Source organism: Hymenobacter aranciens (assembly GCF_030580865.1).
GTDB classification, from domain to species: domain Bacteria; phylum Bacteroidota; class Bacteroidia; order Cytophagales; family Hymenobacteraceae; genus Hymenobacter; species Hymenobacter aranciens.
In genome coordinates, this window is the sequence record NZ_JAUQSY010000004.1 from 173,015 (window position 1) to 230,685 (window position 57,671).

General features: G+C 63.4%; 30 protein-coding genes (2 of these 30 running past the window's edge). 23 read left to right on the plus strand and 7 right to left on the minus strand.

Features of this window, described 5'->3' with window-relative positions:
* From Q5H93_RS07165 to Q5H93_RS07205, 9 genes are all read left to right on the plus strand, one after another.
* Positions 1-1,074, plus strand: partial view of a 7TM diverse intracellular signaling domain-containing protein gene (locus Q5H93_RS07165; RefSeq protein WP_305005824.1) — the 3' portion only. Its footprint begins 819 nt before the window's first position; only the last 1,074 of its 1,893 coding nucleotides appear in the window; its start codon lies beyond the left edge, outside the window; its stop codon occupies positions 1,072-1,074.
* Between the two features lie 497 nt (positions 1,075-1,571).
* Complete coding sequence (locus tag Q5H93_RS07170; protein WP_305005825.1) at positions 1,572-3,926, plus strand: beta-glucosidase family protein; 2,355 nt, start codon at positions 1,572-1,574, stop codon at positions 3,924-3,926.
* Between the two features lie 58 nt (positions 3,927-3,984).
* Positions 3,985-7,098 carry a SusC/RagA family TonB-linked outer membrane protein gene (locus Q5H93_RS07175; RefSeq protein ID WP_305005826.1) on the plus strand — a complete coding sequence of 1,038 codons (3,114 nt, stop codon included), beginning with the start codon at positions 3,985-3,987 and terminating at the stop codon, positions 7,096-7,098.
* Between the two features lie 36 nt (positions 7,099-7,134).
* Positions 7,135-8,673: a RagB/SusD family nutrient uptake outer membrane protein gene (locus Q5H93_RS07180; RefSeq protein WP_305005827.1), complete on the plus strand. Its 1,539-nt coding sequence runs from the start codon at positions 7,135-7,137 to the stop codon at positions 8,671-8,673.
* 17 nt (positions 8,674-8,690) lie between these two features.
* On the plus strand, positions 8,691-9,974 hold the full coding sequence (locus Q5H93_RS07185; protein WP_305005828.1) for a PKD domain-containing protein: 1,284 nt from the start codon (positions 8,691-8,693) through the stop codon (positions 9,972-9,974).
* Positions 9,975-10,010: 36 nt separating this feature from the next.
* Positions 10,011-10,892, plus strand: coding sequence for a glycoside hydrolase family 16 protein (locus Q5H93_RS07190; protein ID WP_305005829.1), 882 nt, complete (start codon positions 10,011-10,013; stop codon positions 10,890-10,892).
* Between the two features lie 138 nt (positions 10,893-11,030).
* Complete coding sequence (locus tag Q5H93_RS07195) at positions 11,031-13,037, plus strand: T9SS type A sorting domain-containing protein (RefSeq protein WP_305005830.1); 2,007 nt, start codon at positions 11,031-11,033, stop codon at positions 13,035-13,037.
* Positions 13,038-13,277: 240 nt separating this feature from the next.
* On the plus strand, positions 13,278-18,956 hold the full coding sequence (locus tag Q5H93_RS07200; RefSeq protein ID WP_305005831.1) for a T9SS type A sorting domain-containing protein: 5,679 nt from the start codon (positions 13,278-13,280) through the stop codon (positions 18,954-18,956).
* A gap of 98 nt (positions 18,957-19,054) precedes the next feature.
* Complete coding sequence (locus Q5H93_RS07205; RefSeq protein ID WP_305005832.1) at positions 19,055-20,359, plus strand: sugar MFS transporter; 1,305 nt, start codon at positions 19,055-19,057, stop codon at positions 20,357-20,359.
* A gap of 83 nt (positions 20,360-20,442) precedes the next feature.
* On the opposite strand, the gene Q5H93_RS07210 is transcribed toward Q5H93_RS07205, so the two are convergent.
* Positions 20,443-21,486, minus strand: a complete 1,044-nt coding sequence (locus Q5H93_RS07210) for a LacI family DNA-binding transcriptional regulator (protein WP_305005833.1) — start codon at positions 21,484-21,486, stop codon at positions 20,443-20,445.
* 381 nt (positions 21,487-21,867) lie between these two features.
* Here Q5H93_RS07210 and Q5H93_RS07215 point away from each other — a divergent pair, with 381 nt between their 5' ends.
* From Q5H93_RS07215 to Q5H93_RS07255, 9 genes are all read left to right on the plus strand, one after another.
* Entirely contained in the window at positions 21,868-24,210 is a 2,343-nt protein-coding gene (locus Q5H93_RS07215) for a chondroitinase-B domain-containing protein (RefSeq protein WP_305005834.1), read from the plus strand.
* 49 nt (positions 24,211-24,259) lie between these two features.
* On the plus strand, positions 24,260-25,018 hold the full coding sequence (locus Q5H93_RS07220) for an SDR family NAD(P)-dependent oxidoreductase (RefSeq protein WP_305005835.1): 759 nt from the start codon (positions 24,260-24,262) through the stop codon (positions 25,016-25,018).
* Between the two features lie 149 nt (positions 25,019-25,167).
* Positions 25,168-27,360, plus strand: a complete 2,193-nt coding sequence (locus Q5H93_RS07225; protein ID WP_305005836.1) for a heparinase II/III domain-containing protein — start codon at positions 25,168-25,170, stop codon at positions 27,358-27,360.
* A gap of 54 nt (positions 27,361-27,414) precedes the next feature.
* Positions 27,415-27,795 carry a cupin domain-containing protein gene (locus Q5H93_RS07230; RefSeq protein WP_305005837.1) on the plus strand — a complete coding sequence of 127 codons (381 nt, stop codon included), beginning with the start codon at positions 27,415-27,417 and terminating at the stop codon, positions 27,793-27,795.
* A 133-nt stretch (positions 27,796-27,928) separates the two neighbouring features.
* Positions 27,929-29,224, plus strand: coding sequence for an MFS transporter (locus tag Q5H93_RS07235; RefSeq protein ID WP_305005838.1), 1,296 nt, complete (start codon positions 27,929-27,931; stop codon positions 29,222-29,224).
* 96 nt (positions 29,225-29,320) lie between these two features.
* Positions 29,321-32,512: a SusC/RagA family TonB-linked outer membrane protein gene (locus tag Q5H93_RS07240; protein ID WP_305005839.1), complete on the plus strand. Its 3,192-nt coding sequence runs from the start codon at positions 29,321-29,323 to the stop codon at positions 32,510-32,512.
* Between the two features lie 170 nt (positions 32,513-32,682).
* Positions 32,683-34,308 carry a RagB/SusD family nutrient uptake outer membrane protein gene (locus tag Q5H93_RS07245; RefSeq protein WP_305005840.1) on the plus strand — a complete coding sequence of 542 codons (1,626 nt, stop codon included), beginning with the start codon at positions 32,683-32,685 and terminating at the stop codon, positions 34,306-34,308.
* Between the two features lie 168 nt (positions 34,309-34,476).
* The gene (locus tag Q5H93_RS07250; protein WP_305005841.1) at positions 34,477-35,373 is read left to right on the plus strand and encodes an alpha/beta hydrolase; all 897 of its coding nucleotides are present in this window, start codon (positions 34,477-34,479) and stop codon (positions 35,371-35,373) included.
* Between the two features lie 151 nt (positions 35,374-35,524).
* A complete protein-coding gene (locus Q5H93_RS07255) occupies positions 35,525-40,084 on the plus strand; it encodes a beta strand repeat-containing protein (protein WP_305005842.1) in 4,560 nt (1,519 codons plus the stop codon).
* 167 nt (positions 40,085-40,251) lie between these two features.
* On the opposite strand, the gene Q5H93_RS07260 is transcribed toward Q5H93_RS07255, so the two are convergent.
* Positions 40,252-42,036 carry a T9SS type A sorting domain-containing protein gene (locus Q5H93_RS07260; RefSeq protein WP_305005843.1) on the minus strand — a complete coding sequence of 595 codons (1,785 nt, stop codon included), beginning with the start codon at positions 42,034-42,036 and terminating at the stop codon, positions 40,252-40,254.
* A 389-nt stretch (positions 42,037-42,425) separates the two neighbouring features.
* On the opposite strand from Q5H93_RS07260, the gene Q5H93_RS07265 reads away from it, so the two are divergent.
* The 3 genes from Q5H93_RS07265 to Q5H93_RS07275 all read left to right on the plus strand — a co-directional run bounded on the left by Q5H93_RS07265 (position 42,426) and on the right by Q5H93_RS07275 (position 45,429).
* Positions 42,426-43,535: a T9SS type A sorting domain-containing protein gene (locus tag Q5H93_RS07265; RefSeq protein WP_305005844.1), complete on the plus strand. Its 1,110-nt coding sequence runs from the start codon at positions 42,426-42,428 to the stop codon at positions 43,533-43,535.
* Positions 43,536-43,648: 113 nt separating this feature from the next.
* Positions 43,649-44,656 carry a sugar kinase gene (locus Q5H93_RS07270; RefSeq protein ID WP_305005845.1) on the plus strand — a complete coding sequence of 336 codons (1,008 nt, stop codon included), beginning with the start codon at positions 43,649-43,651 and terminating at the stop codon, positions 44,654-44,656.
* 125 nt (positions 44,657-44,781) lie between these two features.
* Positions 44,782-45,429 (plus strand): beta/alpha barrel domain-containing protein, encoded by a 648-nt coding sequence (locus Q5H93_RS07275; RefSeq protein ID WP_305005846.1) that lies wholly within the window; start codon positions 44,782-44,784, stop codon positions 45,427-45,429.
* Positions 45,430-45,559: 130 nt separating this feature from the next.
* Here the strand turns inward: Q5H93_RS07275 and Q5H93_RS07280 are convergent, their stop codons facing one another.
* The 3 genes from Q5H93_RS07280 to Q5H93_RS07290 all read right to left on the minus strand — a co-directional run bounded on the left by Q5H93_RS07280 (position 45,560) and on the right by Q5H93_RS07290 (position 51,374).
* On the minus strand, positions 45,560-46,723 hold the full coding sequence (locus Q5H93_RS07280; RefSeq protein WP_305005847.1) for a vWA domain-containing protein: 1,164 nt from the start codon (positions 46,721-46,723) through the stop codon (positions 45,560-45,562).
* A gap of 273 nt (positions 46,724-46,996) precedes the next feature.
* A complete protein-coding gene (locus Q5H93_RS07285) occupies positions 46,997-48,007 on the minus strand; it encodes an ATP-binding protein (RefSeq protein ID WP_305005848.1) in 1,011 nt (336 codons plus the stop codon).
* A gap of 220 nt (positions 48,008-48,227) precedes the next feature.
* Positions 48,228-51,374, minus strand: a complete 3,147-nt coding sequence (locus Q5H93_RS07290) for a hypothetical protein (RefSeq protein WP_305005849.1) — start codon at positions 51,372-51,374, stop codon at positions 48,228-48,230.
* Positions 51,375-51,734: 360 nt separating this feature from the next.
* Between Q5H93_RS07290 and Q5H93_RS07295 the strand changes: the two genes are divergently transcribed.
* The gene (locus Q5H93_RS07295; protein ID WP_305005850.1) at positions 51,735-52,166 is read left to right on the plus strand and encodes a hypothetical protein; all 432 of its coding nucleotides are present in this window, start codon (positions 51,735-51,737) and stop codon (positions 52,164-52,166) included.
* A 125-nt stretch (positions 52,167-52,291) separates the two neighbouring features.
* On the plus strand, positions 52,292-53,533 hold the full coding sequence (locus Q5H93_RS07300; RefSeq protein ID WP_305005851.1) for a YCF48-related protein: 1,242 nt from the start codon (positions 52,292-52,294) through the stop codon (positions 53,531-53,533).
* 89 nt (positions 53,534-53,622) lie between these two features.
* Here the strand turns inward: Q5H93_RS07300 and Q5H93_RS07305 are convergent, their stop codons facing one another.
* A complete protein-coding gene (locus Q5H93_RS07305; protein WP_305005852.1) occupies positions 53,623-54,177 on the minus strand; it encodes a hypothetical protein in 555 nt (184 codons plus the stop codon).
* Positions 54,178-54,353: 176 nt separating this feature from the next.
* A protein-coding gene (locus Q5H93_RS07310; RefSeq protein ID WP_305005853.1) for an alpha-2-macroglobulin family protein crosses the window boundary here: on the minus strand, positions 54,354-57,671 show its 3' portion. The gene runs 3,000 nt beyond the window's last position; 3,318 of the gene's 6,318 nt are visible here — the last part of the coding sequence; the start codon falls outside the window, past its right edge; its stop codon occupies positions 54,354-54,356.

A 57,671-nucleotide genomic window follows, 5' to 3' on the forward strand; every position in this document is an offset into this window, starting at 1 on the left:
GGCATTAGCACAGCGCTGCTGGTTATCGATTCGGCCCTCATACATTCGGGCTTCAGCTTCTGGCTATACCTAATACCCTACTGCTTAATCTACTACGCCGCCATGAAATCATGGCACACAGGGCTTAAGCAGGCCAGCTACATATTGCTGGCCCATGCGCTGGTAGGCGGCAGCCTGGTATTCCTCATCTCGCGCAAACTGGGGATTGAGTTCATTAACAATGCTTACACAGTGTACAGCCTCAACGCAGCGTTTGTGCTGGAAGTAGTTATTCTGAGCTACGCACTGAGCGAGAAAATCAAGGGAATTCTGGACACCACACTCCTTACGCAACGCCGCCTGCTTAAGCAGTTGCGCAAAAAGCACCAGGCGCAGGACCAACTAGTAGAGCAGCTGCAGGAAAACCAGACGCTGAAAGACCAGCTCAATACCGAGCTGGAAGCCCTAGTAACCCGTCGCACCGAAGAGCTTCGACAGCAAAACGATACTGTAGCTGCCCAGAACCGGGAGTTACTGGAGGCCAACGGCCTGTTAGCCTTACAGTCGGCCGCCATCGAAAAGCTGAACAGCGAGCTCAGCCGCGACCTGCACGCCGTAAAAGCGGCCCGGATTCAGGAGCCCACCAAAGAGGTCGATTTTGGCGAATTCAGCCAGATTTACCCGGATAAAGATGCGTGTTTAAGCTACTTGGCTGATTTAAAGTGGGCTCACGGCTACCAGTGCCGTAAGTGTGGCCACGAGAAGAGCTGCGACGCCCGCGAGCCCTACGCCCGGCGTTGCACCCGCTGCCGCTACGTGGAATCGGCCACGGCCGGCACGTTGCTACAGAAGTGTAAGTTTTCCATCGTAAAGGCTTTATACGCAGTTTTCCTGCTCCATGCCCACAAGGGCAACTACTCCGTGTCGGAGTTGGCGCGCGTACTGGAGCTGCGGCAGGCCACCAGCTGGGCATTTGCGCAAAAGGTGCTGGCAGCTTTGCAGCGGCGGCGCCACGCGGTTAATTACCAGGATGGCGAACCCTGGACCTTCGTACTACTGGATGCGGTAGCCGAGCTGGAGGAAGCCGAATCCTGAACTGGCAATCATCATTACGGGACGTGAACGGAGCAGAGTAGGCACCTACTACACCAGCTTTTTATCAGTGAACCGCAAACGTTTGGGGCCCAGAATAAGATTTGTGGTCTGATTGAAAAAAATCTTGCGGAAAACGCACTTTTTTTCATTGTTTTTTAAGCCATCCGCCGTTTTCCGCAAAACGGCCATTCGAGGCTAGCCGGGCAATAAAACGTGTTTTTTAGCGTGTGCGGCAAGCGTACAACATTTGTGCTATTAAAGCGAAAAACGGCCTTTTCAAGGCTCTAGGCGCATTTTTCACACTTGCATTTGCTAAACACAACGCTCTACTTTTGGGCATTCTATTCTGCCTGATGACTGCCCTCCCCTCGGTTCTTACTTCTGCTTCGGCAGCTTCCTCACGGTTTCGCCCGGCAACGTTCCCGGTGCGTTCGGCCTGGCGGGCGCTGTGGGTAGCCTTGCCCTTACTGGGCGCCTGCCAGCGCCATGCTGTGCCAATGGCTGCTACAACCAGTCAGCCTACGGCTGAGCTACCCGCTGCCAACTTTAGCCCGCGCGTAAAGCAGCTGCTGGCCCAAATGACGCTGGAGGAGAAAATCGGGCAGATGACACAGCTCGATATATCGACCATCAACACTACCGGTGCCGCCAAGGACGTTTTCCTGGATTCCGCCAAAACTACAGCGTTGGTGCGTGATTTCCACGTCGGTTCGTTCATCAATGGTGAGGCCGTGCCGGCGGCGCAGTGGCTGCGCTATTCGATGGCATTGCAGCGCATTACTATGCGCGAGTCGCGGTTGAAAATCCCGATGATTTACGGCATCGACCACATGCACGGCGCCAGCTACGTGTCGGGCACGGCCATTTTTCCGCACAACATCAACCTTGGTGCTACCTTCAACCCAGCATTGGCCCAGCAGGCCGCTCGCGCTACCGTGCTGGAATCGGCCGACTTGGGCCACCACTGGATTTTCGCACCGGTGCAGGACCTGGGCGTGAACGTGTACTGGCCGCGCCTGTACGAAACCTTCGGCGAAGACCCGCTGGTGGCCTCGCGCATGGGCGAGGCTTACGTCAAGGAAATTCAAGGCAATACCGAAATTGCGCCCTACAAAGTAGCAGCTTGCGGCAAGCACTTTCTGGGCTACTCGGACCCGCGCAATGGCTGGGACCGCACCAATGCCCTCATTCCGGCCCAGCGCCTGCAGGAGTTTTTCCGGCCGCCGTTCCAGGCCATCGTGGATGCAGGCGTGAAGAGCGTGATGATAAACTCCGGCGAAATCAACGGAGAGCCGGTGCACGCTTCTAAAGCGATTCTGACCGACCTGCTGCGGCGGCAGATGGGCTTCAAGGGCGTAGCCGTGACTGACTGGGAAGACATAAACCGCTTGGTACGGGTGCAGAAAGTAGCTGAAAGCGAGAAGGAAGCCACCTTTATGGCCATCGACGCGGGTATCGACGTGGCGATGACGCCCTACAATACCAACTTCTGCCGCATCATGAAGGAACTGGTGCAGGAAGGGCGCCTGACTGAGGCCCGCGTGACGCTGTCGGCGGGCCGGATGCTGCAGATGAAGGAGGATATCGGCCTGTTTGATAATCCCATGCCGCGGGCCGACCGGCTCAGTCGCGTGGGCGACCCGGCCTTGAAAGCCCAAGCGGTGGAAGCCGCCCGGCAGTCCATCGTACTGCTGAAAAACGAGCAAAACGTACTGCCGCTGCTGCCGTCGCGCATGAAGCGCCTGCTGGTAGTGGGGCCTTCAGCCGAGTCGCGGGCCAACCTGGCGGGCGGCTGGACGCTGGCCTGGCAGGGCCGCCCGGAGACGGGCTACTCGGCAGACATTCCGACGCTGGTGGAAGCACTGCGTAAGGAGTATCCCGGCGTCCAGATTGAAACCCTGCCCTACTACGACAAAACTGGCAAGCTCAGCCTTGCAGGTATTGAAGCGGCGGCTAAAAAAGCTGATGCGGTAGTGCTGGCGCTGGGCGAACGGCCTTATACCGAAGGCCTGGGCAATGCCTCCGACCTGACCTTACCCGAAGACCAACAGCAGCTGGTGCGGACGGCGCAGGCCGGCGGGCGCCCCACGGTGCTGGTGATGATTGGCGGGCGGCCGAACATTATTCGTAGCGTAGCCGACAAAGCCAGCGCCATTATGTGGGCGGGGCTGCCTGGCTTCGGCGGCGGCACGGCGATAGCCGAAATCATCAGCGGCAAGGCGAATCCCAGCGGCAAGCTGCCGTTTACTTACCCGCTGTTTGCCGGGCACATCTCTAACTACCACCACGACAACAACGAAAACAGCCTCGATTTGAGCGACTTTGGCGTAGGCTTCGAGCAGCGGGGCGTGAAATACAAGAGCACCATGCTCACCGAGTACGGTGAGGGCTTGAGTTACACCACTTACGCTTATTCGAGCCTGAAGCTGAGCGACTCGGTGCTTACCAACCCGTCGGCGCGCCTGCGGGCTACGGTGCGGGTAGCCAATACCGGCAGCCGCGCCGGGCAGGAGGCCGTGCTGTGGTTCCTGACCGACGAGGTGGGCCGCATCACCCGGCCGGTGCGCCTGCTGAAACACTTTGAAAAGCAGGAGCTAGCCACCGGCCAGAGCCGCGAATTTACCTTCGACATCGATGTGATGCGCGACCTGAGCTACCCCAACGGTGAAGGCGTGGCGCAACTGGAAGACGGCTGGTTTACGCTCCGCGTGGGCTCACAAACGGCCCGTTTCCGCTACCAGGGCGCGGCCAGCGCCCGCAGCGCCGCCCAGCCGGGCAAGGCTACCGGTGCCGCCTCGACCGGTACTGGCAGCAATTCGGCTTCGACCAAAACGACTTCTAACGCCAAGTAAAAACTGGCTACTACTCTCTCACCGCCATTCACTTGTTCCCACCTTTACTATTCTTTTCATGAAGCGAAAGTTTTACCTCATTGCGCGGCTGTCGCGCACGGCGGTGCTGCTAGCCTGCGCTGCCCCGCTGGCTGCCGCTGCCGCCCCAGGTGTGGCTCCCCGCCTGGCCACGCTGCGCCTCACGGCCGAAGTGCCCGTGAGCGGGCGCGTGACCAGCGCCGACGGCGTGGGGCTGCCCGGCGTGACGGTGCTGGTGCGCGGCACCACCATCGGCACGGCGACGAACAGCGACGGCACTTTCTCGCTGAATGCCCCGGCAGGCAGCACGCTAACATTCAGCTTTGTGGGCTACGCCACGCAGACTGCTCCGGTGAGTGAAAATGGCAATACCTCCTTGACTATCACCCTGCAGGAAGATTTGCAGAAGCTGAATGAAGTGGTAGTGGTCGGCTACGGTACGCAGCAGCGTCAGGACGTGACCGGGGCCGTGGCCTCGGTTTCGGGCAAGGATGTGGCTTCGCAGCCAGTGTCGGACCCAACCCAGGCTATCCAGGGCCGGGCGGCTGGCGTGACTGTGACGCAGAACTCGGGCGCACCGGGCGGAGCGGGCGGCACGTCGGTGCGGGTGCGCGGCGTGACCTCGGCTGGCAACAATGCGCCGCTGTACGTGGTGGATGGCTACCCGCTGCCTTCGAACGACGAGAACCAGCTCAACGCCATCAATCCTAACGACATCGAGAGCATTGATGTACTGAAGGATGCTTCTGCTACAGCCATCTACGGACTGCGAGCGGCCAATGGCGTGGTCATCATCACCACTAAGCGGGGCAAAACGGGCAGCAGTAGCATCAATGTGGATGCTTACCGGGGCGTTCAGACCGCGTGGCGGCAGCTTGACCTGCTGAATGCCAAGGAGTACGCCACCATCAACAACGAAAGCCGGCTGGCGCAGGGAACAACGGCTCCCCTGGACAACCTGCGCGACCCCAGCAAGCTGGGCGAGGGCACCGACTGGCAGAAAGCCGTCTTCCGGCCTACGGCCGTGATTCAGAGCTATAACTTGTCGGCACTGGGTGGCTCGGAGAAGATGCACTACGCCACCACGGCGGGTTATTTCCAGCAGGATGGTACCATCATTGGCTCGCGCTTCGAGCGCTTCACGCTGCGCCTGAATGGCGACGTGCAGCTGAGCAAACGCGTGAAAATCGGCAACAGCCTGTCGCTGACTCATCTGAACGACCGGCAGGTAAACACGGGCGGCGACGAGTTTGGGGTGCTGAACAACGTGCTACAGGCCCCGCCCACCATTCCGGTGTACCGGCCCGACGGCACCTGGTATGAGCCCCGCGACGTGGACAACTACGCCGAGCCCAACCCGGTGCTGCAATCCCTCATCACGAACGCAAACTTTACCCGTAACCGGGTATTGACCACGATGTTTGCCGAGGTGGAAGTACTAAAGGGCCTGCGTGCCCGCACCAACGTGGGAGCCGACCTGATTTTCGATTACGGCCGGGCTTTCACCCCTCAGTTGGGCGCTAATTCGCCGCGTAACGGCCCCGGCACGGCCGGCTCCAACTACTACACGAATTACAACCCTAGCTACCTCATTGAGAACACGCTGACCTATGACCACTTGTTTGCTGACAAGCATCAGTTAACGCTGCTGGCGGGGCAGTCGGCACAGGAATTTAACTACAGCAACCTGCAGGGCGGCCGGGGCGGCTACACCAGCAACCTGCTGCAGCAGCTTAACAATGGGCCAATTAACGACCGGCTGGGTAACTCGGGCACCAGCAGCCGGCAGCGGCTGGCCAGCTATTTTGGCCGGGTAAACTATGAGTTTGCGGGCAAATACCTGCTGACGGCCACGGCCCGCTACGACGGCACGTCGGCCTTTGCGCTGGGCCGGAAGTTTGGCTTCTTCCCCGGGGCCTCGGTGGGCTGGCGTATTTCGGAAGAGAACTTCCTGCGCGGCAACACTAAAATAAGTGAGCTGAAGCTCCGGGCTGGCTACGGCAAAGTGGGCAACCCGTTGAACGCCGGACAATTTGCTTACCTGGCCACGATAAACTCGGGCATCACCTATCCCTTCGGCTCCGATGGGACCATCAACATTGGGGCGGCGCCTACCCGGGGGCAGAACCTGAACCTGCAATGGGAAGACAACGTGCAGTTTAACCTGGGTCTGGACATGGGCTTCCTGGGCGGCCGCATCAGCGCGAACGTGGATGTATATGACCGCCGCTCGCCCAACCTCATCAGCGCGGTACCGCCGACGCTGGTGTCGGGCACCTACGAGGCACTGCCGACCAACGCCATTTCGTCGTATAACCGGGGCCTCGACCTGGCCGTGACTACCCGCAACATCGTGGGAGCCGAGCGCGGCCTGAACTGGACGACAACGCTGGTATTCTCCACGTTTACCAACCGCATTGACGACCTCAACGGCGCTATTCCCTTCAATGGGCTGGCCAACCGCAACGGCGTGGCCATTGTACGCTTCGACGAGGGCCAGCCCTTCGGCTCGTTCTACGGCTACGTGGCCGATGGCCTGTTCCAGACGCAGGCCGACCTCGATAACCACGCCACCCAGAACGGTGCGGCGCCCGGCGACATTCGCTTTAAGGACCTCAACGGTGACAAGCAGATTACCGACCTCGACCGGACCTTTATCGGCAACCCCAACCCCGACTTCACCTACGGCCTGACCAACACCGTGAGCTGGAAGGGCTTCGACCTGAACCTGTTCCTGCAGGGCTCGCAGGGCAACGACGTGTACAACCTCAACCGGGTGTACACCGAAGGCGGCCTGTATAACAACAGCAACTCCAGCACCCGCGTGCTGGGCCGCTGGACGGGCGCCGGCACCAGCAACGACGTACCCCGCGCCATTGCCGGCGACCCCAACCAGAACCTGCGGGTGAGCAGCTACTTCCTCGAAGATGGCTCCTATATGCGCATCAAGCTGCTGACGCTGGGTTACGCCTTGCCCCCCAGCCTGCTCGGCTACATCAGCAGCAAGAGCCTGCGCGTGTACGTGTCGGCCCAGAACCTGCTGACGCTGACGAAATACTCCGGCTTCGACCCCGAGATTGGGGGCAGCGGCGTCGACCGCGGTATCTACCCGCAGTCGCGGGTGTTCCTGGCCGGCCTCAACATCGGGTTTTAAGCTACCATCGGCCCGCTTATTCAGCTGAAAAAGACCATGAAATTCTCTGCTAAAGTTATTGCCGCCTTGTCGATGAGCCTGCTCGCGGGCTGCGGCGAAAAATTCCTCGATGAGTCGCCCCGTGACCAGCTCACGACGGGCAACTTCTACCAAAACGAAACGGATGCCATTCAGGCCACCAATGCCGTCTACGCCGAGCTTAGCCGCGGCGGGCAATATAACAAGGCGCTGTGGGGCATCGGCGACATCATGTCGGATAACTCGAATACCGGCGGCGGCGGCGGCGGCGACGGCGACTACGCCGTGCAGCTCGACAACTTCACCATCCCGTCGAGCAACGACCTGATTACCCGCCTCTGGGGTGGCTGTTACGTGGGCATCGGCCGGGCCAACCTAGTGACGGACCGCGTGCCGGGCATCAGCAACATGAACCCTGCCGTTAAGCAGCGCTGCCTGGGCGAGGCGCAGTTTCTGCGCGCCAAATACTACTTCGACCTGGTACGGGCCTACGGCGATGTGCCGCTGCTGACCAAGGCCCCCGTGGGCCCCAACGACGCCCTGATTCCGCGCACGCCGGCTGCTCAGGTGTATGCTCAGATTGAGAAAGACCTGCAGGACGCCTTCACCAACCTGCCCGACAGCTACAGCGGCGGCGACCTGGGCCGGGCCACGCGCTGGGCCGCCCGCGGCCTGCTGGCCAAAGTGTACCTCACCGAAAACAAGATGACCGAGGCAGCGGCCGCCGCCAAGAGCGTTATCGAAGACAGCCCGCATCAGCTGTGGACCAACTACGGCGACAACTTCAAGGTGACCAACGAGAACGGCCAAGAGTCGCTGTTTGAGGTGCAGTACATTAGCGGCCGCAACGAGTTTATTTTTGACGGGCTGGGCTTCGTGGGCAACGAGTTTTTTGCGCCGCGCTTCCAGAACCTGGTGCCCCAGGGGGGCTACGGCTTCAACGTGCCCGAACCCAACTTTGTGGATGGTTATGAAAACGGTGACCGCCGCCGCGACGTGACCATCTGGAAACCCGGCGACGCGTATCCGGCCGGCAGCAGCCCTTCGGTGCAGCCTCCGTCGCTGGCGGGCTCGCCCTACGGCTACAACTGCAAGAAGTGGTTTGTAGGCAAGGTGAATACCAACATCTGGGACTCGGAGCTGAACTTCCCGGTGCTGCGCCTGGCCGAAGTGTACCTCATTGCGGCTGAGGCCACTGGACCTACGCCCGCCGGCTTCCGCTACCTCAACATTGTGCGGCGGCGGGCCTTTGGCGAAAACTTCACCGCCAACCCCATCTACCCCGGCCACCCCGACTCGCTGGCTGTGCGCGTGCAGCCACACGACCTCAACCCCAACAACACCTCCTCCGCCGCCTTCCCCGACGCTGTGCTGCGCGAGCGTCGCTACGAGCTGGCCTTCGAAGACGACCGCTGGTTTGACCTGAAGCGCACCAACAAGCTCATCACTAATGCTCATTTGATTTCCAAGGGAATCAAGCCGTTTCATGTGCTGTTGCCCGTTCCGCAGTCGGAACGCGACGCCAACCCCAACCTCACGCAAAACCAGGGCTACTAGCTGAGCTCATCCTTCTTATGCAAGCTTCCTCCCTTTTTCGTACTTCGGCGCTGCTGCTGGCGGTGGGCACGGCCCTACTGGCTGGCTGCCGCGAAGATGAAGTAGACAGCCTCGAAGGCCCGGCACCCACGGCCGGTTTCACCGTGTCGCTCGATACCACCCAGTTTCCGGTGGTGGCCACCTTCACCAATACCAGCACTGATGGCTTTCTCTACCAGTGGGATTTCGGCGATGGCTCGCCGCTGGTATCGGGGCAAAATGTGACCCACACCTACACCCTGCCGCGTAGCTACCAAGTGCGCCTGGTGGTGGCCGGCCGGGGCGGCACTGGCAATTCGGCGCCCAAGGAAGTTCCCATTCCTTCGCTGTGCGGCAACAACGCCTTTCAGGTGCTAACCAATTGCGGCACCGGCAACTGGACTCTGTCGGACCAGCCCGGCGCCGTGCAGACGCTGGCGGCCGACGGCACCACGGTGCTGAGCTCGTCGACCGCCCCGTTGCCCGAATGCCAGGAAGACGACCAGTTCAGCTTCAGCAGCACCTTCAGCTACACCTATGATGGGGGGCTGAGCTGCACGGCAGGTCAGAATTTCAACGGCGTGTCGGACTTTACCTTCAGGACCGCTCCAGGCGGCCTCGGGCAGCTGACCCTGACCCGCCGCAGCAGCTTCATCGGCCTGGCCGATACCACCCGCAACCGTACCTACGACATCATTGAGGCCACCCCGGCCAACCTGCCGGCTACCAACGCCCGCGTGCGCCTGCGCAGCACCAACGCCGACGGCACCTTCACCGTGATTACGCTGATGCCCCCCGTGCCGCCTCTGGAGCGCGTGGAGCGTCTACTCACCGGGGGCTCGTCGCGCACCTGGGTACTTGACAACACAGTGGCCGCTACCATTATTGTGGGTACGGAGGCGGCCCCGGCCAGCTACTTTGCCGGTGGGGCGCTAGGCAGCCTGCCCGCCTGCCAGGCCGACGACGAGTACACCTTCACCTCGACGCACAACTTCGTGTACAATGCGAAGGCCGAAACTTTTGTAGCCGGCGTGTATGCTTGCCAGGCACCACGTTCGCTGACTACTACCTATACCTACGGCCCGGCTACCGGGGCGGGCCTGGCGCAGTTTGTGCTGGCGCCGCGCACGCCCAGCACCCTGCCGCAGCCCTTCATCGGAGCTACCGATGCGGCGGCCGACTTCACCTACCGCATCCTGTCTATCAACAGCCGCGAGATGGTAATACGCGGCGGCCGCCCCTCAGCCGACCCGGTGTTCACCATCAAGCTGCGGGTGAAGTAGGCTTTTCTCTAACATCCCATTCACTACTTGTTTTTTATGAATCAGTTCCGCAATTATTTCCCCTCCACCATGCTAAGCGCTACCACTGTGGTGTTAGGGCTGCTGGCCAGCGGCTGCACGCAGGAGCCGCCCCGCCCGGAAATCACTGCCACCGAACCGGTGAAAACCGAAGCGACGAACTCGGCCGAAAAGCCACTGGCCGACTACAACGTGCTGGAGTGGGAGGATGACTTTAACGGCAGCTCGCTCAATGCCCAGAACTGGACCCCCGAGGTGAAGGACGGCTGGTACAACAATGAAAAGCAAGCTACCACCAGCGACCGCAGAAACCTGACGGTAACGGGCGGCAACCTTGTGATTACGGCCCTGAAGGAGAACTACAACGGCAAAGCCTACACCTCGGCCCGCATCGTTACCAAGGGCAACCAGGACTTTCGGTTTGGCCGCATCGACGTGCGGGCCAAGCTGCCCAAGGGCAAGGGCATTTGGCCCGCCATCTGGCTGCTCGGCTCGAACGACAGCCAGGTGAGCTGGCCCGCCTGCGGCGAGATTGACATCATGGAGCTGAAGGGCAGCAACCCGCAGACCAGCCTCACTGCCCTGCACTTCGGCAACAGTGTGGCCACCAAGCCGCCGGCGTTGACAAGTGCTTACAGCCTGCCCAACGGCTTGTTTTCCGACGACTTCCACGTTTTCACCCTGGTGCGCAGCCTCAACAAGATGCGCTTCTACGTGGATAACAACGAATACTTCTCGGCCACGGACAAGGATGTGTCGGTGTATCCGTTCAACAACCCGTTCTACATGATTCTGAACGTGGCCGTAGGCGGCGACTTCGACGGCGACCCCGATGCCAGCACCGTCTTCCCGCAGCAAATGCTGGTGGACTATGTGAAATACTACAAGTATGCCGAATAAACAGGCTGTGGGTAAGTGAGTTTTGGCTGCGTGAATCTGGCGGATTACTGCTTGCTCACACACCCGAAATTCGCTTATCCACAATCCTAAATTCACTCCTCAAAAATCAGATTTTTCCTCACTTAACCCATTTGTCAAATGAACACTTTTACCAAGCTGTTCCTGGCTGGCTTAGGCCTCGCGTTTGCGCAGCAGGCCAGCGCCCAGATTCTGCTCGATAACTTCGAGAACACCCGTTTGCTGCAATACCCCGCCAAGAGCGGCGTGCTGACGGAAAATGCGCCCAACCCGGGCTCGAACGCCGTGAACAGCAGCCCGACCTGCGCCAGCTACGCCCGCAATGCGGCCGAGCTGTACGACTACCTAGTGGTGAAGCCCAATGGCAGCAACAACGCCTTTGTGAACTCGGCCGACTACAAAACCGGCACCAAGCGCGTCACCCTGAAGGTTTACTCTCCCGCAGCGGGTATCCCGGTGCAGTTTGTGCTGCAAAATGCGGCCAAGGTGCCTACGGGTTATCCGAACGGCAACTTCGGCGTATTTACCGCCACCACCACGGTAGCTAATGCCTGGGAAACGCTGACGTTTGCCTTCAATGGTGACCCCAGCACGTACGATGCAACGGTATCGGCCACTGACGTTAACCAGTTTACGATTCTCGTGAACCCGGGTCAGACCGTGGGCGGCATGTACTACTTTGACGACGTGATGGGGCCCGACCCAACGACCGTGGGCACCCCGCCGCCCGTGACGGCGCCGGTACCCAGCGTGCTGCTCGACAACTTCGACGGCACCCGGCACCTGAGCTACACGGGCATGAGCGGTGCCATGTCTACGGCCGCCAACCCGGCCGCTGGCACGGCCAACCCCAGCGCCAACGTGGGCCAGTACGTGCGCGCCAACGGTCAGCAGTACGACTACATGTCGATTATCCCCACGGCCGCGCCGCAGACCTTCGGCAATGTGGCCGACTTTGCCAGCGGCACGCAACGCGTGACCATGAAGTTCTACTCGCCCGCTGCTGGCATTCCGCTGGAGCTGGTGATGCAGAACAAGGTGAAAGCCGGCACCGGCTACCCCAACGGCAACTTCGGCGTGTTTAAGGCCACTACCTCAGTCGCCAACGCCTGGGAAACCCTGACCTTCACCTACACGAACGCCGGTGGCACTGTGGACCCCACCGTGGCCTCGATAGACATCGACCAGTTCACGATGCTCATCAACCCCGGCGTGGGCACCGATGGCCGCACCTACTACTTCGACGACTTTATGGGCCCGGACTACACGCGCGGCACCACGCCGCCTGCACCGGCCGTAGCCAGCGTACTGCTCGACAACTATCAGAATGCCCGCTACCTGACCTACACCGGCATGAGCGGTGCCCTGACGCAGAATGCCGCCAACCCGGCATCGAGCGCTGGCAACAACAGCCCCACGGTAGGCCAGTACGTGCGCGGCAACGGCCAGCAGTACGATTACATGTCGCTGGAGCCTACCGCCGCCCCAAAACAGTTCGGTAACGTGGCCGACTTTGCCAGCGGCACGCAGCGCGTGACCATGAAGTTCTACTCGCCCGCTGCTGGCATTCCGCTGGAGCTGGTGATGCAGAACAAGGTGAAAGCCGGCACCGGCTACCCCAACGGCAACTTCGGCGTGTTTAAGGCCACTACCTCGGTCGCCAACGCCTGGGAAACCCTGACTTTCAACTTCACCAACGCGGCAGGCACCGTAGACCCCACCGTGACTTCGATGGACGTCGACCAGTTCACGATGCTCATCAACCCCGGCGTGGGCACCGATGGCCGCACCTACTACTTCGACGACATCACCGGCCCGGCTACCGTGGGCTACGTGCCCACGGCCGTGCGCGCCATCACGTCGGTGGATGCGGCTTTCGCTCCGGTGTACCCCAATCCGGCCCGCGACGTGGCCCACCTGCCCGTGAGCCTGGCAAAAGCCTCGACGGTGAGCTTGGCCGTGTATGACGCCATGGGCCGCCGCGTGCAGGACGTGCTGAGCGCTCAGCAGCGTCCCGCCGGCAAGTTTACGGCCGATGTGAACACCGCCGCGCTGGCCCCCGGCCTCTACACCTGCCGCCTCGTGGTGAATGGTGTGGTGCTGACCCGCCCGCTGAGCGTGCAATAAACTACTTGATAACGAGAGGCTGGGGCGTTTGCTTCAGCCTCTCGCTTTTCAGGAATTCGGCAGTCGGGACCCAGGCCAGAAAGTGGGGAATTACATCTGAATGGCTTGATTTCCGGCTGCCGATTTGCGGAGCCCTGATTTACACTGTGCTACAACCGCCTTCGGGGCGGTTTTGGTGGTTTAGTATGCTTGCTACTGCTTTCATTCTCACTTCTTCAACAATTCCCACCCTTCACTCTTATGAAAAGAGGATTACTCACGGGCCTGCTGCTGGCTCTGGGAGTCGTTTCGGCCAAGGCCCAGACCTTGTACGACGACTTCGAAACCACACCGGGCAGCACCCGCCTGGTGACGTACCGGCCCACTACGGGTGGCACGCTGATTCAAAATCAGATGAATCCGGGCGCCAATGCCGTAAACATGAGCTCAACCGTGGCGCGCTACACCCGCGCTGCCACTGACTTCGACAACTTCGATATCGAGACGCCGCGCCCGATGGCCGATGTGACGCCGTACATTACTGGCATCAAGCATATGACGATGAAGTTCTACTCACCGGCTGCGGGCACGCAGGTGATGCTGGTGTTGCAGAATAAAGCCAAAAACCGCTCGGCCGGCTATCCGGCCGGCAAATACCTGGGCGAATTCAAGGCAACCACCAGCCTGACCAACGCCTGGCAAACCCTGACATTTACATTCAACTCGGTTGACGCCAATAACTTTGACGCCACCGTGACGGCCACCACGATTGACGAAATCACGGTGCTGATTGCGCCGGCCACTACCGGCACCGGCACCTACCATTTCGACGACATCAACGGCCCAGAGCTGTCGTCGGGCACGGGCACGCCCACGGCCGCCCCGGCCGTCACGCAGCTCTTCGATGACTTTGATGCCACGCGCAAGCTGAGCTACCCGGGCGCGGGCGCCGTATTCACGCCGGGCCTAACGGCCCCGGCCGGCAATAGCACCGTGGTGGGCCGCTATGTGCGCGGCGCCGACGCCTACGACCAGCTCCAGATGGCCCCGGCCAACGCCACCTTCTTCGACGACGTGAGCGGCTTTGCCTCCGCCACGGCCACGGTGAAGCCCTCGCTCAAGTTCTATAACCCCACGGCCGCCGCCATTCCCGTCCGGCTCATCTTCGCCAACAACGCCCTGCGCGGCAACAACGCGTACTCGACCGGCAATACCGGCATCGCCGGCACCCACTCGGTGTACACGGCCACGACGAGCGCTGCCGCCGGCTGGCAAACGCTGACCTTTACCTACCAGACTGGCCCCAACGCTGGCGCCTACGACGCCAGCGTGAAAAGCACGGCTATCGACCGCGTGCTGCTGCAAATCAACCCCGGCGCCGGCGTTGGCAACCAGTATCATATTGACGACATTACGCTGCCCGCCGCTACCATTCCCGTGGCGAAGCTCTATGAGAACTTCCGGGATGTGCGTAGCCTGAGCTACGTCGGCGGCGACGGCGTGCTGACGCAGAGCGCCGCCAACCCCAGCACCACCGGCAGCAACCCCAACCCCACTGTGGGCAAGTACGACCGCTCGGCCAATATGTACGACGCATTCTACGTGAAGCTGCCCACGGGTGCCGTGGCCGACGACGTGACCGATTTCTTCAATGGCACGCGCAAAATGACCATGAAGGTGTACAGCCCGCGCCCGGCCGGCGCCATCGTCACCATTTACATGCTCGACAACACGGCCACCGGCAACAACTACCCCAACGGCCGCGACGCTTATTACCAAGCCACTACCACCAAGCAAAACGAGTGGGAAACGCTGACCTTCACGCTGACTACCCGCCTGGGCGCGGGCGTGGCGCAGCAGCGCAACATCAACGGCTTCGGCATTCAGCTCGGCGATAACAGTACCGCCACCGGCACCTGGTACTTCGACCAGTTCTACGGCCCCAACTTCACCATTGCCCCCGGCACGCTCTACGACAACTTCGAGAATACCCGCCAGCTGACCTACACCGCCGCCACCGGCGGCACGCTCAATGCCAGCTACACCAACCCGGCCGTGTTTGACGAGAACTACAGCGCCACCGTGGGCCACTACACCCGCTCGGCTAACGCCACCGATGTGCTGCTGGCCCGCGCCACCGGCAAGCAGCTCGACGACGTGAGCAGCTACGTCAGCGGCACGAATTCCTTCTACCTGAAGGTGTTCAGCAAAACCATTGGTACGCCCGTGCGGCTGCTGCTGCAAAATGCCGCGAAGGCCGGCTCGACGGGCACGTCCACCGGCACGCACTCGGTGTTCCAGGCCAACACCACCAAGTCCAACCAGTGGGAAACGCTGCGCTTTACCTACCAGGCCGGCGGCAGCACCGACGGCACCGTGACGGCCACGCAGGTCGACCAGCTGGCCTTGCTGTTCAACCCCGGCTCGACCGCAGGCGGCCAGACCTTCGACTTCGACTTCTTCGTGGGTCAGAGCCTCATCACGGCCACCGCGCCACCGGCCGGCACCGCCATTACGCAGCTCTACGACGACTTCGAGAACACCCGCCAGCTGACGCTCAAGCAAGTGGATGGCGCCTTCACGCCGGGCACGGGCAACCCCGCCTTCGGCGCTGGTAACTCCAGCATCGTGGTCGGCCGCTACGTGCGCTCGGCCAACCCCTACGACACCTTTGAAATGGCCCCGGCTAACGCCACCTTCTTCAACGACGTGACGGGCTTTGCCTCGCCCACGGCTACGGTGAAGGCTACCATGAAAATCTACAGCACCGTGGCCGGTACCGCCCAGCTCGTGTTTGCCAACGCGGCCACCACCACCGGCGGCAACTACCCCACCGGCCGTCACTCCATCTACACCGCACCCATAACGGCGGCGGGCTGGCAAACCCTGACTTTCACGTACCAGCTGACGCCTGACGCCAGCGTGAAGGGCACGGCCGTCGACCGCATCCAGCTGCAGCTGACGCCCGGTACCGGCGCTACGGGCACCTACTATTTCGACGATATCACGCTGCCCGCCACCACTATGCCGGTGGCCCGGCTCTACGAGAACTTCAATGATGTGCGCGAGCTGACCTACGGCGCCGGCGACGGCGTGCTGACGCAGAATTTCGCCAACCCCAGCACCACCGGCACCAACGCCAACCCGCTGGTGGGCAAATACGTGCGCAGCGCCGTGGCCTATGATACGTTCTACGCCAACTACCCGGCCGGCGCCACGGCCGACGACATTTCGGACTTCGTGAGCGGCAGCCGCAAGATGACCATGAAGGTGTACGCGCCCGCTGCGGGCCGCCCCGTGACCATTACCCTGCTCGACGCCACGGCCACACCCACGAACTACCCCACCGGCCGCAACTCGTTCTACACCGCCACCACGACGGTAGCCAACGCCTGGGAAACCCTGACCTTCAACTTTGCGGGCACGCCCACCGGCGGCGTGAACCCGGTGAAGAACATTTCGGGCATCAACATTCAGTTTGACGGCGGCAACGGCGCGGCCAGCACCTGGTATTTCGACCAGCTCTACGGCCCGAACTTTACCGCGGCCCCCGGCGCCCTCTACGACAACTTCGAAACCGTGCGCGAGATGACCTACGTGCCCGACGGCACCCTGACGCAGAACTTCGCCAATCCCTCGGTGTTCGGAGCCAACTACAGCCCCACGGTGGCTCGCTACCAGCGCGCCGCCACGGCCAACGCCGCCATCAAGATTACGCCCAACGGCGGCAAGCGCCTGACCAACGTGTCGGCCTACGCGAGCACCACGGCCACCAAATTCTTCTATCTGAAGGTATTCAGTCAGCGTATCGGCACGCCGGTAGAGCTGCAGCTGCAAAACGCTGCGAAGGCTACCGGCGGCGCCAACGGCGTCCAGTCCATCTTCACCGCCACCACCACCAAGTCGAACCAGTGGGAAACCCTGCAGTTTGCCTACCAGGCCGCCAACCCCGGCGTGACGACGGATGCCACGGTGAGCGTCAACCAGGTTAACCAGCTGAGCCTGCGCTTTAACCCCGGCGACGCCGCAGCGGGCCAGATATATCACTTCGACTTCTTCGTGGGCCAGGACCTGCTGCTGGCCACCGGCCTCACCTGGAATGGCAGCGTGAGCAGCGACTGGAACGACGGCGACAACTGGAGCGGCGGCACGGCCCCCGTGGCCGTGTCGGGTGCCCCGGCCACCATCCCCGGCGGCCTTTCGCGCTACCCGATTCTGACGGCCGGCAACACCTACGGCTCGCCCGACATCATCATCAACGCCGGCGGCAGCCTCACCCAGACGGGCGGCACGTTTAACCTGGCCAACGGCGTGACCAACAACGGCACCTACAACCAGACCGGCGGCATCACCAACCTGGCCGGCAATGGCAGCCACATCTTCGGCAACGGCAACCCGATGCTGTTCTACGACCTCAACGTGGGCACCGGCGGCATGGGCCTGCTGGGCGGCCCCAACGGTACCATCTCGGTGAAACACCGCATGGTGGTAGCCGGCCCCGTGACCATGAACGCCAGCGGCAAGCTCATTCTCCTCTCCGACGCCACCGGCACCGCCATGGTGGTAAACCGCGGCACGGGCTCGGTGACGGGCAACGTGGTCGTGCAGCGCTACATCGACCCCAGCCTGAACGCCGCCGAGGGCTACCGCCACCTCTCCTCGCCGGTGAACGGCCAGACCGTAGCCAACCTGAAAACCACCACCGGCAGCGTGCCCGTGGTGAACCCGGCCTACAACACGGCCCCGGTGCCCTACACCGTGACGCCCTTCCCAACGGTATTCAGCTACGACGAAAGCCGCCTGACCAACGCCAACGCCACCACCAGCGGCTTCTTCTACGGCTGGAAATCGCCCGCCGCCACCACCGAGGCCCTCACCAACGGGCTGGGCTACACCGTGAACATGGCGCCCGGCACCGTGACCTTCACCGGCCCGCTGCACACCGGCACCTACACCGTGCCTCTGACCCGCGGCGCGACGGCCAACTCAGGCTGGGCCCTGCTCGGCAACCCCTACCCCGGCCCCATCAACTGGGACAGCCTGGCCCGCCCCGCTGGCGTGGAAAACGCGCTCTACACTTTCCGCTCCAACAGCCAGTACGGCGGCGCTTACCAAAGCTACGTGAACGGCGTCGGCCCCACCGGCTCCAACCTCGTGGCCATGGGCCAGGGCTTCTTCACCCGCGTGGTTAGCGGCTCCTCCACGATGACCTTCACCAACGCCGCCCGCATGGTGAGCTACGCCAACCCGGCGCAATACCGCAGCAGCACCACGGCCGATGCCCGCCCGCGCCTCGACCTGGCCCTGACCGCCGCCAACGGCGCCAGCGACGTGCTCTACGTGTACCAGGAAACCGGTGCCACCACCGGCTTCGACAGCCACTTCGACGCCCTGAAAGTGACCCTCAACGGCGGCCAGCAGCCCACGCTGTACCAGCAGGCCGGCACCGAGAGCTTCAGCATCCAGGGCCTGCCCGCCGGGCAGCAGCCCGTGACGATGGCCCTGGGCGTGGATGTGCCGGTGGCCGGCACCTTCACCTTCACGGCCGAGCAGCTGGCCAACTTCCCCGGCAATGCTAGCGTGCTACTCGAAGACACCCAGACCAACACCTGGCACGACCTGCGCAACGGCAGCTACGCCGTGACCCTGCCGCAGGGCCTGCACGCCACGCGCTTCGTGCTGCACCTCTACTCGCAGCGCGCCCTGGCCACGGCCGGCCCCCGCGCCGCCACGGCCCTGCTGGCCTACCCCAACCCGGCCACGGCCGGCACGGTGGTGCGCCTCACCAACGCCACCGCTACCGGCGAAGTGCTGAACATCACCGGTCAGGTGGTGGGCACCTTTGCCAATGGCAAAGTGGCCACCGCCGGCCTCGCTGCCGGCGTGTACATGCTGCGTAATGCCGCCACCGGCGAACGCAGCAAACTCGTGGTTCAGTAAACGACTGCGGCCGGTGCGCCGGCTGGTAGTCAAATTCTTGTGTTGGGGCGGCGTGCAGGCGCCGCCCCAATTTTTTTTACCCTTTCAACCTTTCTTTCGTGGCCTTCGCAGCTCCTCAATCTCCTCCTATTGGCGCCGCCCCTACCGAGGGCGGCCTCGCCCCGCGCTACACCTCGGCGCTGGCTTCGCTCACGGTGCTGTTTTTCATGATGGGGTTTATTACCTGTCTGAACGACATCCTGATTCCCTACCTCAAGGGGCTTTTCACCCTGAGCTATACCAAGGTTAACCTGGTCAACTCCTGCTTTTTCGGGGCTTACCTGATAATGGGTATTCCGGCCGGGCAGGTGGTGAAGCGCCTGGGCTACAAGCGTGGCATGCTGCTGGGCTTTCTGGTGGCGGCGCTGGGCTGCTTCCTGTTTTTCCCGGCCGCCGAAAGCCGCACCTTCGAGCTGTTCTTGGGGGCGCTGTTCGTGCTGGCCACGGGCGTGGTGATGCTGCAGGTGGCCGGCAACCCCTACGTGGCGGTGCTCGGGCCGCCTGAGTCGGCCTCGGCCCGCCTAACCCTCACGCAGGCCTTCAACTCGCTGGCCACGGCCATTGCGCCGCCGCTGGGCTCGGCCCTCATTCTCTCGCACTTACCCGACCTCAAGAAGCTGTCGGCCGCCCAGGCCGCCGCGCTCGATGTGTCGTCGGTGCAGTCGCTGTACCTGGGTATCGGCGTGGCGCTCATTCTCATCAGTGCCCTGCTGTACTTCATGAAGCTGCCCCAGATTCAGCACGCCCCGGCCGAGGCCGGCGACACCAGCAACGCCTGGAGCTACCGCCACCTACTCATGGGCTTGGTGGGCATTTTCACTTACGTGGGCGCCGAGGTCGCCATCGGCTCGCACATCGTGAGCTACCTCAACCAGCCCGAAGTAATGAACATGAGCGCCCAGACGGCCGGCTACCAGGTCGGCTTCTACTGGCTCGGGGCTATGGTGGGCCGCTTCATCGGCGCCGCGGTGCTGAGTAAGTTCCGGGCGGGCCGGGTGCTGGCTTTCAATGCTGTTGGGGCCGTGGTGCTGTTGCTTATTTCCATCAATACCAGCGGTTCCATAGCCATGTGGAGCATCCTGGCTGTGGGTTTGATGAACTCCATTATGTTCCCCACCATCTTCACGCTGGCCGTGCACGGCCTGGGCCGCCACACCGAAGAAGCCTCGGGCCTGCTGTCGGCCGCCATCGTGGGCGGGGCCATCATTCCGCCACTGTTCGGCATGATTGCCGACAGCCAGAGCGGCGGGGGCGGCGTGCACGCGCTGCGCCTAGCCTTCGTGCTACCAGTCATCTGCTACGCCTACATTGCCTGGTACGGCCTGCGCGGCTCGCGGCCAGCGGGACCGGGTTACGCGAGCTAGCAATCTAGTTTTCAGCAAAAAAGAAGGCAGTGGTCGGAACGACCACTGCCTTCTTTTTTTTGGAGCTTGCGGGGCCGTGCCTCTTACCCCCGCCGCAGCAGCGACGACTCCCGCACCACCAGCGTGGGCTTGAGCACCACGGTTTGCGGGGGCAGGCTCTGGTCGCTGTTCAGCATTTCGATGAACAGTTGGGCCGCCACCTTGCCCATGTCGAAGGCCGGCTGGGCCACGCTCGACACGCTGGGCGTGAGCAGACTCATCACCGGCTCATCGTTGAAACCCACCAGCGCCACCTCCTCGGGCACCCGCACGCCGCGCTCGCGCAAGGCCAGCAGGGCGCCCACGGCCAGCCGGTCGCTCATGGCGAAGATGGCGTCGGGGCGCGGCTGCAGGTCCAGCAATTGCAGGGTGGCGCGGTAGGCGTGCTCGCGGTCGAATTCACCGTGCGTTATCAGTTCCTCGATGATGGGCAGGCCGTGCGCGCGCAGCGTGGCGAGGTAGCCCTCCTGCCGCTGGTTGCTGATGAACAGGCTGGCCGGCCCACCCAGGAAAGCAATGCGTCGGCAGCCCTGCTCGATGAGGTGCCCTACGGCCTGCACGGCCCCGTCCTTGTTGTCGAGCACCACCTTCGAGGCCTCCAAATCGGTACCCACGCGGTCGAAAAACACCATCGGCAAGCCGCGCAGCAGCAGCCGCCGGAAGTGGTCGACGTTACTCGTGGCGCTCGACAGCGACACGATGAGGCCATCGACGCGGGTGTTGACGAGGCGCTGGGTATTGGTGATTTCGCGGCCGTACGACTCGTTCGACTGGCAGGTGAGCACGGTGTAGCCGGCTTCCAGCGCCATCTCGTCGATGCCGCGCACGGCGGTGGCGAAGAAGTAATCGAGGTTGGGCACGATGACGCCGATGCTGTGCGCATGCTTGGTTACCAGACTCAGGGCCACCTGGTTGGGCTGGTAGTCGAGCTGTTCGGCCATCTGCAGCACGGCCTGGCGGGTGGCCGGGTTCACGTCGGGGAAGTCGCGCATGGCCCGCGACACGGTGGAGATGGAAATGCCCAGCTCGCGGGCAACGTCCTTGATGGTGGCAGGCCGGGCGGAGTGGCTGCGGCTGTGGGGAGGCATAAGGGACAGCGGTGAGCGAAAGGTGGATAATGCGGCGAAGGCGCCAGGCCGAAAGTTAGGCCAATGTTACTTTGAAACGCCGTTTGGGCTCCGGAATCGGTTGCGGCGGGCTTTTTGTAATGGCCCCAAACGGCCCTGGCAGCCCGTTTTCGAGAACCCCAAACCGGGCTCGGCAATTTAATTTTTCTGCGAGAACAACAATTTACGCAATCGATGCCGGCAACGTTACCGGTAACGTTTTTCAGTTGCAATTTACGACGAAATACGGCTCCTGACGGCTGCCTGCAGCCTTGTTTTCGGATAATAGTCCGTTTACATTTGAAGCAAGGATACCCCATCCGCCACCCTCTCCCCACTCCCACCCAATAGCACAAAACCCAGATGAGCCACTTCCGAACCCTGTTCCTAAGTACGCTGCTCGCCGGGGGTGTGGGGTCGCTGGCGCAGGCCAAGGCCATGAAAGTAGCCGACGCGGCAGCCTTCAAAGCGGCCGTGCCACAGCTGCAGCCCGGCGATACGCTGGTGCTAGCCGCCGGCACCTGGCAGGATGCCAAGCTTATATTCAAGGCCGAGGGTACGGAAAAGCAGCCCATCGTGCTGCGGGCCGAAAAGCCGGGCGCGGTGAAGCTGCAGGGGCAGTCGAACCTGCGGCTGGCGGGGCATTACCTGGTGGTGTCGGGCCTGGATTTCCGCAACGGCTACGCGCCGAGCGGCTGCGTGATTGAGTTTCGGGAAAACGCCCAAGCTCTGGCCTTCCACTGCCGGGTGACCGAGTGCGTGATTGAGGACTATAACAAGCCGGCCCGCGAGGAAGACAAGGACGACATCTGGGTGAAGCTGCACGGGCAGCACAACCGCTTCGACCACAACTACGTGGCCGGCAAAAAAACCGGCGGCGTGACCATGGCCGTGGACCTGGCCGTGCCCGAAAGCCAGAACAACTACCACCAGATTGACCACAACTACTTCGGCCCCCGCCCCCGCCTGGGCTCCAACGGCGGCGAAACCCTCCGCGTGGGCGTTTCGACCTACTCGCTGACGGCCTCGCACACTCAGATTGAGGAAAATTACTTCTATAAGTGCAGCGGCGAGGTCGAAATCATCTCCATCAAGTCGGGCGAAAACGCGGTGCGCCGCAACCTCTTCGTGGAGTGCGAGGGCAGCGTGGTGCTGCGCCACGGCAACAACAACCTGGTGGAAGGCAACTACTTCCTGGGCAACGGCAAGGCTCACACCGGCGGCGTCCGCATCATCAACGCCGGCCACCGCGTGCTCGACAACTACTTCGCCGACCTGCGCGGCACCAATTTCCGCGGGGCGCTGGTAATCATGAACGGCGTGCCCAACTCGCCCCTCAACCGCTACAACCAAGTGAAGGACGTGACCGTGAGCGGCAACATCTTCCTAAACTGCGACAACATTGAGCTCTGCGAGGGCAAGGACGGCGAGCGCACCGCCACGCCGGAAAACGTAACCATCAGCAACAACATCTTCTACAACCTGCTGGCGACAAAGCAATTCACCGTCAACGACGACATCAGCGGCATTACCTTCAAAGACAACCCGACGCTGCTCAGCAGCTCGCCCAACCTGCCCGGCCTGACGGCTACGCCACTGATTCTGCAGCGCTCGGCCGACGGCCTGACCGTGCCCACCGTGGGCAAGGGCAAGCCCAAGCAGCGCCGCCCCGTGACGGAGGCCGAGAGCGGCCCGCGCTGGTTCCGGCCCACGGTGGTGCCCGGCATGGGCACCGGCAAACTATGGAAAGTGCCCGCCAATGAAGCCGATGCCCTGCGCCGCGTGTGCCAACAGGCTCAGCGCGGAGACATTATCGAGCTGAGCAGCGCGGGCACATATCCCGTTTCGCAGCCCATTGCGGTAGCGGTGCCGCTGGTGGTGCGGGCAAAAAAAGGCCTGACCAGCCGCCCGGTGCTCAGCTTTGCAGGCAGCGGCACGGGGCGGGCGTTTTTCAGCATTGAAAATGGTGGCATGCTGCGCCTGAGCGGTTTGGCTTTCGATGGCAACGCGCCGGCGGGCACGGCCGATGCGCTGATTCGCACCAGCGCACAGCCGATGCTGGAGCACTACAACCTGTGGGCCGACAACTGCACGTTTTACAACCTGCGCGACGGCGGGAAAAGCGCCTTTCAGGCCACCAAAAGCACCTACGCCGACACGGTGCAGTTCAGCAATAGCCTATTTTACGACCTCGGGGGCAATGCCTTGAGCCTAAATACCGAGACGCAAAACAAAGGTACTTATAACGCCGAGAATGTGGTGTTGCGCAACTGTCTGTTTCGCAACGTGCAGGGCGGCGCGCTGGACCTCTACCGGGGCGGCAACGACGAAAGCACCCTCGGCCCACTACTGACCGTGGACCACTGCACCTTCGACAACGTGGGCAACGCGCCCGAAGGCTACGTGCTGAAACTGACCGGCGTACAATGGTCGGAAATCAGCCAGTGCCTGTTCAACGACAGCGGCAGAAATGGCTACGCCATCCTAGCGCAGAACTCGGCCAAAAGTACCGCTACGCTGCTCAATACCAACTTCTCCCGCTCGGGCCAGCTGAGTTCGGAATACAAGCCGCAAACCCGGCAGGTGGCCTACGTGGCCACCGAGTTTGTAAACCCGGCGCGGCTCGACTACCGCCTGAAAACGCCGGATTCCGGGCTGAAAACCAGCACCGACGGCCGCTTGCCGGGCTACGCGGCCCGGCCCTAAAATCTCCTACCTCAGACTTACTATCTCACGTTTTTTTTTCAACGACGACATGCAGGATTTAACAGGAAAAGTAGCTTTGGTAACCGGCGGTGGCCGCGACATTGGCCGGCAGGTGGTGCTGGCCCTCGCCAAAGCCGGCGCCAACGTGTGCTTCAACTACTTCGACTCGGATACGGAAGCGGATGCCACCCTGGAGGAAGTGCAGAAAATCGGCGCCGGCCAGGGCCTGCAGGCCCAGGGCGACATGACCAACGCCGCCGACGTGGACCGCGTAGTAAAGGCTTGCACCGAGGCCTTTGGCCCGCGCATCGACATCCTGGTGAACGTGGTGGGCGGCCTGGTGGGCCGCAAAACCATGGAGGAAATGGACGAGCAGTTCTGGGATTTCGTGATTGACGTGAACCTGAAATCGGTTTTCCTGGTGACCAAGCGCGTGCTCCAACAGATGGAGGCCGGCGCGTCCATCATCAATTTCGCCTCGCAGGCCGCCCGCGATGGCGGCGGCCCCGGTGCCATCGCCTACGCTACCGGCAAAGGCGCGGTGCTGACCATGACCCGCGGCCTGGCCAAAGAGCTGGGGCCGAAAGGCATCCGCGTGAACTCGATTTCGCCCGGCATGATTGCCACGGCTTTCCACGATACCTTCACCAAGCCTGAAGTGCGCGAGCGCGTGGCCGGCATGACGCCCCTGCGCCGCGAAGGCCAGGCCGCCGAAGTGGCGGAGCTGGTGGCGTACCTGGCGTCGGACCAGGCCTCATTCATCACCGGCTCGTCGGTGGATATCAACGGCGGCACCTATTTCTGCTAACCAAAACCCCACCCCCGGCCCCTCCCCTTCGGGAGAGGGGGGCGTTCCAGAACAACTCGCGTCTGGCCCCCCTCTCCCGAAGGGGAGGGGCCGGGGGTGGGGTCAAACCCTAAAAATCAATGCAATTTCAGCGGCTCATACGTTTGTGGATGCTCCTGGCAGGACTGGCGATGCTGCCTGGTGGGACGGTCAGCGCCGCCGCGCCGGGGCATCCTTCGCTGCTCATCACGGCGGCGGAAGTAGGGCCGCTACGCCAGGGCCTCGACCAGTACCCGCTGCTGGAAAAGACCTACCAAAGCCTCAAAAAAACCGCCGATAAGGCGCTGGCCAGCCCGATGGCGGTGCCCGTGCCGAAGGACCCCGCCGGGGCCTACACCCACGAGCAGCACACCCGCAATTACTACGCGCTGCAAGCCGCCGGCCTCTGCTACCTCATGAGCAAGGACGGCAAGTACGCCCGCTTCGTGCGCGACATGCTGCTGGAATACAGCAAGCTGATTCCCGGGCTCAAAAACCACCCCGAGGCCAAAAGCTCGTCGCCGGGCCGGCTGTTTCACCAGGCGCTGAACGACTGCAACTGGGTGGTGTATGCCATCCAGGGCTACGATGCGGTGTATGAAACGCTGACGCCGGCCGAGCGCAAACAGATTGAGGACGGGGCGTTTCGGCCGCTGTGCAACTACTTCACCCAGGATTTGAAATCGTGGTTTAACCTCGTGCACAACCACGGGGTGTGGGCGGCCACGGCCGTGGGCATGACCGGCTACGCCCTGCACGACCAGAAGCTGGTGGACATGGCCCTACGCGGCACCCAGAACGACGGCAAAAGCGGCTTCCTGGCCCAGCTCAACCAGTTGTTTTCGCCTGACGGCTACTACACCGAGGGGCCCTACTACGCCCGCTACGCGCTGTCACCGTTCTACCTCTTCGCCCAGACCATCGAGAACAACCAGCCGGAGCTGAAAATCTTCCAGTACCGCGACCAGATTCTGCGCAAGGCCCTGCAATCGGCTCTGCAATTGACGAATACCGACGGCCGGTTCTACCCGCTGAACGACGCGCTGAAGGAAAAAGACTGGACCACGCAGGAGCTTATCGCCGCCATTTCCATCTCCTTCCAGCGCTACGGGGCCGATAACACCCTGCTCGGCCTGGTCCAGCAGCAGAAGAAATTGATACTGAGCACCGGCGGCCTGGCCGTGGCTAAAGCCGCCGCCGAAGCCGGCAAAAACCCGCCCGCCTACCAGCGCCGCAGCGTGGTGTACCGCGACGGCGCCACCGGCACCGAGGGCGGCCTGGCCGTCCTCCGCGCCGGCGCGCCGGACGAGCAGACCTCGCTGATTTTCAAATACACCAGCCACGGTCTCTCGCACGGCCACTACGACAAGCTGAGCCTGGCCATGTACGACCGCGGCCGTGAGGTGCTGCAGGACTACGGCGCGGTGCGCTTCCTGAATATCGAAGCCAAGGAGGGCGGCCGCTATTTGCCCGAAACCAAGTCGTTTGCCAGCCAGACCATTGCCCACAACACGGTGGTGGTGGATGAGGCTTCGAACTTCGGTGGCAAGGAGAAAGTGGCCGAGACGAAGTCAGGCGAAGCCTGGTTTGCCGACCTCGACAACCCGGCCGCGCAGGTGGTGAGCGCCAAGGCCAACACCGCCTACGACGGCGTGCAGCTGCACCGCACGCTGGCGCTGTTCCGCGACAGTGCCAGCGGTAAGCCCCTGGTGCTGGACTTGTTTCGCGTCAATTCGGCCACCACGCACCAGTACGATTTGCCGTTTTACTACCAGGGCCAGCTGATTTCGACCAGCTTCCAGTACGACAGCTTTTCGACCAGCCGCCAGCCGCTGGGCAGCAAAAACGGCTACCAGCACCTCTGGAAGGAGGCCCAGAGCCGCCCGGTGCGCACGCCCGGCCTGGCCACTCTCACTTGGCTCGACGGCCCGCAGTTCTACTCCGTGACCACGGCCACCGACACCGCCACCCACCTCGTGCTGGCCCGCATCGGCGCCACCGACCCGAATTTCAACATGCGGCCCGAGCCGGCGCTCATCATCCGCGAAAAGGCCAAAAACCAGGTCTTTGCCTCGGTTATCGAAGCCCACGGCGAGTTCAACCCCACGGCCGAAACCGCCTCCGGCTCGCGCTCCAACGTGGAGCGCCTGACGGTGTTGCTCGACAGCCCCGAGGCCACCGTGGTGGAACTGAAGCTGCGCCGCGGCGGCACCTACCGCCTGGCCGTGGCCAACCAGGACGCCGGCGCCACCAAAACCCATCAGGTGACGGTGGCCGGCCAGCCGCTGAAGTGGCAGGGGCCTTACCAGTTCAAGCGCTTATAAAGCTCAAACAATCAACTCTCCCATATTCCCAACCCTACCCCAATCCTCTGCGCTATGCGGTACTTTAGCAACGTATTTATTCAAGACGACGACATTTCCTGGGAGGCCGTGGGCCCCGGCGTGCGCCGCAAAATCCTGGCCTACGACGACAGCATCATGCTGGTGAAAGCCGACTTCGAAACCGGCGGCGTGGGCCCCATCCACCAACACTTCCACAGCCAGACGACCTACATCGAGAGCGGCGAGTTTGCCGTGACTATCGGTCATGAAACCAAGGTGTTGCGCACGGGGGATGCCTACTACATTCCACCGCATGTGCCGCACGGGGCCACCGCCCTGCAGGCCGGCGTGCTGCTGGATATGTTCAGTCCCATCCGTGAGGATTTCATGACCGGGCACCCCGCTTACGCCGAGCAAAGTACGGCTACGGCCTGATTTGACTGTCATGCTGAACGCAGTGAAGCATCTCTACCGCAGCAGTAATTTCTACCGATTGGATTTACTCCTGCGGTAGAGATGCTTCGACAAGCTCAGCATGACAAACGACCTCCACTGCTCAACCCCACCCATGCAGCCAACCGCTCCCCCGCCCACTGCCACCACCGCCCCGCGCCAGGTCAACGGCCTGCGCTGGTGGATAATCGCGCTGATTGCCGTTGCCACGGTTATCAACTACATCGACCGCAACGCGCTGGCGGTGATGTGGCCCGGCATTGCTGAAGATTTGCAGCTGGGCAAGGAGCAGTACGCGCTGGTGGTGAGCTTTTTCATGGTGGCCTACGGTATCAGTCAGAGCGTGTCGGGCCGGCTGTTCGATAAGGTAGGCACGCGGCTGGGCTTCACCATTTCCATCGTGGTGTGGAGCGTGGCGGCGGGGCTGCACGCGCTGTCGCGCGGGCTGCTGTCGTTCGCGGCGTTTCGGGCGCTGCTGGGGCTGGGCGAGGCCGGCAACTGGCCCGGCGCGGCCAAGTCTAATGCCGAGTGGTTTCCGGTGCGGGAGCGGGCCTTCGCACAGGGCCTGTTCAATGCCGGGGCCTCGCTGGGCGCGGTGATTTCGGCCCCGCTCATTGCCTGGTTTTACGCGGAGTTTGGCTGGCGTTCGGCCTTTGTGATTATCGGGGCACTGGGCATTTTGTGGGTGATTCCGTGGTGGATAATCAACAAAGCCGTGCCCAAGCACCACCCCTGGCTGACGGAGCAGGAGCGTCAGCACATCCTCGACGGCCAGCCGGCCACCCCGGCCGTGGCCGACGTAGCGCTGCCCGTGGCCACGCTGCTGCGCTACCGGCAGTCGTGGTCGGTCATCGTGTCGCGCTTCCTGCTCGACCCCATCTGGTGGCTGTTCGTGAGTTGGCTGCCGATTTACCTGCACGAGCGGTTTCAGTTCGATATCAAGCAGATTGGCGCTTTCGCCTGGTTTCCTTACGTGGGGGCGGCGCTGGGCAGCCTGGGCGGCGGCTGGCTGTCGGGCCGCCTTATCCGCAGCGGCTCAGTGAACCGGGCCCGCAAAACCTGCATCGTGCTGGGCTGCATTATCATGCTGCCGGCGCTGGTGCTCAGTGCCTGGGCCGCCACGCCCGAAACGGCCATGCTCTGCATCTTCTTCGCCCTCATGGGCTTCCAGATTACCATTGGTAACATCCAGACCCTGCCGGGTGACTTCTTCTCGGGCAAGTCGGTGGGGACGCTGGCGGGGCTGGGCGGCACCAGCGCCGTGTTTGGCACGCTACTGACTACCTGGCTGGTACCGGTGCTCACCCGCGACGGCTACGCGCCCTTCTTCGGGCTGGCGGCGCTGCTGGTGCCGCTGGGCGCCGTGGCCGTGCTCCTGCTGAGCGGCGAAATCAAACGAGTTAATCCCTAGCGTGTAGAGACGCAATATTTTGCGTCTCCCACCAGAACGATAATGCGCTAACGATGAGACGCAAAATACTGCGTCTCTACTCAAAATCCCACCCTCATGAATTCTTCCTTTACTTTGTTGATGCAGTGCTGGCGGCAGCTCACGGGGGCCGGCCGCCTGGCCAGCGCCCTGCTGCTGGCTGCGCTGCTGTGTGCGGGCGGGCCGCTGCGGGCCCAGCCCACGGGGCCGGTCACGGCCTCGGGCCGGGTGCTCGATGCCTCCGGCGAGCCGCTCATCGGCGTGAGCGTGCGGGTGAAGGATGCCGAAATCGGCACGATTACCGATACCGAGGGGCGCTACACACTGCAGGTGCCGGACGCCCAGCGCACGCTGATTTTCTCCTACGTGGGCTTCCAGACGCTGGAGCGCGGGCTGAAAGGCAATGGGCTGATGAACATCACCCTGCGCGCCGACCAGAACAGCCTCGATGAAGTTGTGGTAATCGGCTACGGGGAGGTGAAGCGCAGCGACCTCACCGGCTCGGTGGGCTCGGTGAACGTAGAGGATTTGAACAAGGCCCCAGTGAAGTCGTTCGACGATGCGCTGGCCGGGCGCGTGGCGGGTGTGCAGGTGACTTCGCCCGACGGCCAGCCCGGCGCGGCTCCCAACATCATCATCCGGGGCGGCAACTCGATTACGCAGGACAACTCGCCGCTGTATGTGATTGACGGCTTTCCCATTGAGGATTACAACAATAACGCCATCAACCCCTCGGATATTGAGTCGATTCAGATTCTGAAGGATGCCTCGGCGACGGCCATCTACGGCTCGCGCGGGGCCAACGGCGTGGTGCTCATCACCACCAAGCGCGGCTCGGACGCGGCGCCCACCATCAGCTACGACACTTACTACGGCGTGCAGGAGAGCATTTCGAAGGCCAAGCTGATGGACCCGTATGAATTTGTGAAGCTGCAGATTGAGTTCGACTCGGTGACGGCGCGGCAGCTGTATTTGTCGAACGGCCGGACGCTGGAAAGCTACCGCAGCGCCAACGGCATCGACTGGCAGAAGCAGATTCTGCGGCAGGCCGCCATGTGGAGCCACTCGCTGGCCATCCGGGGCGGCAGCAAGGGCACCCGCTACTCGGTGTCGGGCTCCATTCTGAACCAGGATGGCACGATTCTGAACTCGGGCTTCAAGCGCTACCAGGGCCGCCTGACCCTCGACCAGGATGTGAAGCAGAACCTGCGCGTGGGCATGAACGCCAATTTCAGCAACATCAGCACCTACGGCACCCAGGTGGGCGGCTCCTCCAACTCCGACTTTGCGCTGCTGACCAGCCTCTACGGCTACCGCCCGGTGAACGGCACCGGCGACCTCGACCAGCTGCTGAACCAGGCCGAGGACGAGGACGTGACCTCCTCCAGCAACTACCAGTGGAACCCGCTCTACACGGTGCGGAATGAGGTGCGCAACCGCATCACCAACCAGCTTACCGCCAACGCCTACGCCGAGTACAGCTTCAGCCCCTCGCTGAAGCTGCGCGTGACCGGCGGCGTGGACCGGCGCCTGCTGCGCTACGAGGTGTTCAACAACTCGATGACCCGCACCGGCAATACCAACAACCCCAACGGCCAGAACGGCGTGAACGGCTCCATCACCTTCACCGAAACCAACAACTACGTCAACGAAAACACGCTGACCTACAACAAAATATTCAAGCGCTACCACCGCATCACCTCGGTTACGGGCGTCACGTTCCAGGGCACCCGCACGATGATTTCGGGCGGGGGCGCCATCCTGATTCCCAACGAGCAGCTGGGGCTGAGCGGCATGGACGAGGGCATTCCCTACTCCATCGCCAGCCTGCGCTCGCAGAACACCCTGGCCTCGGCGCTGGAGCGCGTGAACTACGCCTACCGGGGCAAGTACCTGCTCACGGCTTCGTTCCGGGCCGATGGCTCGTCGAAATTCGCGCCGGGCAACAAGTGGAGCTACTTCCCCTCGCTGGCCGCCGCCTGGCACCTTAATAAAGAGAAGTTTATGCGCGGCATCAAGCCACTGTCGGATGCCAAGCTGCGGGCCAGCTACGGCCTCATCGGCAACAACCGCGTGACCGACTACGCCTACCTCGCCTCGCTGGGGCTGCCGGTGGGCGAGTCGTACTCGCCGGGCGGGGTGTTCACGCGGGGCATCGTGCCGCTCACCATCGGCAACCCTAACCTGAAGTGGGAAACCACCCGCGAGCTGAACCTCGGCTTCGACCTGGGCTTTATCGACCAGCGCATTACGCTGTCGGCCGACGTATACCGCAAGAAAACCACCGACCTGCTGCTGGCCTCGCAGCTGCCACCCACCAGCGGTTACGCCAGCGCTTTCCAGAACATCGGGGCAGTACAAAACCAGGGGCTGGAGCTGACCCTGAACACGGTAAACGTATCGAGCAAAGCCTTCTCGTGGACCTCAAACTTCAACATTGCCTTCAACCGCACGAAGGTGCTGGAGCTGACCCGCAACCAGACCTATATCCAGTCGACGGTGGGCTGGTCGTCGTCGTCGGGCTACGGCAACGTGCCGGCGTATGAGGCAGTTATCGGGCAGCCGGTGGCCATGTTCTACGGCTACCAGTGGGTGGGCAACTACCAGACCAGCGACTTCGACCAAAGCTCGACCGGTGCCTACACCCTGAAAGCCGACGTGCCCAACAACGGCAACGCCCGCGCCAGCATCAAGCCCGGCGACATCAAATACGCCGACCTCAACGGCGACAACGTGGTGGACAACAGCGACCGCAGCATCATCGGCAACCCCAACCCGGACTTCATCGGCGGCTTCTCCAACAACTTCACCTACAAAAACTTCGACCTCAATATCTTCCTGCAAGGCTCCTACGGCGGCGAGCTGCTGAATGCTAACCGCATCATGTTTGAGGGGGGCGCGCTGAAGAATGGCCTCAATCAGTTTGCCTCCTACGCCGACCGCTGGACGCCTGAAAACCCGACCAACGAGCTCTACCGCGTGAATGGCCAGGGCCCCCGCGTGTACTCCACGCGCATCATCGAGGACGGCTCCTACCTGCGCCTCAAAACGGTGAACCTGGGCTACACCATCCCGGCTACCTGGGTGCGCTTCGCCCACCTCAAAACACTGCGCTTCTACGCCTCGGCCCAGAACCTGATTACCTGGACCAAGTACTCCGGCAACGACCCCGAGGTGTCGATTTATAGCTCGCCGCTGACGCCGGGCTTCGACTTCTCGGCTTACCCCCGCGCCCGCACGCTCACGCTGGGGCTTAATCTGTCGCTGTAATCAGCCAACTCATTCGTTTGCAATTGTTTTTGAACTTGGATAGCGTTAGGTTTTGGGTGTTTGGTGTTGGGTTTTAGGTATTCGGGCTTGCGCTCAGTAATACCTCCCAAAACCTGAAACCCAACACCAAACACCCAAAACCTAACACCTAAAGCTCCCAGTCTCATATTATGAAAAAACTATCCTTCCTGCTACTCCTCGGCCTGCTCACATCCTGCAACGACTACCTGGCCACCGACCCGGAGGATTTCGTGGCCCCGGAAACCTACTACAACAACGAGGCGCAGCTGACTTCGGCGCTGATGGGCATCTATACCAAGCTGGGCAACACCATCAACCAGGGCGGCAGCGCCGAGGAATCGACTTACTCGCGCTTTCTGTCCTTGGAGGCGCCCTCGGCCACCGACGAGATGCTGGCCCGCAGCAACAGCGCCGTGGCCGTGAGCAGCTACAGCTTCGACTCGTCGTACCCGCAGATTGTGAACTGCTGGACCAATCTGTACCAGGGCATTGACCGCGCCAACCTGCTGCTGGAGCGCCTCGACCAGGCCAATACTTCGCAGGAAGTGAAAGACCAGATTCGCGGCGAGGCGCTGTTTCTGCGCGGCTACTACTACTTTCTGCTGGTGGGCTACTGGGGCGACGTGCCGCTGAAGCTGACCTCGACCACGAGCGTGAACGACGTGAACATTGCCCGCACGCCGGCGCACGACGTGTACGCCCAGATTATTAAGGATATGACTGACGCCGAGCCGCTGCTGAAAAACGGCACGGAGTGGGGCAACTCGGGCCGGATTTCCAAGACCGGCTGCCAGGGTGTGCTGGCCCGCGTGAACCTCTACGCCGCCGGCCGCCTGGGCGAAACCGACAAATACGTGGCCGCCCGCGACTGGGCCAAGAAGGTCATTGACTCGGGCCAGCACTCGTTGAATCCCAGCTACTCTCAGATTTTCAAGAACGAAAGCGCCGACGTGTACGACCCGCAGGAGTGCATCTGGGAAGTGGAGTTTAACGGCAACGCCATCGGCAGCATCTACCGCGAAGCCAGCCGCTTCGGCTCGACGCTGGGCGTGCGCAACGACGAAGAAACCCGCGGCTACATGCAGGGTTTGTACGTGGCTACCGGCACCCAATACAACCGCTATAACGCCGCCGACCTGCGCCGCGACTGGAACATCGCCAGCTACTACTACCCCGGCTACGACGCCACCCGCGGGCCCACCACCTACGCCACCACATACGTGTGGGGCCGCTACATCAACAAGTGGCGCCGCGACAGCGAAACTCTGCGCCCGTTCAACAAAAACCTGGGCCCCACCAACTGGCCCCTGCTCCGCTACGCCGACGTGCTGCTGATGTACGCCGAAGCTGAGAATGAAGTGAATGGCGGCCCCAGCGCCGCCGCCATCCTGGCCGTGAACCAGGTGCGCCGCCGTGCCTACGGCTTCCCCCTCAGCACCCCCGCCACCACCTCCGACCTCACCACCGCCAACACCGCCAGCAAGGCCGCCTTCCTGACTTTCCTCAAGGAAGAGCGGGCCCGCGAGCTGGCTTTCGAAGGCTGGCGCAAGCTCGATTTGCTGCGCTGGGGCACCTTCCTCACGGTGATGAAGGGCATGATTCCCATCATCACCGCGCAGGCGCCATCGAGCTCTAACGCGGCCCTGGGCTACTACGGCCGCACCGCCACGCTGCTGCCTTATCAGAATGTATCGGAGCGCGATGTGCTGTGGCCCATCCCCTCAAACGAGTTGGCGCTGAACCAGGCCATGACGCAGAATCAGGGCTGGAATTAGAACGTCATCCTGAGCGCAGCGAAAGGACCTCGCCTGCTTCTCTGTGGGAGTAATCTCCAATCGCTCAAGCGTCAATAATTACTGCTGCACATGGCGCGGGCGAGGTCCTTTCGCTGCGCTCAGGATGACGTTCAATTAAACACCGCATTACTTCCAAACTCCCATCCAATGAAACGCTTACTTCTCATTTGCAGCTTGCTGGGCTGGTCGTTTTCCTCCCTCGCCCAATCGGCCGGGCCGCCCATCCCGACTGACTCGACGGTGAAGGTGATTAAGACGCCCAAGGGCTACGAGACGCAGCTTAACGCCGTGTACGTGAAGGTGAACGGCTGGGACGGCCGCATGGACCTCTACACCAACCCTGGCGGCAAGCCCACGCCCATCGTCATCAGCATTCACGGCGGCGGCTGGAACCACGGCACCAAGGAGTCGCAGTCGGGTTTCAGCGCCTTCTTCAAGCGCGGCTACGCGGTGGCCAATGTGGAGTACCGCCTCACGCCGCAGGCCACCGCCCCGGCGGCCGTGGAGGACGTGCGCTGCGCCCTCATCTACATCATTACCAACGCCAAGAAGCTCAACATCGACCCCAACAAGATTGTAGTGATGGGCAGCTCGGCCGGCGGCCACCTCGCCCTGATGGCCGGCCTGCTCGAAAACGACCACACCTTCGACACCAACTGCCAGACCAAGGAGAAAGTGAAGGTGGCGGCCATCGTGGACAACTACGGCATCGCCGACGCCGGCGACTGGATGAGTGGCCGCCTGGCCAGCAAATCGGCCACCAAGTGGCTGGGGCAATACAGCAAAGACGAGAAGTTTATCCGCTCGGTGTCGCCGGTGTACCTGGTGAAGAAGAGCAGCCCGCCCACCTTCATCGTGCACGGCGACGCCGACCCGGTGGTGCCCTACGAGCAGTCGGTGGCCCTACACAAGAAGCTGCAGGAAGCCGGCGTGAAAACCGAGTTCCTCACGGTGCCCGGCGGGCAGCACGGCAAGTTCACCACTGAGAAGAAGCGCGAGGTGAGCGACGCGACGCAGAAGTTCCTGATGGAAATCGGGCTGTAGAAACACGCTTTTTACCGGTGGTCGGTATTGGGTAATCGGGAATCGGAGGCGCAGATAATTCATAGCTGGAGACTGGCCCCTGATAATTGACTGCCCAATACCGACTTCTTTTTTGACAACGCTAACCCTTTAACAATCAAACACCCACACCATGTTTAACTTTTACTCTTTCCCGCCGGGCCGCCGGTCGGCCCGCTTGCTGGGCTTGCTGCTGCCGCTGCTGGGCGGCAGCCTGCTGACGCAGGCGCAGTCGGTGAGCATCACCACCCTGGGCACGCCCTACGTGGAGAATTTCAACACCCTTGGCATTAATGCTACGCCTTCGACCACCACGTATCCCAAATCGACCCTGCCCACGGGCTGGGACTTCCTGGAAACCGGCACCGGGGCCGACGCCACTTACTCCGGCAACCTCAGCGCCACCGGCAACACCTACAGCCTGGGCACCAATGCCAGCACCGAGCGCGCCCTGGGCTCGGTATTGAACGCAGTGGCATCGAGCTACGGCGTGAAGTACACCAATAACACCAGTCAGCCCATTACCGGACTAGCTATCAGCTACAACGGCGAGCAGTGGCGCCTCGGCAGCGCCACCCGCACCACGGCCGACCGGCTGGACTTTCAATACAGCCTGACGGCCACGGACCTGACGGGCACGTTTACCGACGTCAACACCCTGGACTTTATCAGCCCGAACGTGAACAACGGCACCACGGCCGGCAACATCGACGGCAACGCTACTGCCAACCGCGCGCCGGTGAGCGGCACACTGTCGGTGACCATTCCGGTCGGCGGCACGATTATCCTGAAGTGGGTGGACTTCGACGTGACCGGCGGCGCCGATGATGCCCTGGGCATCGACGACGTGTCGGTGACGGCCGTGGCGCTGCCGGCGGTGACCACCGCGGCGGCTACCGCCAGCGGCACCAGCGCCACCGTCGGCGGCAACGTGACCAGCGCCGGCTCGAACACCGTGACCGCCAACGGCGTGGTGTACAGCGCGACCAATGCCACGCCTACCATCGGCGGCACTGATGTTACCACGCTGCCCATCGGCTCGGGCACGGGCGCCTTTAGCGGCTCGGCCACGGGCCTGCTGCCCTACACGACTTACAACGTGGCCGCCTACGCTACATCCACCGCCGGCACCAGCTACGGCGCGGTAGTGACGGTAACCACCGGGCCGGGCAGCATCAGCCTGGCGGCGATGGGCACGGCCTATAATCAGGACTTTAACACGCTGTCGTCCACCGGCACGACTAACCCGAAAAGCACCCTGCCCGCCGGCTGGGACTTCGTGGAAACCGGCGCGGGCGGCAGCGCTACGCCCGATAACACCTACACTACCAGCACCGGCACGGCCGGCGGCGCCAACACCTACAGCTTCGGCGCCGGCTCGGCCGCTACCGACCGCGCCCTGGGTGGCCTGCAAAGCACTGGCGTGCTGGCGACCACCATCGGCGCCGCGTTCACCAACAACACCGGCTCGACCATCACCGGCCTCACCGTGACCTACACCGGCGAGCAGTGGCGCCTCGGCACCGCCGGCCGTGCCATCCCCGACCGCCTCGAATTCCAGTACAGCACCACCGCCACCACCGTGGACGGCGCCACCGTAACTACCGGCTACACCGACGTGAATGCGCTGGATTTCAGCAGCCCCTTCAACACCACCGTGGGCGCCGTGGATGGCAACACCCAACGCACCACGCTCACGGCCAACATCTCCGTGTCAATCCCCAATGGCGCGACGTTCGTGCTGCGCTGGCTGGATTTTGACGCCAGCAGCTCGGATGACGGGCTGGCGGTGGACGACTTTTCCATCACCCCCACCGCCAACGTGACCCCAACCGTGACCACCGCCGCGCCCAGCGCCAGCGGCACCAGCGCCACCGTGGGCGGCAACGTGACCAGCGCCGGCACCGCCGCCGTAACCGCCAACGGCGTGGTGTACAGCGCCACCAATGCCACGCCCACCATCGGCGGGGCTGACGTGACCACGCTGCCCATCGGCTCCGGCACGGGTGCGTTCAGCGGCACGACCACCGGCCTGCTGCCCTACACTACTTACAACGTGGCCGCTTATGCCACCTCCACGGCCGGTACCAGCTACGGCACGGTGAGCACCTTCACCACCGGCGCGGGCCGCATCAGCATTGCGGCGCTGAACACAGCCTACAATCAGGATTTCAATACCCTTGGCAACGTGGCTTCGCCCTCGACTACGACCTACCCGAAATCGGCGCTGCCGGCGGGCTGGGACTTTGTGGAAACCGGCACCGGCGCCGACGAAACCTACTCGGCCAACCTCTCGAACACCGGCAACACCTACAGCGCGGGCACGGCCGGCGCTACCGACCGCGCTTTTGGCACCCTGCAGAATACGGCCGTGATTCCGACCATCGGCGCGGCTTACGTGAATAACACCGGCCAGACCATCGGCGGCCTGCAAATCAGCTACGTCGGCGAGCAGTGGCGCCTGGGCAACGGTACCCGCACCGCCAACGACCGGCTGGATTTCGAGTACAGCCTTAACGCCACCGACCTGGTTACCGGCACCTACATGGCCGCGCCGGAGCTGAATTTCACCGGCCCCGTGGCGGGCACCACCGGCAGCAGCCCCGCCAGCGTGGCCCTCGACGGCAACGCGGCGGCCAACCGCGTCACGGTGACGGCCATCGTGCCGGTGAGCATTGCCCCCGGCCAGACCGTATTTATCCGCTGGAATGACTTCAACGCCCCGGGCGGCGGCGACGACATCCTCGGCATCGACGACTTCTCCCTCACGGCCCTGGCCGTGCCCGCCGACCTCACCGTGAGCACATCCGGCCAGAACATCTCGGGCTTCTACAACAACGTGACCATCACCGGCACCGGCGCGGCCACCCTGACGGGCACCCTCACCGTGGGCGGCGCCCTGATGGTGCAAACCGGCGGCACCCTGGCCGGCAACTGCCAGGCCATCACCGGCAGCGGCAGCTTCGCGCTGCAGAACAACGCCACGCTGCGTATCTGCAACCCGGCCGGCATCAGCAGCACCGGCAACACCGGCGCCATCCAGCTCACGGGCACCCGCACCTTCAGCCCCAACGCCAACTACGAGTACAACGGCACCGCCGCGCAGGTAACCGGTCCGGGCCTGCCCGCCCGCGTGCGCAACCTGACGGTGAACAACGCCCAGGGCCTGACGTTGAGCGACAGCACGGCCATCTCGGAAGTGCTGCACCTGACCAGCGGCAACCTCAGCACCGGCGGCGAAGCCCTGGTATTGCTGTCGGCCAGCACTGGCACGGCCCTGATTGACAACACCGGCGGTCAGGTAATCGGCACCGGCACCATGCAGCGCTACATCGACCCCAGCCTGAACGCTGGCAACGGCTACCGCCACTACAGCGCCCCGGTGAGCAACACCACCTTCGGCGACCTCGCCGCCCCGGGCTTCGCGCCCGAGCTGAGCCAGGCCGCCGCCTACAACAGCTCGGCCACGCCCGGCCTGGTGACACCCTTCCCGAACATCTTCGGCTACGATGAGGCGCGCATCGCCACGGCCGCCAGCAACTTCGATGACTTCGCCAAAGGCTGGTTTGCCCCGGCCTCGACCAGCGCGGCCATGCAACCCGGCCACGGCTACACCGTGAACACGCCCAGCGGCGCGCTCGTCGATTTCCGCGGCACCTTCAACAACGGCCCCGTGGCGCTGACCGGCCTCACCCGCGGCGCCAGCGCCGATGCCGGCTGGCAGCTGCTGGGCAACCCCTACCCCTCGCCCATCGACTGGAACCTGATTCCGGCCGGTAACTTCAACAACGTGAGCGCCGCCGTGTACGTGTACCGCTCCAGCGGCCCCTACACCGGCAGCTACGTGAGCTACGTGAACGGCATCGGCGGCAGCCAGCAGATTGCGGCCGGCCAGGGCTTCTTCGTGCGGGTGAACACGCCCGGCACCGGCAGCCTCACGCTGCCCAACGCCAGCCGCGTCACCACCTTCGGCCCGCAGCCCGCCTTCTACCGCAGCACGCCCGATACGCGCCCGCAGCTGCAGCTGCACTTCGGCGGCGCCAATGTGAGCGACGACGCCTACGTGTATTTCGAGCAGGGCGCCAGCGCCGGCTTCGACAGCCAGTTCGATGCCCACAAAGTGCCGACCTTCACCCCCACGCTGACCCTGGCCCTGGCGTCGGGCCCCGAAAACCTGTCCATCAACGGCCTGCCCGTGCTCGGCACCGCCAACGTGACCGTGCCCCTGCGCCTCCTCAACCCCGAGCCCGGCACCTTCACCATCGAAGCCGCCCAGCTCGTGAACATGCCCGCCGGCATCTTCACCTACCTGGTGGATGCCCAGACTGGCGCCTACATCGACCTGCAGGCCCAGCCCAGCTACAGCTTCACGCTGGCCGCCAACACCCCGGCCACGCGCTTCTCGGTGCTCTTCACGGCCCAGCGCGTGCTGGCCACCGCCCCGGCGCAACTGGCGCAGCAGGTGAGCATTTACCCCAACCCCGCCCGCCAGCAGGCAACGCTGAGCTTGCCCGCCAGCCTCGGCCACCAGCCGGTGCAGGTGTCGCTGCTGAATGCCCTCGGCCAAACGGTGCAGCAGCAGCGCCTCGCTACCTCGGAAGCGCTGTCGCTGACCGGCGTGGCCCCGGGTATCTACACGGTGCGCGTGGCCACGACCCAGGGCGTGGTAAACAAGCGCCTCGTGGTGGAATAATCACCACGTAAGCAGCTCATAAAAAAGACCCTCACCGTGTGGTGAGGGTCTTTTTTATGTCATGAAACTCAGAACTTGTGGGGGCGGGGCTTGACTTCGCCCGAATTGTTGAATGGAAGTGATTTAGGAAGGGCGTCTGACCGGCGGGAGTCAACCAAGCTCTGCCCCTACTCGAGCACCAGCTTGCGGGTAAACATCTTGCCCTCCGCCGTCAGTACCCGCACGATGTAACCACCTTCGGCCAGCTTCCCCAGATTCAGCAGCCCCGGCACAAAATCAGTCTGCTCCAGCAGCAGCCGGCCTAATGTGTCCATCACCACCAGCTTCCCCTTGCTGCCGGGGAAGTACACCGTCACACTACGCTTGGGCGCGGGGTTAGGATAGATAATGAGCTGCTCTTCCGGCAGGTTCGCTTTGCTGACCGCCAGCGGCGTGCAGGCCGCGCCGCCCAGCCGGTCGCACAATTGCTTATCATACAAACTTTGCGGCAGCACGAAGGTGCCCGTCGATTCCTCGTAGCCCTGCCCGGTGAAGAACACGCCCGTGCCCGACACCAGGGCCCGCGAACCCACCGACCAGTTGATGTGCTGCGGCGGGCTTTGCACCACCACGGTGGCCGTCTGGCAGTTCCAGAGCATGTTCTGGGCGCCGGCCCAGCCGTGGCCGGTGCCGGAAGAGCGGCGGTTTTCGAGATTCAAGGGGCCGTCGCCCACGAAGTTGTCGTAGAGCGTGCCGGCTGCCCAGCGCCCGTGCGGGCCGGCGATGTTGAGCATCTGCGTGGCCGTGCAGCGCACGAAGGCATTGGGCCCCGCCACGCGCGCCCCGGTCATGAAATCGTGCCGCCCCTTGCGGGTGAAGCAGCCCATTACCAGGTTGCGCTGCCCCTCGATGCAGAACGAGTAGCGCCGCTCGCCCTGAATAAGGGAAATACCATCCAGACACTTGGAATTGAGCACGCTGACGTGGGCGCTATTCGTGAGCACCCGCACCGCCGCGAAGCCGAAGTGCCAGGCCTCGATGTCACGCACCCAGGCGTTTTCGGTGTTCACGAAGTCGATGGCGTCCCAGGCGTGCTGCTCGTCGGTGGGGCTGCTGTATTCCGAGTCAAGTTTCAGGTTTTCAATGCCCACGTTTTCGAGGCGGTTGTTCCAGGTATATTTCTGGAGGTAGCCGGTGGCGTGGGTCTGGTCGATGGGGTCCACCACCGGCGCATCCACGGTGATGACGTTGCCGCTCACGGCCGTCACTTTGCGCTTGTAGTCAATGGTGAAGCTCGACGGGGTCCAGTTCACGCAGGTGGGGCAGCTGGGATTGTTGAGCGTGTTCATGCCCAGCATGTCAATCCAGGCCTGGTTGGGGGCCCGGCGCAGCTGCACCCGGTCGCCCACCACGAAGCTGTGCCCCGCCTCCACCGCAAACGAGCGCGCCCCGACGGGCAGGTACGTGGTGGTAATGCGCTTGCGCGTACTGCTTTGCCCTGAGGCCCCGCCCGCCCCCGTAAACTGCACCAGCGTGTGCTGCTGCCGCAGCGTGGCCCGCAGCACCGTGCCCGTGCTGCCCGCGCCCTCGCCGCGCAGCACAATGCCGCTGGCCCGTACCACCAGGCTGCCGCTCACCGCGTAGCTGCCGGCCCGCAGCAGCAGCGCCCCCCGAAAACCATTGGCCTGCACCGGCAGCGCCGCCAGCTGGTCGATGGCCGCCTGGATGTGCGCCCGGTTGTCGCCGCTGAGGGCCGAAATCGTCAGCACCACCGGCACCGTCGGGATGGCCGCCTCGCCGTTGCGGTAGCCCACGTCGCTGAAGTCGGGCACGGTGTTGCCGCGGGCGTCGGGCACGTACCTCAGCCGGCCCTGGACATTGGTCTGGATGAGGTTGCTGTAAGCCTGCCCCGGGGCCGGGGCCGCCAGCAGCAGCCCGCCAAGGCCAGTCAGTAAAAGTGGAAAAACGCGCATGATGGGAATAGTTGAAAAACGCAAAAACGCGGGGGCTGCGCCGGGTTTATCCGGCGGTAGTCCGCCTGCTCATTTTCGCCCGGGTTTGGTAGTCATTTGAAATTAGTGCAATTTTGCCGCGCCGCCGCAACCGATTGCGAAACCCGGGGCCAACGGTGGCTGCGAAGGAGCTTGTGAGGGCAGTTCAGCTACAAGTCGCCAGAGAATTACGGATAGTGAAAACGTTACCGGTAACGCTCCCGGCAACGAGTGCGTAAAATAAAGCCCCTCCGCAGGCTTTTTTACGAAGTTTTTTGCTCATCATTGTAGTGTCGCTCGCCGTAAGGTATCCTGCCCGGCGCTGAGTTGCCGCCCCATTCGTCATTCCTTTTTAAAAATCCCATCGCCGCATGAATCACCTTGTACGCCCCACTTTCGCCAAATTCCTCCGCGAGGCAGTTTCTGGCTTTAATCCAATTTATAAAACTGCGCTGGCGGCTGGGCTGCTGAGCCTGGGTCTGGCCGGCCAGGCCACCGCCCAGACCGGCGGCAGCGCCTTCTGGCCGCTACGTGCCAACGCCCAGGACAGCACCGGCGCCCGCTCGGCCGGCCTCACGGCGACCCCGGCCACGCTGCGCCGCCTGGTGGTGTCCGATGGCTCGTCGCCGGCCAGCGGCACCAGCACGCCGGCCTACTCGCTTACCCGCGGCCAGGGCCTGGCCCCGCTGGCCGATGGCAGCGGCTGGCCCTCCAGCGCCGGCGGGCCCGGCTCGGCCCCGCGCCGCACGCACTACGAGCAGTTTGCCGTGACGGCCAGCGCCGCCACCCGCATCGACTCGCTGCTGTTCAGCGCCGTGGCTACCAGCTCGCCGGGCGGCCGCGTGGGCGTGATGTATTCGCTCAGCAACTTCACCGCCGACTCGGCCACCGTGACGGGCGGCGCGGGCGCTCCCTACGCCGGCTACACCTCGGGCACTCTCACGGTGCCGACCTTCAACGGCGGCACCCTGCCGGCGGCCAACAACGGCGCCTTCCCTGCTACCACTGCCACCACTACCACGGGGGCCGTGCTGCCCGTATACGCCACGGCTACTGGCAACAATGGCCTGTTCCGCTTCGAGCTTAACGGCGCCGGCGGCGTGGTGCTGGCTGCCGGCCAGACTTTGACCGTGCGCCTGTATTTCAGCGTGAACAACTCCAGCACCGGCCGCTACGTGCTGCTCAAAAACGTGCAGTTGAAAGGCAGCACCGTGCTGGGCACCGCGCCGGTCCGCTCGGCCACCCCGCTCAGCATGTATCCCAACCCGGCGCAGAACCGCCTGACGGTGGCCCACCCCGCTGCGCCCTCGGCCGCTACGGTGGCGGTGTACAGCCTCACCGGCCGCAAGGTGGCCAGCGCCCCGGTTCAGGCGGGCAGCACCAGCACCGAGTTGCGCCTCTCCGACCTCGCCCAGGGCTTGTACCTGGTGGAGTACACCGATGGCCATCAGCGCATTACCGGCAAAATCACGAAGCAGTAGCGACCAGCCGCCGCTTAGTAGCTTACTTTGCACGCAGTGAAAGCGACACCGGGCCTGCGCCCGGTGTCGCTTTCGCCTGTTGGGCCGTTGCCCACCGCGCTTTTTTATTTTTTATGAAGCAAGTTGTTACCTTTGGCGAAGTGATGATGCGGCTCTCGCCGCCGCTCCACTACCGCCTCACCCAGGCCAATCATCTCGAAGTGAACTACGGCGGCGGCGAAGCCAACGTGGCCGCTGCCCTGGCTGGCTTGGGCCAGTCGGCCGCCCACGTTACCTGCTTTCCGGCCACGGAGCTGGGGCAGGCGGCCACCCAGCAGTTTCAGCGCCTGGGCGTTGATATGCGGCACACCGTGTTTCGGGGGCTGCGGCTGGGGCTGTATTTTCTGGAAGTGGGCGCCTCGCTACGGGCCAGCAAAGTGGTGTACGACCGCGCCGGCTCGGCCTTCGATAAGCTCGACCCGGCTGATTTTAACTGGGATGAGATTCTAAAAAACGCCGGCTGGCTGCACTGGACGGGAATTACGCCCGCCATTTCGGCGGCGGCGGCGCAGGCCACGCGCGATGCCATTGCGGCGGCGCGGCGGCTGGGCCTAACCATCTCGGCCGATGTGAACTACCGCCGCAACCTCTGGCAGTACGGCCAAACCGCGCAGGAGGTGATGCCGGAACTGGTGGCCGGCTGCGACGTCGTATTCTGCTCCGAGCACGATGCCGACGACCTTTTCCACATCAAGCCTACGGCCGATGTGGAAAACTCCTTTGCCGACGTGGCGGCGCAGCTCAGGGCGCGCTTCCCGCAAATTAAGCAAGTCGTTACCACCCGCCGCCAGACGCAAAGCGCCTCGCACGAGCGCATCAAGGCGGTGCTGTATGACGGGCAGTTTGTGGAAACTGACTTCCTCAACATTGCGCCGGTGGTGGACCGCATCGGCGGCGGCGATGCTTTCGTGGCCGGGTTTATCCACGGCTCGCTCACTTATGCCGATGCCCAGCAGGCGCTGCAGTTTGCCATTGCCGCTTCGGCCCTCAAGCATACCATTCACGGCGACGTGAACCTGGTGACGGCCGCCGAAGTGGAGCACGTGATGCAGGGCAACACCAGCGGCCGGCTGGTGCGGTGAGTTTTTAGCTATTAGCTGACAGCTGTTAGCTAATAGCTTTTTTTCGAGAGGAAACCGTCTGGGTTGTCTCTTCTGATTTTATCAAAAAGCTAACGGCTAACAGCTAGTAGCTAACACCTCCTAAAATGCCCCGCTTCTCTTCCGCCGACGCCCTCGCCATCGTGCTGCAGCACCCCATCGTGCCCGTGTTCTACCACGCCGAGGCGGCTTACGCCACGCGCATTCTGCAGGCCTGCTACGCGGGCGGGCTGCGCGTGTTTGAGTTCACCAACCGGGGGCCGGAGGCGCTGGCGGTGTTCACGGAGCTGGCGGCGGTGGTGCGGCAGCAGCTGCCGGAGCTGCTGCTGGGCATCGGCACCATTTACACGGCGGCGCAGGCGGAGGAGTTTATTGCGGCGGGCGCTGACTTTGTGGTGCAGCCGGTGACGACGGCTGACGTGGCGGCCGTGTGCCAGGCCCACGAACTGCCCTGGCTGCCGGGCGCCCTTACGGTGAATGAGATTTACCAGGCCAGCCAGCTGGGCGCCAGCATCGTCAAGATTTTCCCCGGCAACCTCGTCGGTCCCGACTATATCAAAGCCCTGCGCGGCCCCATGCCCCAGGTGAAGCTGATGGTGACGGGCGGCGTGGAGCCCACGCAAGCCAGCCTGGGCGCGTGGTTTGGCGCGGGGGTGAATGTGGTAGGCATGGGCTCGCAGCTCTTCAAAAACGTGGATGATACGGCGGCTTTCACGGCCTTGCTGCGGCAGCTGCTGGGCTGGGCAAGAGGGTAGATTATCTGAATAAGAAACTGTCATTCTGAGCACAGCGAAGGACCTTCTCACGGCTGAACGATTAGCGTCGCAACGACTCGTTCAAGCGTGACAAGGTCCTTCGCTACGCTCAGGATGACAGCATTACTGGCTACCCCAGCCGCACGGCCTCGCCGAACGGGAAGCTTTCCAGCGCCAGGCCGCCGGCCGTGACTACCCAGAGCGTGGGCACGGTTGGCGCTTCGGCGGGGAAGGCGCCATAGCCGTCGGTGAGGTAGATGGCCACGCCGGGCGGGCCGTAGGGGTCGGCCTGCTGGGCGGTGAGGCGCTGGAAGAAGGGGCGGAAATCGGTGCCGCCGCCGCCTTCGGCGGCGGGCAGGGCGTCGTGGGGACGCAGGGGGTAAGGGCCATACAATGCCGCATCGGCAAAGTAGAGCTCGGCGGTGAGGTGGGGGTAGGAACTGAGGATGGCTTGCACTTCGGCGGCGAAGGCCTGCATCTGGCGGTCGGAGACGGAGCCGCTGGTGTCGAGGCACACGCTGACGCGGACGGTTTCGCCTTCGAGGCTGTCGAGGTAGAGGCCGCGGCCGACGAAGCGGCGGTCGAATCCCACGAAATCGACGGGCGTGCGCACGAGGTAGCGCCAGAGGGCGGTGCGCCAGTCGAGGCGGCCGGGGTCGAGCACGGCGAGCTCGCGGCGCAGGTGGGCGGGCACGTCGCCGCCCATGCTGCGGGCCACGGCGGCGGCTTTCTGGAGGGCGCCGCGCCAGTGGCCGGCCTGCTGCTGGCGGCGGGCGCGGGCGCCGAGGGAGTTTTCGGTCGAGGCGCCGGGGGCTTCATCGAGCAGGTCGGCCATGAGCAAGGGCGGGGCGGCGGCGAGGTCGCGCTCCAGCAGTTCGAATACTTCCTCGGTGCCAAAGTGCTGGAGGCGCTCATCGAAAAGCCCGCCGGCGGGCAGGGCGGCGCCGGGCTCGGCCAGTATCATGCCGTTGATGACGATGTCGGCGGCGATGTTCCAGAGCTGGGGGTCGCGCTCCTGGCGGCGCCAGCAGTGGCCGAGGGCGCAGTGCAGCACCTCGTGCAGCAGCAGGCCGTCCTGCTCGCCGGGGGTGAGCGGGTGCCAGAAATCGGGGTTCACGAACACGGTTTCGCCGTCGGTGGCGGCGGTGGGCACACGCTCCGTCACCTCGTAGCGGGCGAAAAGGGCCAGCGCGGCCAGGAAGGGCGAGCGCAGCCGCAAGCGCAGCAGGGCGGCGCTGAGGCTGCGCCCGGTGGCGCTGGGGTCGAGGGCAGGGCTTTCGGCGGCGGGGAGCATGAGTTGATTGTTTAACAAATTGCCGGTCAATCCGCAATTATCGCCGGAACTTCTATAAGGTCTGCAACCCGGGTTGCAGACACCTCCGGGAAACCGGAAGCCACCAAAACCCGGGTTGCGGGCACCTCCGGGAAACCGGAGGCCCCAAAAACGCAGGTTGCAGGCACCTCCGGTTTCCCGGAGGCCACCAAAACCCAGGTTTCAGACACCTCCGGTTTCCCGGAGCGCCCAATCATCAGAGAATACTATATAATCGGCGGGGCGGAATCCGGGCTACGCCGCATTCACCATTTTCTGGTAGTCGGCCAGGAAGCCGCGCAGCTTCTCATCCTTGGCCACGAAGATGGCCAGGGCGCCCATCTGCCCCACGGCGCGCATCTGCTTGAAGAGGTCGACGGCGTAGAGCTGCAGCCACTCGGCGGGGGCTTTTTTGCTGAGCCACTCGAAGCCGTGGTAGCCGCGCTCGGCGGTGCGGGCGCGCACGGTGAGGCCCATGGTGGTGGCGTAGCGGGCCGAAGGCTCGGCGGGGAAGCCCACGTCCTTGCCCTTGCCCTCCAGCACCGGCTCCAGCGCGGGCAGCGAGGCGTAGAGCTGCAAAAAGGTAGTGAACTCGGTGGCGGTACCGGCGCCTACCACGGACTCGACCGACAGGCCGGCGTGGTGCAGGCGGCTGGCCATCACCCAGGAGCGCGGCGAGGGCCAGGCCGGGCGCTGGGCATCGAGCTGGTGCAGCAGCGCGGGCCGGAAGGCCAGGAAAGCCAGAATCTGCTCGTGGACGCCGGCGCCGAGGGCGTAGCCTTTGAAGGACTCCCAGTCGGCGCCCACCTCCAGGTGCAGGAAACGGTTGGCGAGCGGGGCGGGCATGTCGAACACGGCGGCGCGGTCTTCCTTGCGGTTGCCGGCGGCCCAGATGTACCAGCCCGCGGGCACCACGTAGGAGCCCACCCGGCGGTCGAGAATGAGCTGCTGCGCCATGCCCTGCATGGCGGGCGGGGCCAGGTTCAGCTCATCGAGAAAGAGGATGCCCTGGCCGCTGCGGGGCAGAAACTCGGGCGGCAGCCAGCGCGACACGCTGGCTTCGGTGTCGGCCACGGGCAGGCCGCGCAGGTCGGTCGGGGCCAGCTGCGAGAGGCGCACGTCAATAAAATCAAAGCCGTGGCGCTCGGCAGCCTGCGCCACGATGCTGGATTTGCCGATGCCGGGCGGGCCCCAAATCATGACGGAAAGCTGGAGCTGGTGGGCAATAAGGGAGTCGAGGTAGTCGGCGAGTTCGGTGGGGGTCATGAGGACTATTTTGGGAGAACGTTAAGCTCCCCTCCTTGGAAAGGAGGGGATGTTTTGCCGCAGGCAAAACGGGGGTGGTTGAGCCGGTCGCGCCGGTTGGGTTTTCGGAGTAGTGAAGGAGAAATTACTGCTTTCGTTCCAACGGCGCGGACGGGCGAACCACCCCCGTTTCAGCTACGCTGAAACATCCCCTCCTTTCCAAGGAGGGGAGTTGGTCGTGCTACTTGGTCAGGTCGGGGATTTGGCCGGTGGCCTGGCGCTCGCGGGCGGCGGCGCGCACGAGGCGGTGGGCGTCGGTGGTGAGTTGGGTTAGTAAACTATCCGGCAGATTGGGGTTTTGGAGCATGGCGAGGCGCTCGACCCAGGTGGCTTTGGGGTAGAGCCACTGTAGCCAGCCGGCATGAGTGGCAGCATCGGCGGCAGCGGCGGCACGGCCCAGCAAGGAGGCACCGTTTTCCAGATTGCGGCGCAGGGCGGCGGTGCGCATCAGCGGTTTCAGCTCGGGGGGGAGGTCGGGGCGCTGCAGTAGGGCGTAGCGAACGTCGCGGTCGGGGTGAGCCGCGAAGTGGTGCAGGTACTGGGCCGGCAGGCGAGGGTTGCGCACCAGCGCAAGGGCCGTATCCTCGTCGATGCGGGCAGCATCGGCGGACTGGTCGTAGCGGGCGGTGCCGGCTAATAGGCGGGTGAGCAGGTTTTCCAGAAACGCCGGGGTGGCTTTGGGGTGCGCAGCCAGGTAGCGAAACCACCACGGCGGCGCGGCCGTGGCGTCGTAAGCGTCGCGGGCCTCTAGCACGGCCTGCAGTACTTCCAGTGGCGCATGTTCGTTGTGGGATAACCTAATAGCCACCCAATCATCGTAGCGATTCTCCTGAGGCCGGTGGGCCAGTTCCAGCAGCATGGAGACGGGAGTATCCTTAAGCGCGGCAATGGTTTGAATCACTGCTTTGTCCCCATCTGCCAGGAGCATTTCGAGCACAAAGGCGGGCTTGTCGCTCACAAACAGTAACTGCTCCTTACGCTCTGGCTGAGTGATAAGCGACAATAGCGACTGGAATAGTTCGGGGGTAAGCCGGGGGTTTCTCAGCACGTAGCTGGCGATATTGTCATCGGGACAGCTCACCGCCTGCGCCAGCAGCTCATCTGGTGAGCTAGGGTTGCTGGCCAGTGAGTTTCGGCGATAGTCACTGTAATCACGCGGTCCGTTGGCCAGCGGCGTCCAGATGTCCATTAGCACATCGGGGGGTGTAGCAGGATTACGAGCCAGCGTGTACTGCAGTTCCTGCGAAGCATTATGAGCCATTTCCCGCAGCAATTCGGGGGGCGTATTCCGGTTGCCGGCCAGCGTATCACGCGTGCTGACGGAAGCACCTACGTACCAAGCGGCCAGCAACTCGGGGGGCGTGCTGGGATTCGACAACAGGCGCTGCCGCATTTTTTTACCCGAACCGGGGCGGGCGGCCAGTTCGGCCAGAGTCGTTGGCGGAGTGGCTTTATTGTAGGCCACAGAATCACGCACTTTCCAGCAACGGTCGCGGCCCAGTTCGGCCAGCACCTCAGGCGGCGTATTGGCATTACTTCCCACGCGTTGCCGCACTTCCATCCGGTGGTCACGGGCCAGACGGGTGAGCACTTCGGGCGGCATGCGGGGGTTGTGCGCAGCAGCGGCCCGCACTTTGCCGATGCGGTCATTGGCTAATTTTTGGAGCACCGTTATGTCTTCCAGGCAATAACCCACGGAGGCCCGCAAAGCCGACGTAGGCGAGTTAGCCCACTCGGCAAGGTCGGCTTCCTTGTATTCGCCTCGAATTACCCGCAGCCGGCGAGCCTCGTCGGCTGGAGGAATGGGTGGGGGTTCCTGGCGCGGCGGCAATCCTTGGGCCTGGCGGGCAGCGGCAGCCTCCTGTTGCTTTCGTTTATGCTCCTGGTCCTGGTGCTGCTTCCAGGGCAAGGTCAGGTCCCAGGCAGGTGTGGGGGGACGGGTATCGGCGGGCTCATCTCCGTACTCATGCGCGAATTCCAGCAAGTGGTAGGGAGTGCGTGGATGCACCGAAGCACGCAGCCGCACCCGGCTACTGGGGTCGAACAGCAGTTCCAGATGAAGCGCCTGGGGCAGTTGGGGCGAGCAGGCAACTACTTTGCGCACCTCCTTTTCCGCATCCCGGCCCAGCACTTCGAGCGCGGGCAGCGGGCACACCGGATTCTTAGCCAAAGCTATTTGCACCTGCATATCGGTGTCAGTTGCCAATGGCAACAGGGCCTCGGGGGGAGTGCGGCGGTTGCGGGCGGCGGCCGCCCGCACCGGGCCGGCCACATCGGTAGCCAGCACGGCCAATGCCTGGGGGCTGGTAGAAACATTGCGGCCCACTCGCCGCCGAATATCATAGTCAGCACTGCGGGCCAGACTGGTGAGCAGGGCCTCGGGGGTGCGGGAGTTGGCCGCCAGGCGTTGCCGAATATCGGCATCGGTGCCGCTGCCTAGCGTGAGGGCCAGCGCGGGAGTAAGCTGCGGATGACCCGCCACCAGCCGGCGCACCCGGATGTGCGGGCTGCGGGCCAGCTGGGCCAGCACGTCGGGCGGCAATGAGCGCTGCTGCACTATCCACATTTGCCAGGCCAGGCCGCTGTTCATCAGTCGGCGCACTTCGGCTTCCGTCAGGGGCGCGCGCCCTTCCAGCCACGTCTGGTCGTAGCTGCCGTATTTCGACACGTAGGGTTCGGTCCGCCGCTCGCCATACGCCCGTTTTAAGAGGCTGCCCACCTGTTTCAGAACTGGGGAAGCATCGGGGCGCTTGCTGCTGTTGAGCAGAGCATTTCGCAGGCCGCTGCTATTGGTAGCCGCCAGGGCTTCCAGAAGCCACGGTGGCACTACATCCAAGTCGAGCAGCTCCGGCAGCGTGGCCCGCTGAGCGGGCAGCTTTTCCAGCTCCTGCCGCAGCTGCTGGTGCCAGTCAACCGGCTCCGCTTCGCTTTCGGCAGCCAGTGCGCTCACGTGAAACTTCGCTCCCTCGCGCACCTCCCTATCCGGGTGCCGGGCCAGGGTTTGGAGGATGAGCGGCGGCACCTCCTCGCGGCGCACCAGGGCCCGCAGCACCCGCAGCGGCAGCCGGTGGGGCAGGCCGGGGTCTTCGAGCAGCAGCAGGGGCAGCACGGGGTTTTCCAGAAAGTCGGCCCAGTAGCGGCCAGCCAGGTGCAACAGGTCGGCGGGCGGGGTGTTGGGGTTGCGAGCCACGGCCTGCTTGATGGCGCGGGAGTTGGCGCCCCGAGCCAGCTCGGCGAGCTGCTGGGGTGACGTGGCGGGGTCTTGGGCCAGGCGCAGGCGCTCGGCCAGCGGCGCCTCGTTGGCGTGGGAGTAAGGGGTAGCAGACATCGGCAGTCGATTTTAAAGACCTTGACTGCGTGAATGTAGCCGACTTTTTTACTTCCTCAATACGCCGGCTTTTCGCGAAGCCAGATTTTTTTCAACGGCCGGCTGGCTCATTCCCGGACGCTTGTCCACCGATGGACGCTTTTTAGCCAGCCAGGCAAATGTTCTTTCTTATCAAATTGCTGATTTACATAAAATTAAAAAACTGGCACAACTTCTGAATTTCATCAGACACCCAGCGACCTGACTGTTCAGAAACATACAGTTACCAGCCGGACAACTTTTCGTCAGCTCGCCGCATCTGCCGGCTTTCAGCAACTCTTAATTAACCCGTTTTTTCCAACTCTCTCACTTCATTACCCCATGAAAGCTTCCTTCACCTTCCGCCTCATTTCGCTCCTCACCCCGGCCCGTTGCCTGGGTTTGCTGGCCGTCGCCAGCCTGGGTTTCGCCCACAATGCTGCGGCCCAAACGGCCCCGCCCGTGCGCATCGCCCAGGTCGATGCCACCAACCTGCGTCTGCGCATCGACAACCCTGCGCAGCAGCGCAGCCAGCTGTCGGTGGTGCGGCAGGCCAGCGGCCAGGTGCTGCATAGCACCACCTTTCGCGATGCCGCCTACGGCTGCCGGCTCAACTTCCGCAATCTGCCCGATGGCCAGTACAGCATCCTGCTCAAGGCTGGCCCCGAGCGCTACCGCTACACCGTGCAGGTGCAAAACCACGGCGCCACGGCCGCCGTGCGCGAAATGGCCACGCGCCAGACGCAAAACCTGCTAGCGACGGCCGAGCAATAGCGGCCGGGCTGCATAGGTTCCGTAATCAATCCCCGGCCCGCCCACGGCCGGGGATTTTTTTTGCGGAGCAGGCAACGGTTTCGGGCCGCCGCCAGTCAACAACACCGAACGATTCCCTTTCTGCAATGCGTCGCTTTTTACTTCTGCTTTCGCTGGCCGTATCCGCCACCGCCGCCCCGGCCCAAACCTGGACCACCCAGCGTCCGCCCGCCGGCCTGTTTGCGCTTACCGACGTGCATTTTACCGATGCCAGCCACGGCTACGCCTCGGCGGCCGTCGGCGGGCTGCTGAAAACCATGAACGGCGGCCAGACCTGGGCCAGCCTCCCCTCGGGCGTGCCGAGCAGCCTGCGCGACGTGCATTTCTCGTCGGCCGACTCGGGCTACGTGGTGGGCAACGTCGGCGTGGTTATTCGCACCGTGGATGGCGGCGCCAGCTGGCAGCGCCACGATTTGGCCAACAACGGCGCGTCGGTCAACGGCGTATATAGCCACAGCAGCCGCCGGGCGCTGGTGACGCAGGGCGACCAGATTTTCCGCACCACCAACGGCGGACAAACCTGGACCGTGGCCTACACCTACAATGGCGCCCTGCCCATCTTTACCTTCCGCTTCCTGGAATTCGTGACGCCCAGCCTCGGCTACGCCGTGGGCGGCTACGCGGGCTCAATGGGCGGCACCACCCAGGTAGTGAAAACCACCGATGGCGGCGCTACCTGGACGCTGCTGCCCAACCTGGTGGCGGGCGGCACGGCGGTGGGCCCAGCGGCGGCCGTGGCCTTCCCCACCGCGCAACACGGCTACGTGGCCGACGTGAACCGCCGCCTCTTCCGCACCACCGATGGCGGCCAGACCTGGACGTTGGCCGGCCAGAACAATTTCGGCTCGTTCTATGGCATGCACTTCGTGGGCCCCAGCACCGGCTACGGCGTGGGCGACACCGGCAACATCCAATACACCACCGACGGCGGCCAGACTTGGACCGCCCAGGGCACGAACACCGACGACACCTACGCCAACGTGTATTTTCCCGCACCCACCGTGGGCTACGCCGTGGGCAGCGATGCCGGCGCTGGCCCGCGCGTGTTGAAGTTTACGAACCCAATGGCCATCAAACCAGCCGGTCCGCTGGCAGGCCTGGTGGCTTATCCAAACCCTGCCACCACCGCCGTGCAGCTGCCGCCGCTGCCCGCCAGCCTCAGCGGCCAGGCCACCCTGCTGGCCGCCGATGGCCGCGTGGTGCTCCGCCAGCCGTTGAGGGCTGCTACGGCTTCTGCATTGCTTACTGCCAGCTTGCCCGCCGGCCTCTATGTGCTGCGCATCGAAGCCGGGCAATATGCCACGCAGCAGAAGCTGATGGTGAAATAACTATGCAGGGGCGGGACTGCTCCCGCCCCGACAAGCAAAAGGCCCGGTAGCGTGTGCTACCGGGCCTTCTTATTGGCTGCTGCTACCGGCTAGCGGCGGCGCTTGTGGCTGCTTTTCTTCGCCGATGACGATTTGCTGCTCTTGTGGGCGCTGCTTTTCTTGCTGCTGGCCTTTTTCGTGCTGCTCTTTTTGCTGCTCGATTTCGAGTGCGCTTTGGAGCTGCTTTTCTTGCTGCTGTGGGTGCTATGCTTCTTGCTGCTCGATTTGGCGTGCGTGCTGCGCGTGGTGTGGTGCACGCGGCGGGCCGCGTGGGCCCGGGTGCTGTGCACGATGCGGGTGTCGCGGGCCGGGGCAGCCGCTTCCTCCACCGTTCGCACCTCGTCAGTAACGGGGGCGTTGGCGTGGGCCGTCACGTTGTTGGCATCCGTCTCGGGCGAGGCGGTGATGTCTTCGTTGGCGGCCTTCGGTGCGTCGGCCGCGATTTGCTTGCGACGCACGGGCATCAGAAAGTCGCGCTCAGCGCGCTCGCGGATGCTGAGCTTTTCTTCGCCCGGCAACTTGGTGACGGCGGGCGTTTTATCGGCTTGGGCGTGGGCGCTACTCACAGTCAGAATTATGGCAAACAGGGCCAGCAATTGCTTCATTTCGGAATATTATATGGCACGGTCGAAGCTACAAAGCTAGCCCTCACCTCGCCGGAATCCAAGATTGAGCCTGATTCTCCCCGGTGAGTGCAATTTTATCACCGGTGAGTGGCAGTTTTCAGACGGCCAATGGCTACAAGAACGTGTACCCCGACCTTCGGTTCGGGGTACACGTTCTATCGCCCAATCGTCAGCCTGCCACCGGCCGAGTGCGACCCAAACTCCGGCGCGTACAAACACTGCACCTGGCTCAGGCCACCCGAGAAATCACCGGCCTGGCTGGCCCGCAAACGGTACTCAAACACGTGCGTACCGCGCGGCACCGCGCTCAGGAAGAAGTTGGTCGCCGCATCACGCGGACTCTCATAATACCCCAGCCCATTCTGGTAGCGGTAGCCGCTGGTCTGGGCGATGGGCTCGAGGCCGGCGGCGCGCTGGTCCTTGAGATGCACGTACTCCAGCTCGCGGTCGGTGCGCAGCACCAGGCGCACTACCAGCGCGTCGCCCACTTTCAGGGGCGAAGTGGCGGTGAGCTTTTCGAGCTGCGGGCCGGCGGCGGTGCGGGTTTCGCGGTAGAGCTCGCGGGTGAGGCTGAGGGGCGTGGCGGCGGGCGTAATCTTGTCGAGGTCCTCGAAATACTGCCAGTACAAAGCGCCCCAGGCTACGCCGGCGTCGGTTTTCTGCACCCGCACCTTGCCTTGCGCGGGCTTGATTTCGGCGGCGGCCCAGGTGGTTTTGAAGTAGCCGGTGCCGGCCTGGGCGGCTTCGGGGCGCACGGTTTCGCCGCCCACCGTTATTTGCAGGGGCTGGCTGGGCGTGAGCCAGTCGGAGCCGCGTAGCAGCAGGGCGTAGCAGGCGTCGGCGGTGGCGCGGGTGCTTTCCCAGCTGTGGGTTTGCTTCTGCTTGAGCAGCCAGAGCTTCATCTCATCCACCGATTTCTGGTCGGCTTTCACTTCGTGGAAGGCTTCGATGAGCGTGGCCTGGGTTTCGGTGGGGGCCTCGCGCCAGTAGTAGCCGCCGCGCACTTCCTTCCAGTACATGCCCAGCTCGGGCGAGTGCAGGGCGTTTTCCGAGAGGGCGCGCAGGATGTCCTGAGCGGCCGGGGCCTTAGCTGACGCTGACCTTTGGTTGGCGTTGGCGCGGAAAAGCAGCAGGGCCGTCTGGGCCTGCAGGTAGCGCGTCTGGGCGGGCCAGTAGGTAGCGGCCTGGCCGCGGTAGTAATCGTAGGCCGGTTTGGCGCTGGCCGGGATGGGCGCGGTCCAGAAGCTGCGGGCGTAGAGCGCCTGAATGTGCAGGTCGCCAATGTGCTGCTCGGCCAGCTTGATGCCTTTGATTTTGCGCAGCTCGGCGTAGTCGCGGGCCAGGGCGTTGTCGAGGTAGCGCTGGGCGTCCTGCAGGATGTTGCGGGCCACGTCGTCCTGCTCGGCATCGAAGGCGCCCAGCTTTTTCAGCTTGCCAAAACCCGCCACGATGAGCTGGGTGATGTAGCGGTCGTCGGGCATTTTCTCGAACCACGGGAAGGCGCCGCTGCCGAGCTGCATGCGCTGGAGCTTGGCTAGGGCGGCGGTGGTTTCGGCGCGCAGCCGCACTTCGTCAAACAAGGTGCTGAGGCGGGCCAGGCGCTCGGTTTCGCCCTGGGCGTCGCGCACCCAGGGTGTTTCCTGGAGCAGCAGGTTTTTGAGCTCCTGGTTCTGGGCCAGCTTGCTTTCGAGGGCGTTTTTCTGGGCGGCGGTGCCGTTCTGGGCCTGGCGGTTCCACTCGACCAGCACGGTTTTGAAGCGCGGGTTCGACTTCAGAATCTGGGCGGCCAGCAGGTTGGCGTAGAGGCGGCTGAATACCTGCTCCGAGCACTCGTAGGGGTACTCCATGAGGTAGGGCAGGCTCTGCACGGCGTACCAGGCAGGGTTGCTGGTCATTTCCAGCGTCAGGCTCTGGTTGCGGCGGGTGGGGCTGCTGGTGCTGCTGAGCTTGGTCAGGTCGAAGTCGCGCGTGGCCGGGCCCACGATGGGGAGGGGCAGGCTTTCGGTGACGAGAATGCGGTTGGGGAGGACGGGCAGGGTGTTTTCCTCGCCGTCGGTGAAGGTAGTATTCGTACCTCCGAGGTCCGAATAACTACCCCCGAGGGTAGTTTTTGCACCTGTAAGGGTAGTTATTGGAGCTTTGAGGTCCGAAGTAGGTCCTCCGAGGGTAGTTTTTGCTCCTTCGAGGTCCTTATTAGGAGCTCCGAGGTGCTTTTTAGCTCGTCGCTGCTCCTTTTTAGTGCCTTTGGGGTCCGCCGAAGTACCTCCGTCGGTCTGCGCCACCACGCGGTAAGTCACGGCGGCCGGCGCGAAGTCACCCGGCAGCGCAATCTCCCAGCTCACGGCCGCGCTCTGCTGACCGTTGGCCGCCACGGCTTGCTGGGCGTTGCCTTTCAGCAGTTGGCTGGTAATGTCCTGCCCCGTGGCCGCATCGAGCAGAAACAGCTGGGCCGTGCCGCTCACCGCCGCGTCGGTCAGGTTCGAGAATTTGGCCTGGAAGGTGAACGAGTCGCCCTGCCGGAAAAAGCGCGGCGCGTTGGGCGTAATCTGAATTTGCTTTTGCGTGACGAGCTGCCGGGCCAGGCGGCCGGTGCGCAGGTTTTTGTCGTGGGCCAGGGTCAGCAGCTGCCAGCGCGTCACGGCCTCCGGCATCTGGAATTCGAGCACCACGTCGCCGTTCTTATCGGTGCGCAGGGCCGGCTGCCACAGGGCCGTTTCGCGGAAATCGGAGCGCGCCACGATGCCGCTGAGGTCGGCTTTGGGCGGGGCGGGGGGCGGCGGGGGCGGGGTGGCGTTGCCTGCGATAGCAACTTCTTTTAGCGCCATTCCACTAGGCGCAGCGGCCATTGCCGGAGCGGGCGCGGCCATCATCGCCATATCGGCGTTACTATCCTGCACCACGACAGCGTTAGAATAGCCCAACGACCTCTTGCTTCGACTCAGGAGCTTTCCATGGATAATGTTTCCTCCACCAAGCCAATTATTCAGCATCGGATACTCCAGTTCGCTCACGCCCGAATAAGGTGGGCTGAACAAACTCTGCCCATCCAGCTCCCCAAAATTCCCCGCCCATTCAAACCGCGAAGGGTAATAACTGCCGCCAAAATCCAGCCCCATCAGCCCATGCTGACGGAACACGTCAAGGCTCTGGTCATAGAGCGTGGCCAGCAGCTCGGCATCGGCGGGCTTGCCGTCGGCTTGGTGGATGGTCACGCGCCAGGTTTCCTTCTGGCCGGGCTGCAGCTTGTCGCGGAAGGTATTGATGGATAGCTTCAGCGGCTGCGGCGGCTCGGCCACCTGCACGGTAGCCGTGTGGTGGTAGAGGTGGTTGTCGCGTACCTGCGTGGTGTGGATGTAGAGCGGGCCCCGCGCCGTGGCCGGGCCGCTGGCTACTTCCAACCGCTGTTGCTGGCCGGCCGTCAGGGTCAGCCATTCCTTTTGCAGCAGCTGGCCGCCGCGCTCCACTTCCAGCAG

Excerpts from the sequence above, each read along its gene's own strand:
- Q5H93_RS07170 (WP_305005825.1), top strand. The coding sequence starts at position 1,572 with ATGGCTGCTACAACCAGTCAGCCTACGGCTGAGCTACCCGCTGCCAAC.
- Q5H93_RS07175 (WP_305005826.1), top strand. The coding sequence starts at position 3,985 with ATGAAGCGAAAGTTTTACCTCATTGCGCGGCTGTCGCGCACGGCGGTG.
- Q5H93_RS07180 (WP_305005827.1), top strand. The coding sequence starts at position 7,135 with ATGAAATTCTCTGCTAAAGTTATTGCCGCCTTGTCGATGAGCCTGCTC.
- Q5H93_RS07185 (WP_305005828.1), top strand. The coding sequence starts at position 8,691 with ATGCAAGCTTCCTCCCTTTTTCGTACTTCGGCGCTGCTGCTGGCGGTG.
- Q5H93_RS07190 (WP_305005829.1), top strand. The coding sequence starts at position 10,011 with ATGAATCAGTTCCGCAATTATTTCCCCTCCACCATGCTAAGCGCTACC.
- Q5H93_RS07195 (WP_305005830.1), top strand. The coding sequence starts at position 11,031 with ATGAACACTTTTACCAAGCTGTTCCTGGCTGGCTTAGGCCTCGCGTTT.
- Q5H93_RS07200 (WP_305005831.1), top strand. The coding sequence starts at position 13,278 with ATGAAAAGAGGATTACTCACGGGCCTGCTGCTGGCTCTGGGAGTCGTT.
- Q5H93_RS07210 (WP_305005833.1), bottom strand. The coding sequence starts at position 21,486 with ATGCCTCCCCACAGCCGCAGCCACTCCGCCCGGCCTGCCACCATCAAG.
- Q5H93_RS07215 (WP_305005834.1), top strand. The coding sequence starts at position 21,868 with ATGAGCCACTTCCGAACCCTGTTCCTAAGTACGCTGCTCGCCGGGGGT.
- Q5H93_RS07220 (WP_305005835.1), top strand. The coding sequence starts at position 24,260 with ATGCAGGATTTAACAGGAAAAGTAGCTTTGGTAACCGGCGGTGGCCGC.
- Q5H93_RS07225 (WP_305005836.1), top strand. The coding sequence starts at position 25,168 with ATGCTCCTGGCAGGACTGGCGATGCTGCCTGGTGGGACGGTCAGCGCC.
- Q5H93_RS07230 (WP_305005837.1), top strand. The coding sequence starts at position 27,415 with ATGCGGTACTTTAGCAACGTATTTATTCAAGACGACGACATTTCCTGG.
- Q5H93_RS07235 (WP_305005838.1), top strand. The coding sequence starts at position 27,929 with ATGCAGCCAACCGCTCCCCCGCCCACTGCCACCACCGCCCCGCGCCAG.
- Q5H93_RS07240 (WP_305005839.1), top strand. The coding sequence starts at position 29,321 with ATGAATTCTTCCTTTACTTTGTTGATGCAGTGCTGGCGGCAGCTCACG.
- Q5H93_RS07245 (WP_305005840.1), top strand. The coding sequence starts at position 32,683 with ATGAAAAAACTATCCTTCCTGCTACTCCTCGGCCTGCTCACATCCTGC.
- Q5H93_RS07250 (WP_305005841.1), top strand. The coding sequence starts at position 34,477 with ATGAAACGCTTACTTCTCATTTGCAGCTTGCTGGGCTGGTCGTTTTCC.
- Q5H93_RS07255 (WP_305005842.1), top strand. The coding sequence starts at position 35,525 with ATGTTTAACTTTTACTCTTTCCCGCCGGGCCGCCGGTCGGCCCGCTTG.
- Q5H93_RS07260 (WP_305005843.1), bottom strand. The coding sequence starts at position 42,036 with ATGCGCGTTTTTCCACTTTTACTGACTGGCCTTGGCGGGCTGCTGCTG.
- Q5H93_RS07265 (WP_305005844.1), top strand. The coding sequence starts at position 42,426 with ATGAATCACCTTGTACGCCCCACTTTCGCCAAATTCCTCCGCGAGGCA.
- Q5H93_RS07270 (WP_305005845.1), top strand. The coding sequence starts at position 43,649 with ATGAAGCAAGTTGTTACCTTTGGCGAAGTGATGATGCGGCTCTCGCCG.
- Q5H93_RS07275 (WP_305005846.1), top strand. The coding sequence starts at position 44,782 with ATGCCCCGCTTCTCTTCCGCCGACGCCCTCGCCATCGTGCTGCAGCAC.
- Q5H93_RS07280 (WP_305005847.1), bottom strand. The coding sequence starts at position 46,723 with ATGCTCCCCGCCGCCGAAAGCCCTGCCCTCGACCCCAGCGCCACCGGG.
- Q5H93_RS07285 (WP_305005848.1), bottom strand. The coding sequence starts at position 48,007 with ATGACCCCCACCGAACTCGCCGACTACCTCGACTCCCTTATTGCCCAC.
- Q5H93_RS07290 (WP_305005849.1), bottom strand. The coding sequence starts at position 51,374 with ATGTCTGCTACCCCTTACTCCCACGCCAACGAGGCGCCGCTGGCCGAG.
- Q5H93_RS07295 (WP_305005850.1), top strand. The coding sequence starts at position 51,735 with ATGAAAGCTTCCTTCACCTTCCGCCTCATTTCGCTCCTCACCCCGGCC.
- Q5H93_RS07300 (WP_305005851.1), top strand. The coding sequence starts at position 52,292 with ATGCGTCGCTTTTTACTTCTGCTTTCGCTGGCCGTATCCGCCACCGCC.
- Q5H93_RS07305 (WP_305005852.1), bottom strand. The coding sequence starts at position 54,177 with ATGAAGCAATTGCTGGCCCTGTTTGCCATAATTCTGACTGTGAGTAGC.